The organism is Porphyromonas gulae DSM 15663, from assembly GCF_000378065.1.
Taxonomy (GTDB): Bacteria; Bacteroidota; Bacteroidia; order Bacteroidales; family Porphyromonadaceae; genus Porphyromonas; species Porphyromonas gulae.
On the sequence record NZ_KB899162.1, the window covers coordinates 1 to 57,504 of the forward strand.

Annotated in this window: 47 protein-coding genes, 3 pseudogenes and 1 riboswitch; of the genes and pseudogenes, 21 read left to right on the forward strand and 29 right to left on the reverse strand. The window is 47.9% G+C overall.

Annotated elements, in window-relative coordinates; translation table 11 throughout:
• Nucleotides 1-390: 390 nt before the first annotated feature.
• The 8 genes from gcvT to gltX all read right to left on the reverse strand — a co-directional run bounded on the left by gcvT (nucleotide 391) and on the right by gltX (nucleotide 9,896).
• Entirely contained in the window at nucleotides 391-1,479 is a 1,089-nt protein-coding gene (gcvT, locus tag F452_RS0105915; RefSeq protein ID WP_026292236.1) for a glycine cleavage system aminomethyltransferase GcvT, read from the reverse strand.
• 75 nt (nucleotides 1,480-1,554) lie between these two features.
• Nucleotides 1,555-2,619, reverse strand: coding sequence for a dTDP-glucose 4,6-dehydratase (rfbB, locus tag F452_RS0105920; protein ID WP_018965308.1), 1,065 nt, complete (start codon nucleotides 2,617-2,619; stop codon nucleotides 1,555-1,557).
• A gap of 6 nt (nucleotides 2,620-2,625) precedes the next feature.
• Entirely contained in the window at nucleotides 2,626-3,483 is an 858-nt protein-coding gene (rfbD, locus tag F452_RS0105925) for a dTDP-4-dehydrorhamnose reductase (RefSeq protein ID WP_018965309.1), read from the reverse strand.
• Nucleotides 3,480-4,070 carry a dTDP-4-dehydrorhamnose 3,5-epimerase gene (gene rfbC, locus F452_RS0105930; RefSeq protein WP_018965310.1) on the reverse strand — a complete coding sequence of 197 codons (591 nt, stop codon included), beginning with the start codon at nucleotides 4,068-4,070 and terminating at the stop codon, nucleotides 3,480-3,482. Before rfbC ends, rfbD begins: the two co-directional genes overlap by 4 nt.
• Before the next feature lie 14 nt (nucleotides 4,071-4,084).
• Nucleotides 4,085-4,954 carry a glucose-1-phosphate thymidylyltransferase RfbA gene (gene rfbA / locus F452_RS0105935; RefSeq protein WP_018965311.1) on the reverse strand — a complete coding sequence of 290 codons (870 nt, stop codon included), beginning with the start codon at nucleotides 4,952-4,954 and terminating at the stop codon, nucleotides 4,085-4,087.
• A gap of 115 nt (nucleotides 4,955-5,069) precedes the next feature.
• Nucleotides 5,070-7,025: an LTA synthase family protein gene (locus F452_RS0105940; RefSeq protein WP_026292237.1), complete on the reverse strand. Its 1,956-nt coding sequence runs from the start codon at nucleotides 7,023-7,025 to the stop codon at nucleotides 5,070-5,072.
• Nucleotides 7,026-7,107: 82 nt separating this feature from the next.
• The gene (locus tag F452_RS0105945; protein ID WP_018965313.1) at nucleotides 7,108-8,346 is read right to left on the reverse strand and encodes a 3-deoxy-D-manno-octulosonic acid transferase; all 1,239 of its coding nucleotides are present in this window, start codon (nucleotides 8,344-8,346) and stop codon (nucleotides 7,108-7,110) included.
• A gap of 26 nt (nucleotides 8,347-8,372) precedes the next feature.
• The gene (gene gltX, locus F452_RS0105950; RefSeq protein ID WP_018965314.1) at nucleotides 8,373-9,896 is read right to left on the reverse strand and encodes a glutamate--tRNA ligase; all 1,524 of its coding nucleotides are present in this window, start codon (nucleotides 9,894-9,896) and stop codon (nucleotides 8,373-8,375) included.
• Between the two features lie 364 nt (nucleotides 9,897-10,260).
• On the opposite strand from gltX, the pseudogene F452_RS0105960 reads away from it, so the two are divergent.
• Nucleotides 10,261-10,425, forward strand: a pseudogene (locus F452_RS0105960) (transposase family protein); the annotation flags it as partial.
• Nucleotides 10,426-10,979: 554 nt separating this feature from the next.
• Here F452_RS0105960 and F452_RS0105965 read toward each other — a convergent pair.
• From F452_RS0105965 to F452_RS0105990, 5 genes are all read right to left on the reverse strand, one after another.
• Nucleotides 10,980-11,366, reverse strand: a complete 387-nt coding sequence (locus F452_RS0105965; protein WP_026292239.1) for a rhodanese-like domain-containing protein — start codon at nucleotides 11,364-11,366, stop codon at nucleotides 10,980-10,982.
• The gene (locus tag F452_RS0105970; RefSeq protein WP_018965318.1) at nucleotides 11,339-12,754 is read right to left on the reverse strand and encodes an MBL fold metallo-hydrolase; all 1,416 of its coding nucleotides are present in this window, start codon (nucleotides 12,752-12,754) and stop codon (nucleotides 11,339-11,341) included. The genes F452_RS0105965 and F452_RS0105970 overlap by 28 nt, the downstream gene beginning before the upstream one ends.
• Before the next feature lie 92 nt (nucleotides 12,755-12,846).
• Nucleotides 12,847-13,653: a sulfite exporter TauE/SafE family protein gene (locus F452_RS0105975; protein WP_018965319.1), complete on the reverse strand. Its 807-nt coding sequence runs from the start codon at nucleotides 13,651-13,653 to the stop codon at nucleotides 12,847-12,849.
• A 64-nt stretch (nucleotides 13,654-13,717) separates the two neighbouring features.
• Nucleotides 13,718-14,341 carry a Crp/Fnr family transcriptional regulator gene (locus tag F452_RS0105980; protein ID WP_018965320.1) on the reverse strand — a complete coding sequence of 208 codons (624 nt, stop codon included), beginning with the start codon at nucleotides 14,339-14,341 and terminating at the stop codon, nucleotides 13,718-13,720.
• Between the two features lie 751 nt (nucleotides 14,342-15,092).
• Nucleotides 15,093-15,986, reverse strand: coding sequence for a decaprenyl-phosphate phosphoribosyltransferase (locus tag F452_RS0105990; RefSeq protein ID WP_018965322.1), 894 nt, complete (start codon nucleotides 15,984-15,986; stop codon nucleotides 15,093-15,095).
• Between the two features lie 389 nt (nucleotides 15,987-16,375).
• Between F452_RS0105990 and F452_RS0105995 the strand changes: the two genes are divergently transcribed.
• Entirely contained in the window at nucleotides 16,376-18,979 is a 2,604-nt protein-coding gene (locus tag F452_RS0105995) for a TonB-dependent receptor (RefSeq protein ID WP_026292240.1), read from the forward strand.
• Between the two features lie 100 nt (nucleotides 18,980-19,079).
• Here F452_RS0105995 and F452_RS0106000 read toward each other — a convergent pair whose 3' ends face one another.
• The 7 genes from F452_RS0106000 to F452_RS0106030 form a co-directional block, all read right to left on the reverse strand.
• Nucleotides 19,080-20,774 carry an alpha-amylase family glycosyl hydrolase gene (locus F452_RS0106000; RefSeq protein ID WP_018965324.1) on the reverse strand — a complete coding sequence of 565 codons (1,695 nt, stop codon included), beginning with the start codon at nucleotides 20,772-20,774 and terminating at the stop codon, nucleotides 19,080-19,082.
• Nucleotides 20,771-21,562: a patatin-like phospholipase family protein gene (locus tag F452_RS0106005; RefSeq protein WP_026292241.1), complete on the reverse strand. Its 792-nt coding sequence runs from the start codon at nucleotides 21,560-21,562 to the stop codon at nucleotides 20,771-20,773. The genes F452_RS0106000 and F452_RS0106005 overlap by 4 nt, the downstream gene beginning before the upstream one ends.
• 146 nt (nucleotides 21,563-21,708) lie before the next feature.
• Complete coding sequence (locus F452_RS0106010; protein WP_026292242.1) at nucleotides 21,709-22,872, reverse strand: cytochrome d ubiquinol oxidase subunit II; 1,164 nt, start codon at nucleotides 22,870-22,872, stop codon at nucleotides 21,709-21,711.
• Between the two features lie 47 nt (nucleotides 22,873-22,919).
• A complete protein-coding gene (locus F452_RS0106015) occupies nucleotides 22,920-24,509 on the reverse strand; it encodes a cytochrome ubiquinol oxidase subunit I (protein WP_026292243.1) in 1,590 nt (529 codons plus the stop codon).
• 19 nt (nucleotides 24,510-24,528) lie between these two features.
• Nucleotides 24,529-24,777: a DUF4492 domain-containing protein gene (locus F452_RS0106020; protein ID WP_018965328.1), complete on the reverse strand. Its 249-nt coding sequence runs from the start codon at nucleotides 24,775-24,777 to the stop codon at nucleotides 24,529-24,531.
• Between the two features lie 180 nt (nucleotides 24,778-24,957).
• Entirely contained in the window at nucleotides 24,958-27,183 is a 2,226-nt protein-coding gene (locus F452_RS0106025) for a GH92 family glycosyl hydrolase (protein WP_018965329.1), read from the reverse strand.
• Between the two features lie 132 nt (nucleotides 27,184-27,315).
• Nucleotides 27,316-27,858 (reverse strand): pyruvoyl-dependent arginine decarboxylase, encoded by a 543-nt coding sequence (locus F452_RS0106030; protein ID WP_018965330.1) that lies wholly within the window; start codon nucleotides 27,856-27,858, stop codon nucleotides 27,316-27,318.
• Nucleotides 27,859-28,883: 1,025 nt separating this feature from the next.
• Here F452_RS0106030 and F452_RS0106040 point away from each other — a divergent pair.
• Complete coding sequence (locus F452_RS0106040) at nucleotides 28,884-29,336, forward strand: copper resistance protein NlpE N-terminal domain-containing protein (RefSeq protein ID WP_018965332.1); 453 nt, start codon at nucleotides 28,884-28,886, stop codon at nucleotides 29,334-29,336.
• Between the two features lie 110 nt (nucleotides 29,337-29,446).
• On the opposite strand, the gene F452_RS0106045 is transcribed toward F452_RS0106040, so the two are convergent.
• The 7 genes from F452_RS0106045 to F452_RS0106075 all read right to left on the reverse strand — a co-directional run bounded on the left by F452_RS0106045 (nucleotide 29,447) and on the right by F452_RS0106075 (nucleotide 36,126).
• Nucleotides 29,447-29,938, reverse strand: coding sequence for a DNA-deoxyinosine glycosylase (locus F452_RS0106045; protein ID WP_018965333.1), 492 nt, complete (start codon nucleotides 29,936-29,938; stop codon nucleotides 29,447-29,449).
• A gap of 15 nt (nucleotides 29,939-29,953) precedes the next feature.
• The gene (locus tag F452_RS0106050) at nucleotides 29,954-31,255 is read right to left on the reverse strand and encodes an L-cysteine desulfidase family protein (protein ID WP_018965334.1); all 1,302 of its coding nucleotides are present in this window, start codon (nucleotides 31,253-31,255) and stop codon (nucleotides 29,954-29,956) included.
• A gap of 49 nt (nucleotides 31,256-31,304) precedes the next feature.
• The gene (locus tag F452_RS0106055) at nucleotides 31,305-31,877 is read right to left on the reverse strand and encodes an FHA domain-containing protein (protein WP_026292244.1); all 573 of its coding nucleotides are present in this window, start codon (nucleotides 31,875-31,877) and stop codon (nucleotides 31,305-31,307) included.
• Between the two features lie 261 nt (nucleotides 31,878-32,138).
• On the reverse strand, nucleotides 32,139-32,624 hold the full coding sequence (gene ribH / locus F452_RS0106060) for a 6,7-dimethyl-8-ribityllumazine synthase (RefSeq protein ID WP_018965336.1): 486 nt from the start codon (nucleotides 32,622-32,624) through the stop codon (nucleotides 32,139-32,141).
• A gap of 93 nt (nucleotides 32,625-32,717) precedes the next feature.
• Nucleotides 32,718-33,404 (reverse strand): tetratricopeptide repeat protein, encoded by a 687-nt coding sequence (locus F452_RS0106065; RefSeq protein ID WP_018965337.1) that lies wholly within the window; start codon nucleotides 33,402-33,404, stop codon nucleotides 32,718-32,720.
• Nucleotides 33,405-33,579: 175 nt separating this feature from the next.
• On the reverse strand, nucleotides 33,580-34,251 hold the full coding sequence (locus F452_RS0106070; RefSeq protein ID WP_018965338.1) for a response regulator transcription factor: 672 nt from the start codon (nucleotides 34,249-34,251) through the stop codon (nucleotides 33,580-33,582).
• Between the two features lie 12 nt (nucleotides 34,252-34,263).
• Nucleotides 34,264-36,126, reverse strand: coding sequence for a tetratricopeptide repeat-containing sensor histidine kinase (locus F452_RS0106075; protein WP_018965339.1), 1,863 nt, complete (start codon nucleotides 36,124-36,126; stop codon nucleotides 34,264-34,266).
• A 399-nt stretch (nucleotides 36,127-36,525) separates the two neighbouring features.
• Between F452_RS0106075 and xseB the strand changes: the two genes are divergently transcribed.
• Nucleotides 36,526-36,720 carry an exodeoxyribonuclease VII small subunit gene (gene xseB / locus F452_RS0106080; RefSeq protein WP_026292245.1) on the forward strand — a complete coding sequence of 65 codons (195 nt, stop codon included), beginning with the start codon at nucleotides 36,526-36,528 and terminating at the stop codon, nucleotides 36,718-36,720.
• Nucleotides 36,717-37,385 (forward strand): 2-C-methyl-D-erythritol 4-phosphate cytidylyltransferase, encoded by a 669-nt coding sequence (locus F452_RS0106085; RefSeq protein ID WP_018965341.1) that lies wholly within the window; start codon nucleotides 36,717-36,719, stop codon nucleotides 37,383-37,385. Before xseB ends, F452_RS0106085 begins: the two co-directional genes overlap by 4 nt.
• Here the strand turns inward: F452_RS0106085 and F452_RS12765 are convergent.
• The gene (locus F452_RS12765; RefSeq protein ID WP_080637696.1) at nucleotides 37,371-37,649 is read right to left on the reverse strand and encodes a DUF1661 domain-containing protein; all 279 of its coding nucleotides are present in this window, start codon (nucleotides 37,647-37,649) and stop codon (nucleotides 37,371-37,373) included. The two genes, F452_RS0106085 and F452_RS12765, sit on opposite strands and share 15 nt — an antisense overlap.
• A 7-nt stretch (nucleotides 37,650-37,656) precedes the next feature.
• On the opposite strand from F452_RS12765, the pseudogene F452_RS12770 reads away from it, so the two are divergent.
• The 13 genes and pseudogenes from F452_RS12770 to F452_RS0106150 form a co-directional block, all read left to right on the forward strand.
• Nucleotides 37,657-37,710, forward strand: a pseudogene (locus F452_RS12770) (hypothetical protein); the annotation flags it as partial.
• Between the two features lie 178 nt (nucleotides 37,711-37,888).
• Nucleotides 37,889-39,343 carry a THUMP domain-containing class I SAM-dependent RNA methyltransferase gene (locus tag F452_RS0106090; RefSeq protein WP_018965342.1) on the forward strand — a complete coding sequence of 485 codons (1,455 nt, stop codon included), beginning with the start codon at nucleotides 37,889-37,891 and terminating at the stop codon, nucleotides 39,341-39,343.
• Nucleotides 39,344-39,374: 31 nt separating this feature from the next.
• Nucleotides 39,375-41,573 carry a S9 family peptidase gene (locus tag F452_RS0106095; RefSeq protein ID WP_026292246.1) on the forward strand — a complete coding sequence of 733 codons (2,199 nt, stop codon included), beginning with the start codon at nucleotides 39,375-39,377 and terminating at the stop codon, nucleotides 41,571-41,573.
• The gene (gene purD / locus F452_RS0106100) at nucleotides 41,570-42,865 is read left to right on the forward strand and encodes a phosphoribosylamine--glycine ligase (protein WP_018965344.1); all 1,296 of its coding nucleotides are present in this window, start codon (nucleotides 41,570-41,572) and stop codon (nucleotides 42,863-42,865) included. Before F452_RS0106095 ends, purD begins: the two co-directional genes overlap by 4 nt.
• 2 nt (nucleotides 42,866-42,867) lie before the next feature.
• Nucleotides 42,868-43,839 (forward strand): DUF6427 family protein, encoded by a 972-nt coding sequence (locus tag F452_RS0106105; RefSeq protein ID WP_026292247.1) that lies wholly within the window; start codon nucleotides 42,868-42,870, stop codon nucleotides 43,837-43,839.
• A gap of 423 nt (nucleotides 43,840-44,262) precedes the next feature.
• Nucleotides 44,263-44,519, forward strand: a riboswitch (cobalamin riboswitch).
• Between the two features lie 90 nt (nucleotides 44,520-44,609).
• Nucleotides 44,610-47,006: an anaerobic ribonucleoside triphosphate reductase gene (locus tag F452_RS0106115; protein WP_018965347.1), complete on the forward strand. Its 2,397-nt coding sequence runs from the start codon at nucleotides 44,610-44,612 to the stop codon at nucleotides 47,004-47,006.
• Nucleotides 47,007-47,038: 32 nt separating this feature from the next.
• Nucleotides 47,039-47,530, forward strand: coding sequence for an anaerobic ribonucleoside-triphosphate reductase activating protein (gene nrdG, locus F452_RS0106120; protein WP_018965348.1), 492 nt, complete (start codon nucleotides 47,039-47,041; stop codon nucleotides 47,528-47,530).
• A gap of 110 nt (nucleotides 47,531-47,640) precedes the next feature.
• On the forward strand, nucleotides 47,641-47,919 hold the full coding sequence (locus F452_RS0106125) for an HU family DNA-binding protein (RefSeq protein ID WP_004584585.1): 279 nt from the start codon (nucleotides 47,641-47,643) through the stop codon (nucleotides 47,917-47,919).
• Nucleotides 47,920-48,239: 320 nt separating this feature from the next.
• On the forward strand, nucleotides 48,240-49,754 hold the full coding sequence (locus F452_RS0106130; protein WP_018965349.1) for an Rne/Rng family ribonuclease: 1,515 nt from the start codon (nucleotides 48,240-48,242) through the stop codon (nucleotides 49,752-49,754).
• Nucleotides 49,751-50,374: a recombination mediator RecR gene (gene recR / locus F452_RS0106135; protein ID WP_018965350.1), complete on the forward strand. Its 624-nt coding sequence runs from the start codon at nucleotides 49,751-49,753 to the stop codon at nucleotides 50,372-50,374. Before F452_RS0106130 ends, recR begins: the two co-directional genes overlap by 4 nt.
• A 6-nt stretch (nucleotides 50,375-50,380) precedes the next feature.
• Nucleotides 50,381-50,908, forward strand: a complete 528-nt coding sequence (locus F452_RS0106140; protein ID WP_018965351.1) for a GNAT family N-acetyltransferase — start codon at nucleotides 50,381-50,383, stop codon at nucleotides 50,906-50,908.
• The gene (ligA, locus tag F452_RS0106145; RefSeq protein WP_018965352.1) at nucleotides 50,896-52,905 is read left to right on the forward strand and encodes an NAD-dependent DNA ligase LigA; all 2,010 of its coding nucleotides are present in this window, start codon (nucleotides 50,896-50,898) and stop codon (nucleotides 52,903-52,905) included. The genes F452_RS0106140 and ligA overlap by 13 nt, the downstream gene beginning before the upstream one ends.
• Before the next feature lie 12 nt (nucleotides 52,906-52,917).
• Nucleotides 52,918-54,153, forward strand: coding sequence for an ABC transporter permease (locus F452_RS0106150; RefSeq protein ID WP_018965353.1), 1,236 nt, complete (start codon nucleotides 52,918-52,920; stop codon nucleotides 54,151-54,153).
• 198 nt (nucleotides 54,154-54,351) lie between these two features.
• On the opposite strand, the gene F452_RS10765 is transcribed toward F452_RS0106150, so the two are convergent.
• On the reverse strand, nucleotides 54,352-54,525 hold the full coding sequence (locus F452_RS10765) for a hypothetical protein (protein WP_230587215.1): 174 nt from the start codon (nucleotides 54,523-54,525) through the stop codon (nucleotides 54,352-54,354).
• A 122-nt stretch (nucleotides 54,526-54,647) separates the two neighbouring features.
• On the opposite strand from F452_RS10765, the gene F452_RS10770 reads away from it, so the two are divergent.
• The 3 genes and pseudogenes from F452_RS10770 to F452_RS10775 form a co-directional block, all read left to right on the forward strand.
• The gene (locus tag F452_RS10770; protein ID WP_018965355.1) at nucleotides 54,648-55,409 is read left to right on the forward strand and encodes a lysophospholipid acyltransferase family protein; all 762 of its coding nucleotides are present in this window, start codon (nucleotides 54,648-54,650) and stop codon (nucleotides 55,407-55,409) included.
• 16 nt (nucleotides 55,410-55,425) lie between these two features.
• Nucleotides 55,426-56,157 (forward strand): DNA alkylation repair protein, encoded by a 732-nt coding sequence (locus tag F452_RS0106165; protein ID WP_018965356.1) that lies wholly within the window; start codon nucleotides 55,426-55,428, stop codon nucleotides 56,155-56,157.
• A 253-nt stretch (nucleotides 56,158-56,410) separates the two neighbouring features.
• A pseudogene (locus tag F452_RS10775) lies at nucleotides 56,411-57,504 on the forward strand (IS1182 family transposase); the annotation flags it as partial.

Below are 57,504 nucleotides of genomic sequence, written 5' to 3' on the forward strand. Positions count from 1 at the left end.
AAATCCCCGACCCTGTGGGAAATAACCCACAAGGTCGGGGTAAGGGGGAAGAAGAATACCACCGCTGAGAAACACTGCCTCAATAGGCAAAAATGACTTGAAAGAACATAGTCATATAATCCTTGCATTGTGCAATGGACTCAATTACCCTTCCGGAGCTCATGCATGTAGCTCCACAAGGGTGATTTACAAGCCCTTTTACGCCTGCTTCCATCCAAATTCTTCCCTCCTTTTATGCGAAGAATACCTCTTTCATCCATCTCATTATTTTTCAAAGGCCTTATAAAAACAAATCCATCAGCAAAGCCGACCTTGCTGATGGATTAGAAAAAAACTATTGTTGCCCTAAGAGAACCTGTAATGCTTTTACAGGACGTGACAATGCCCCGATTATTTGCGGAACGGGGGTTTCACGATCTCGGCCTTGAGCTGACGACCACGTACTACAATGCCAAGCTCTGTGCCGACTTTGCTGAACTCCGTAGCCACATAGCCCATACCGATACCTTTCTTGAGGTAAGGAGACATCGTTCCGGAGGTAACCTCTCCGATGATCTGTCCTTCGGCATTGGCAATTTCGTAGTGCTGGCGGGGAATACCCTTGTCTTTGAGTTCGAAGGCAACGAGCTTACGCTTCAGGCCTCCTGCTTTTTGCTCTTCCATGATCTTACGGCTCGGCATATCCATTTTGTCGTCGGTGAACTTCGTGATCCAGCCCAGCCCGGCCTCTATGGGAGAGGTGGTGTCGCATATATCATTGCCATAGAGACAGAAGCCCATCTCCAGACGAAGCGTATCGCGAGCACCGAGTCCGGCCGGTTTGATGCCTTCGGGCTTGCCGGCTTCAAAGAGGGCATCCCATATCTTTTGTGCGTATCGGGGATAGAAATAGAGTTCGAAACCGCCTGCTCCGGTATAGCCCGTAGCCGAGATAATCACATCGGGACATCCGGCGAATGTGCCTACTTTGAACGTATAGTAGGTGATTTCGCTCAGGTCGATGTCCGTGAGACGTTGCATTACTTCCGTTGCTTTCGGACCTTGTACCGCAAGTTGGGCGATGTTGTCCGATGCATTTTCCAGTATGGCTCCCATCGTATTCTGCTGCTGGCACCAAGCCCAGTCCTTGGCAATGTTGGCAGCGTTGGGTACCATCATATATTTTTCCTCTTCGTAGCGATACAGGAGGAAGTCGTCTACTATACCACCATCGTTATTGGGGAAGCAGCAATATTGAACTTGGCCGACTGCCAGTTTGGAGGCATCGTTGCTGGATACTTTCTGTAAGAAGCGGAGGGCATTCGGGCCTTTTACCCAAAATTCGCCCATGTGCGATACGTCGAATACGCCTACATTATTGACTACATTCATGTGCTCATCTATGATGCCGCTGTATTCGATAGGCATATTGTAGCCCGCAAACTCGTGCATCTTTGCTCCTAATGCAATGTGCACATCGGTAAAGGGAGTTGTCTTCATTTTTTTGATTCCTTGTTAATTGTGATTTGTTTAGTTGATTGGTTCGGAAACGATGACAAATTTAGCCAAAAAGCACTATCGTTCGGAGTACATCTCGTCGTAGTATCGGAGGTAGTCGCCACTGGTAACCCGATCCAGCCAGTCTTGATTGTGAAGATACCAGCGGACGGTTTTCTCGATGCCTTCTTCGAATTGGAGAGAGGGTTCCCAGCCCAGTTCGTTTTTCAGCTTAGTCGAGTCGATGGCATAGCGCAGATCGTGTCCGGCCCTGTCCGTTACGTAGGTGATCAGCTTCTCCGAAGAGCCTTCCTCTCTGCCCAAAAGACGATCCACCACGCGGATCATGACCTTGATAAGATCGATGTTCTTCCATTCGTTGAAGCCACCGATATTGTAGGTGTCGCCATTCTTGCCCCGATGGAATATCAGATCGATGGCACGAGCATGGTCTTCGACATAGAGCCAGTCGCGGACGTTCTCCCCTTTGCCATAGACGGGTAGAGGCTTGTTGTGCCGGATATTGTTAATGAAGAGGGGAATGAGTTTCTCCGGAAATTGATAGGGCCCATAGTTGTTCGAGCAGTTGGAGATCACTATCGGCAGACCGAAAGTGTCGTGATAAGCCCGGACAAAATGGTCGCCGGAAGCCTTGCTGGCCGAATAGGGAGAGTGTGGGTCGTATTTGGTTTCTTCCGTAAATAGCGTACCGTCGAAAGCCAATGCCCCGTATACCTCATCGGTCGATATGTGATAGAAACGCTTGCCTTCGTATTCCCCATGCCAAGCCTCTTTAGCTGCTTGCAGGAGCGTCAGTGTCCCCATTACGTTGGTACGGGCAAAAGCTAAAGGATCCTTTATAGACCGATCCACATGACTTTCGGCCGCCAGATGAATGACTCCGTCAATGGCATAATAAGCAAAGATTTTCTTCAGCGTATTGGCATCACAAACATCCGCTTTGACGAAGCGATAGTTCTTCTCGGACTCTACATCCTTGAGATTGGCCAGATTGCCGGCATATGTCAGCGTATCGAGATTGATGATCTCATAATCAGGATAAGCATTGACCATGAGTCGTACCACATGCGATCCGATAAAACCGGCACCGCCGGTGATGAGAATATGACGTCGGAAGTTCATCGTTCTTCAATGTTTTAGCAGATTCAGACACGCAGCCAAAGAATCCTGCCAGTGAGGAATGCTGATGTCGAAAGTGTTTTTAATAAGTGTCTTATCCAAGACGGAATAATGCGGCCTTCTTACTCTCGTCGGATATTCATCGCTATGGCAGGGGCTGATCCGGCATGCTGTATGACCACTAATTCGGGCGATGGCCACTGCAAGGTCGAACCACGAACATACGCCTTCGTTGCTAAAGTGATATAGCCCCGTCTTAACGGGCAGTTGTCCTATAGCCAGACGGTGTATGAAAGCAGCCAAGTCCGCAGCATAGGTAGGAGTACCAACCTGATCGAAGACTACATTTAATGTATCGCGTTCTGCTGTCAGCCGAAGCATCGTTTTCACGAAATTATTGCCGTACGATGAGTACAGCCACGATGTGCGCAGTATCATGTATCGGCAGTCGGCTGCCAACACAGCCTGTTCTCCTTTTAGCTTGGTACGACCATACGCACCGAGAGGAGCCGTCGGAATGTCTTCCCTATAGGGGATATTCGCCATACCATCAAATACATAATCCGTAGAAATATGTATCAGCAGGGCATCATACTTCGCAGCAGCAGCTGCCAGATGAGCCACGGCTTGGTGATTGACTTTCTCGGCAGAGACTTCATTGTCTTCGGCTTTGTCCACAGCTGTATATGCGGCACAGTTGATAATGATCCCGATGCTATATTCCTCCATAAAGCGTAAGACAGCATCTCTATCTCTAATATCCAGTTCCGCTAAATCGGTGAAAACAAAACGGCTGTCAGCCGAAGCCAACAACCGAAGTTCACTACCCAACTGACCATCGGCTCCGGTTACCAGTATTCGGTTCATTCGTATAAGTCTTGATTGTAGGGGAAGAGATTCCGGAAATCCTCGCTCGATGTCAGTTCTGCCCACGAGGGATTAGCCTGATCTTTGGCAGAGAGGACAATGTCCTCTGCAGGGATTCTCCAGTCAATGCCTAAGCAGGGATCGTTCCAAGCAATGGCTCCTTCGCTTTGCGGAGCATAGTAGTTGTCGCATTTGTACTGGAATACGACCTCGTCGCTTAGCACGACAAAGCCGTGAGCAAATCCGCGTGGGATAAAGAGCTGCCTGAAGTTTGTATCGGAAAGCTCCACGGCTACATATTTGCCGAAAGTAGGCGATCCGAAGCGAATATCCACGGCATAGTCAATCACACACCCACGTACTACTCGCACCAGCTTGCTCTGAGCATGAGGAGGTTTCTGGAAGTGAAGCCCTCTCAGTACTCCATAGCGGGATGCCGATTCGTTGTCTTGTACAAAATTAATGGGACGAATACCCGTTTCTATCTCTTGCCGACTGAATGATTCGAAGAAATAGCCTCGATCGTCACGGAACAATCGGGGCTCAAGGATAACAACTTCGGGTATTTCGGTGGGGGTGAAGTTCATGGATGGGGAACTCTCTATTTGATCAGTCCAAGCAGATACTTTCCGTATTGATTCTGTTTCATCGGTTCAGCCACACGAGCCAGATCTTCTTTGGTGAGCCAGCCATTATTGTAAGCAATCTCCTCCAAACAGGCGATCTTCAAGCCTTGGCGTTTCTCTATGACAGAGACAAATGCGGAAGCATCTGTCAGTGATTCGTGCGTGCCTGTATCCAGCCAGGCAAAACCACGCCCCAGCTGTTGGAGGCGGAGCTGATTGCGAAGCATGAACTCCTGATTGACTGAGGTTATTTCCAGTTCGCCCCGTGCTGATGGTTTGACATCTGCTGCTACATCCAGTACATCATTGGGATAGAAGTAAAGTCCCACCACTGCGTAGTTGCTTTTCGGCTTTTTCGGTTTTTCCTCCAGACTGATGACCTTGCCGGTAGCGTCCACTTCTGCTACACCATATCGCTCAGGATCATTCACATAATAGCCGAAAATGGTGGCCATGCCCTTTTCTGCATCGGCAACTGCCGACCGAAGCATCTGGCTGAAGCCATGCCCGTAGAATATATTATCTCCTAAGACGAGACAGGCACAATCGTCTCCTACAAACTTGCGTCCGATGATGAAAGCCTGTGCCAATCCATCGGGGGAGGGTTGCACTGCATACTCCAAGCGAACACCGAGATCACTGCCATCACCCAAAAGCCGTTGGAACATGGGCAGGTCCTGTGGTGTGGAAATGATCAGGACATCCCGAATACCCGCAAGCATAAGCGTAGAAAGCGGGTAGTAAATCATCGGCTTGTCATAAACGGGCAGAAGCTGTTTGCTTACACCCCGAGTTATCGGATATAGACGAGTGCCGGATCCTCCGGCAAGGATTATTCCTTTCATAGCAAATCGATTTGCGGGACAAAAATAACTTTATTACGATCAAATGGCAAATAGGATTGCAGCAATAGCCTGATCTATTTACATCGCTCTCTTCTTACTCTATGAATTTTATTCGTTATTTATCGGCAACAAGCCTGTTTGTATTCATTCGGTGATTGAAAGACTGGATCACTGCTTCTATTCGGCGTGTCATACTGTCAGCCCGTGCAGTTTGCGTTTTGATCAGATTTGTGTGAAGTTCTTTATCATTAAGATAGTCGTACAAGGCAAGAGGACGATTGCCATCGTGCTGAAGGACGAAGCCATCCCCTAATAGTTGAAGCGTACCGTCATAATCGGTAATAGCAAAATGCGGGGCTTGTCGGCTAAACATGTTATTCCCGAAAGCCAGAACAGGAGTAGAATAACCCAAAAGGCTTAGCACTGTCGGAAGAATATCGGCTTGCTGTACGGTAGTAGTCCTGTCAAATCCTATCAAATCAGATCCCGGAGCATAGAATAAGATGGGTACGGCATAACGTCCGACAGCACTTCTGTATTCAGGACGGAGATCTCCGGAAGCATGATCGGCTGTGATAACGAAGAGCGTATTTTCAAACCAGGGTTGCCGGCTTGCTTTCCGGAAAAACTCTCCCAAGGCATGATCCGTATATCCGATGCACTGTACCAGTGGTTCGCCCTCGTTGGGAAAACGGCCTTCGTAATGGCTTGGAATACGGAAAGGCTCATGGCTGGAAAGTGTGAACAGCGTACCCACGAAAGGCTGCTGCATATGATTGAGTTGGTCCACGGCTTGCAACAAGAACGGCTCGTCCCAGATACCCCATACACCATCGAAATCTTCATCATGGGCATACTCCGTCTTGCCGAAATAACGTTTGTAACCGGCTTGTTTGACAAAAGCATCGAAGCCCATTGATCCGTTTGGTGCACCATGCAAGAAAATGGATTGATAACCGATATGCCCAAGAGCCGTCCCCAATCCTTCAATCTCATTGCCCGAATAGTGAGACGTAATGAAGTGTGAGCGAAGAGAAGGCAACGAACTCAATATGGATGGCATGGCATCGATACTCTTACGCCCGTTGGCAAAAGCTTGTTCGAACAGGTATCCCTTTTGTGAAATCGAGTCGAAGCAGGGTGTATATCCTTTGTAATCGGGAATGTCTTGATTCAGCCGTCCCACGTATTGGCGGGCAAAGCTTTCGATGATTATTACCATCACGTTGCGTCCACGCAACTGACCGAAACGAGCTGTCGTATCCATCGCCAAATGATGAATGGGGTTGAATACTTGCTCCAATTCCTTTTCGGAGGCATAAAAACGCTTTTCCTCCAACCCTTGTTTGCCAATGGTACGAATGATGCTGTAGGGTGTATTCAGTACCAAAGCCCTGTGTTCCACCTTGTCCACCGACAGATTGGCATAGCTCATTGTCATAGGACGCCACGACTTCGCAAAGCTGCCTCCACGTATGCCCCATACGATAAATGCGATAGCAGCAACGAGAGCCACTGCGTGGGCCGTATAATAATGCAGGCCGCCTTTTTCTTCGGCATAGGTGCGTACCGGTTTGACCCGATGATACAACCATACCATAGCAGTAACGAGGACTATGGCCAGCAGGCTCATATACCAGTAATTCAGAAGAAGATGCCATATCAGCCCTCCGCCCTCATGGCTGAATTCGGAGAAAACCGTCGAGGACGTTCGCTTCAAAGTGTATGGATAGTAAATACAATCGGCCAGACCTGCCGCCAGTCCCAAAGCATTTGGCACGAAAAAGGCCCAGTCAGTCAGGATTCGATAGGAGCGTTTGGTACGAAATCGGAATGGTAGAAAGCTCAACAGGATGAAAAGGGCATTCAAATACAAAACGGAAGCCGTGTCGAACCTAAGTCCCCCCATCCATGCACGCCATACCTGCTCGGCAGTCATGTCGGCAAAAAAGCGATAGTTGAAGAAGTAGAACAGTCCACGGGCAATACCGAAAAAGAAATAAGCCAATGCCATACGATAGGCAAAAGCCCACCAGCTGTTCGTTCGTATCGTCCGCTTACAAATATTCATATCTCTTTGTGTGTGTTCTATTCGGGTGGAGGCAGGAGGCGAGGGTAACGAATGATTTCGGTCACATATCCCTCGATTGAGTCTATTTCATGATTCGGTGCACGATGTATTCCGTTGCACCGGCATTGGATCTGATATAGTCTGCTGCTGCGTGGGATGCGGCATCCCTATAGGTCTTGTCCGTTTGCAGTCGCTCGATCAGGGAGCCAAACTCCTCTGCCGATGATATGGAGAAGCCTCCGCCGACATCTATCAACTCACGGGCTTCCTTGAACTTCTCGTATCGTGGCCCGAAAATAACCGGTATGCCATAGACTGCGGCCTCGGGTGTATTGTGAATGCCCTTGCCGAATCCTCCTCCGATAAAAGCTACCTGACCGTAGCGATAAATGGAGGATAGGAGACCGAAGCTGTCTACGATCAGACAATCCTGCCGGGCAATATCGCTTTCCGTAGCTTCCGAAAGTCGTATGAAAGGCCGTCGTATGTGCGATATGATCTGTAGCAAATGTTCCTTGTCGATTTCGTGCGGTGCCAGTATGAGCTTGATCTTGGGATTGCGATTGAAGTAGCGTACGAGTATCTCTTCGTCGGGAGGCCAACTGCTACCGCCCACAATGACCAAACCGCCTTCCGGTACGGAAGCAGCAAAACGCTCTATCAGCGGAAGCGATTTGCGAGCTTCATATACGGAGATCACCCTGTCGAAGCGCGTATCTCCCGCTACGGATACATGGTCTATCCCATGCTTTTCAAGTAGCAGGCGCGAAGCCTCGTCCTGAACAAAAATGTGCGTAAAGCAGTGTAACAAACGCTTGTATGCTCCTCCATACCAGCGGAAAAACAGCTGTGACGGTCGGAAGATGGATGAAACCAGATAGGTAGGTATCTGCCTGCGCTCCAATTCTGTCAGGAAGCAAGGCCAGAAGTCGTATTTGATGAAAATAGCCATCTCAGGCTTGACCAAATCCAGAAACTTACGCACGCGAGCCAAACGATCCGCCGGCAGATACACGATCACATCGGCACCTTCGTAATTCTTACGCACCTCGTATCCCGAAGGGCTGAAGAAGGTAAGCACGATCCTATAGTCCGGATATTCGCTTCGGATGCGTTCTATCATCGGTCTCCCCTGCTCGAACTCCCCCAAAGAAGCTGCATGGAACCATATATAACGCCCACCCGGTACTATGCCCTCACGTAGCCGACGCCACACCTTCCACCGCCCACGAACCATCATACGAGCTTTGGGATTGAACGGAACGGCAAGTTTGATCAGCGAGGAATAGACCAATCCGATCAGGCTGAAAAGGAATCGCATATATCTCGAAAAAAGAATTATTGCTCTCAGCCTAAGACTTCAATGGCACGGCGTATGCGTCCAACGGTCTCTTCACGCCCGAGCACTTCCATAATGTCGAAGATATGAGGGCCCTTGCTCTCGCCCACGAGTGCCAACCGAGTGGCGTTCATGATATTGCCGAGGTGATAGCCATTGGTCTCGATCCAGTTCTTTACAGTCGGTTCGGTTGCTTCGGCTTCAAACGATGGGTGAGAGTCCAGCAATTCGGCAAGTTCGCCCAACTGCTTGGCCGTATCTTCTTTCCAGCGTTTCTTCACTGTTTTTTCATCATAGGATAGCGGTGCGGTGAAGAAGAATCCGGCTTGCTCCCATAGCTCTCCGATAAAGTTTACACGCTCCTTGACGAGGGAGATTACATGAGCCGTTTTCTCATCGGTAGCCTCTACTCCATGTTCGCGAAGGATGGGGCGGAAGAGTTCGGCCAAGTCCGTATCGTCCTTTCGCTGGATATATTGGTGATTGAACCAACGCCCTTTCTCGTAGTCGAACTTGGCTCCGGCTTTGCTGCACTTTTCGATGTCGAACAGTCGGATCAATTCGTCCATACTCATGACATCCTGATCATTGCCCGGATTCCAACCCAGAAGCGCGAGGAAGTTTACCACCGCTTCAGGCAGGTAGCCGCTTTCACGATAGCCTTTGGATATATCTCCCGTTTGGGGATCTTTCCACTCCAGCGGAAATACGGGAAATCCCAAACGATCGCCATCGCGTTTGCTCAGCTTACCGTTTCCTTCGGGCTTCAGCAGCAGTGCCAAATGGGCAAATCTCGGCATCGTGTCTTCCCAACCGAAAGCACGATAGAGCAGGACATGAAGCGGTGCACTGGGCAACCACTCCTCACCACGTATCACATGACTCACTTCCATCAGATGGTCGTCCACGATATTGGCCAGATGGTAGGTGGGCAGGTCGTCGGCACTTTTATACAGCACCTTGTCGTCGAGGATGGAAGAGTTGATCACCACTCGTCCGCGAATCAGGTCGTTCACTTCTACGTCCACATTCGGCTCCACGAGGAAACGAACCACGTACTGCGTCCCCTCCGATACGAGACGCTCCACTTCTTCGGCAGGCAGTGTCAGAGAGTTGCGCATCTGTCCACGAGTAGCGGCATCGTATTGGAAGTTGGGTATCTCGGCTCGCCGAGCTTCCAGCTCCTCCGGCGTATCGAAGGCGATATATGCCCGTCCCGAATCCAATAGTTGGCGAACATATACACGATAAATATCGCGCCTTTCGCTCTGCCTGTATGGGCCATATTGGCCTCCATAGCCTACGCCTTCGTCGAATTTGATGCCGAGCCATTCCAATGCCTCTATTATATATGCCTCGGCACCGGGCACGAATCTATTGCTGTCCGTATCCTCGATGCGCAGGATCATATCACCTCCATGCTGGCGAGCGAAGAGATAGTTGTATAGGGCCGTACGTACCCCTCCTATATGCAACGGCCCGGTAGGACTCGGAGCGAAACGTACGCGTACACGTCTGTTGGTTGTATCCATTATTGGGTAATTTTTCATTTGTATAATGCCACAAAAGTAGCATTTATCTCGGTAGTTTTTTCGCTGAAAAAGCCTAAAAAAGGGTCTCAGACCGTCCAATAGCAAAGCAAATTCAAATACATATCGAAAAAAATGAGATAATCGAATCTATTCGATCTCATCGACATGTCCGTATCCATTGGTGCAATTCATGTCGTTTACACCCGGAGAAAAAAATCGAAAAGATATTAGGAAAAGGCTGATCTCGAAAAGGACATCACTTTGGATGTCAGGGCAGAGGCATTCAAAACAGCGTTCTATAAATTTTATAGTCGTTGAATGAGCCGTCAGTCATGTATTCAGTCTCTATTTGGAAGGTCTCTTTATGGTCTCGGATCCACGGATAGAGAGCAAAGAAGTTTATCCTCTCGACTTTTTACTCCTGATCGTTTTCCTCTCTACGCTCTCAGGTGACACCTCTTGGTACGAGATTGAAGATTATGCCGAGGAATACGAAGAAGAGTTGAAAAGCCGGTACGAAACACTTACGATCGTAAGCGTACGATGCCTTCCTGCACGATGCTGGAGACCAGCGTAGGTCTACGGTGCTCATTACAACATGCTAATTACCAGTATATTATGGCCAATTAAGGTGAAATGAAAACAATCTTAGAAGTTTTCCCTGTTTTGCGTCTTCAAAATTCATTTTCCCCCTTATTTGGGAAGATCAGGACTCATTTCTTATAATAGAAAGAAACCCGTGATTGTAATTTCCAATAGTAAGAGAGCAACACAGACTACAGAAAATTCCCCGAAGAGACCGGCCTCTTCGACAGAGGGCTATCGCATTTGAAGGATTGTACTGCGATTGCCCTGCTTTGGATGTGATTTATAGGGTATAGAAAGCGGTAATATCGGATTTTGAGACCTTTTGCGTCCTATAAACAGTAGAGCAAAAGAGAGAATAGGATACATTTATATGATGTGAAAAAGAAGGATTGGTTTTGTGATGATATTCTTGTCTTCGGAAAGACAAAAATTCAAAAACCAATCCTTCTTAATAGAGTAAAGAGTTGTAACGGTCGAAGTCTTTCTCAGACTTCGTTATCGCTGATCGCCTTTCAGGGAGGCTACATGCCCCCAGGTACCTCCATTGAGGACATTGGAGAAGCCGTTCTGCTCGAGAATGCTCTTGGCCTGGCTGCTTCTGTTGCCGCTGCGACAGAAGACGATGATGGTCTTCTTATTCTTGAGTTCATCCAGGCGAGATGCTATCCGGTCCAGCGGAATATTCACGGCTCCGGATACACTGCCCGAAGCAAATTCACCCGGCGTACGTACATCGACCAGAAAGGCACCGTTGCGAATAGCCTCGGTCAGAGCCTTATCGTCAGGCTGCGAGAATAGATTTTTCAGTAATCCTAACATGACAATTGCAATAATGATGGTTAAGGAAGACGATATTACTTTTTTGATATTTTGCTTTGACATACATAGTCCGTTTTGGGAACACCGGTCTGCGCAATGCTTGCGAATCCGCCTTCGATGTCCGTGAAATTACGATAACCTCGCGAGAGTAGGATACTGGAAGCGATCATACTGCGGTATCCGCCTATACAGTGCAGATAGAAGTGTCGGTCTCGGGGAATATCTTGTATCCAGTCATTGATATAGGCGAGCGGACGGCTATAAGCTCCTTCCACGTGCTCTGCTGCATATTCGCTCTCCTTGCGTACATCGAATACGAGGCTCTCTTCGGAGCGGAATCGTTCGGCAAATTCGTCGGCCGTGATGCGTTCTACATGGTCGATCTCTTTGCCCGAGGTTTTCCATGTGTCGAATCCGCCATCCAAATAGCCCAATACCTGATCGAATCCCACACGACTGAGCCTTGTGATCACTTCCTGCTCACGTCCGGGATCTGCCACGAGCAACAGAGGTTGCTTCACGTCTACGATCATCGTACCGACCCAAGGGGCAAAGTCCCCATCCAGACCGATGTTGATCGAACGAGGAATGAAGCCTTGGGCGAACACGCCGGGAGCTCTCGTATCCAGTACCAGAGCATCGGACGTTTCGGCTATCGCTTCGAAGTCTGCGGCTGAGAGGGCTGAGAGTCCGCGCTCCATCACGTTGTCGATGCTGTCATATCCCATCTTGTTCATAGCCACATTGCCACCGAAATAAGCCGGCGGTGGCAACAAGCCCTCTATCACAGATGCTATAAATGCCTCTCTGTTCGGCTGATTAAGAGCATAATTGACTCGCTTTTGGTTGCCAAGGCTGTCCACTGTCTCCTGCATCATATTCTTGCCGCAGGCCGATCCTGCACCGTGAGCCGGATATACGATGATGTCGTCCGACAAAGGGAGGATCTTGGTGTAGAGACTATCATAGAGCAGGCCGGCCAGCTCTTCCTGTGTCAAGTTCGCAGCTTTCTGCGCCAGGTCAGGACGGCCGACATCTCCGAGGAAGAGCGTGTCGCCACTGAAGAGAGCCGTCTCGCGTCCGTTTTCGTCGATAAGCAGGAAGCAAGAGCTTTCCATCGTATGTCCGGGTGTATGAAGCACTCGGATCCTTACATTGCCCAACTCGAAGATCTGATTATCCTCAGCCACTATCGCATCGAATCCGGGCTTAGCCGTAGGTCCATAAACAATGGGGGCACCTGTGGCACGGCTCAGATCGAGGTGTCCGCTCACAAAGTCGGCATGGAAATGCGTCTCCAATATGTATTTGAGCTTTACCCCGTCGCGCTTGAGGCGTTCGAGGTAGGGCGTGATCTCACGCAGTGGGTCGATGATGGCAGCCTCTCCCATCGAAGTGATGTAGTATGCGCCCTGGGCTAAGCAGCCCGTGTAAATCTGTTCTACTTTCATATTTGTCGAGTGTTATTAATGCTTGTCTGACGTTGCAAAGATCAACCATCTTTCCGGCTCGTACAGCTACTTTAGTCACACAATGGCGCGAACTATACGAGTACGGTCTCTTTGAGAATGATGTATAGCCCCATGACGAAGACGAACCAGCCGAATGCCGGTTTGAGTTTGTCTCCGTCAATATATTGGGAGAGTTTCATGCCGATGAATATCCCGATGATGGCAAAAGCCGTTACTGAGAGGAGAAGCCCCCAGTCGAGACCGGCCGGATTATTCTCTCCCAGAAATCCCAAGAGCGATTTGGCTGATATGATTACAAGTGAGGTGCCGATAGCTTGTTTCATCGGTAGGCCTCCGAGGATGACTAAGGCAGGGATGATCAAGAAGCCACCTCCGGCGCCGACAAGCCCTGTGAGCGTACCGACCACAATTCCCTCAAGGAGGATCAGGGCATAACGGGGTCGTTTCGGCTTGGGGGATCTCTGTGATGCTTTCTCCTGCATTTTAGCCGGTCTGATCATACTGACGGATGCCGTAAGCATCAGTACGGCAAACAAGAGCATCAGGAGCATGTTCCGGTCAATCAAAAAACGGCCAAGACTCAATACATGCTCAGGAATCGCCGGTACCAGATAAGCTCTCGTCAGAAATACGGCGAGGATCGATGGCAGACCGAAAAGCACTGCAGTGCGAACGTCCACCAGCGAGCGACGAAAGTATGAGATACTCCCGACTACACTGGTAGCTCCCACGATAAAAAGCGAATAGGCTGTACCCAAGACAGGGTCTATACCCATGAGATATACGAGCACGGGAACGGTGAGGATACTCCCTCCGCCACCGATAAGGCCGAGTGACAGGCCGATTAAAATAGATGCCAAGTAACCTGCTATAAGCATACTGTCTCCGGTTTTATGATGAGGCAAAGGTCATCATATCCGGAGCGGTGTACAGCTACTTTGGTCACATAAGGGTGATTTTGTTACGCCCTAAGCGAACGATGCCGGATTCTTCCAGTTGTTTGAGCAGCCTTGATACCACGGCTCTGGCTGTTCCCAATTCATTGGCCAGTTGTTCGTGCGTGATCTGTATCGTATTGCCCTTCACGAGTTCGGCCTTCTTTTGAATGAGGGCCAATAGACGTTCGTCCATTTTCTTGAAAGCAATGGCATTCACCGTATCTAATAGCTCCTCGAATCGCTTGTGGTAGGAGCGGAAGATGTAGTTGAGCCATTCGGGATGCTCTTTCATAAAGAGGGAAACCTTATCGACGGGCAAGAAAAGAATCTCGGCATCGTCTTCGATCTCCACTTTTACCTTGCTCGTCTCATTGTGAAGCCCCCCAAGAAAAGACATGATACAGCTTTCGCCCGCCTTGATATAGTAGAGCAGGATTTCTCTGCCATCCTCTTCGGTACGGATCACCCTCATGACCCCTTTGATAACGATAGGGATGGAGCGAACATGTGCATTCTCATTGAGGATAACGCTGCCGGCCTTGTAGACCTTGAGGATGCCATGCTTATACAGTTTGTCCACAAGCTCAGGCGAAGAGCGAAACTCGGATATATCTTCTATCTGCTTCATAGGAGCAAACTTAATAAAACAAGTACGCAACCGAAAGAAATGGAAGAAAAAGCCTCTTGCTCTATCCCTCTTCTATCGCGATTTAATGCTTGCGTTTTGTTGATTCTTATTTTCCTCCTTATACATCCCAAAAGGATGATTCATAAGCCCAAAAACAGGCGCGAAAAAAGTTTTCAACAACGAAGATGAGTTTAGAATCATTCCAAATAAACATCTGAAAGGAAACGGATTTTGAAGTCAAAAGGGAGATAAAGCAGACTTTCTTAGGTCAAAACATGATTTTGGAAGAGGGTATAACGATCTATATACAAATCATTTATGATAAATATATAGATCGTTTTCGATTTGTATATAAATCGTTTCCCATTTATATATAGATCGAAAGTCATTTCTATATAAATCGCATGCTGAAAAAGGCCTTTTCAAGAGCCTGTATATAAAGAGTCATGCACCAAGTTCTACATAGAACTTGGTGCATGACTGGTTGTGTGTGGAGGATTATCGGGAGAACTATTGCTCCTTATCTGCCATGAGTACGGACATCATTTCTTTTAACTCCGACAGGTATGAGGAATAAGGGAGAGAGCCCCTTGTAGTAAGATATGTATGAGAATGAAGTATGCATGTTTGGAGTCTTTATCGTTATTTATCAAACAGTTTTATCAAGCAGCCGAGGTCTCTGTATAATAAACGCTTTCTGAGGGGAACCTCTGCCGGCTTGCAAATGTAGCAAAAATCGATTCGACCAACATCAGCAATAGAGTATTATACCAAAGGTGATCGCCCAGCCGATCACACATATCTGCATAAAACGATCCTGCAACAAAACTTTGGTGGGACTGCCACTGCGGTTTTCGACTAATGTCAGTTGTAAATGGCGAAGGAGTCCCGCCAAAACGAATATGGCGGTAAGATATAAATGGCTGCTACCGATACGTGCCACTACCTCGTCAGAAATCGTGTACATGATGTAGCACACCACTGTTATTGCAGCTACGATACTCAATGCTTGGTTCATGAAAGCGGTATTGTACTTGTCTATATTGCCTCGAGCTTTCATCCCGGTTGTCTCATAGATCCATACATCATCCCATCGCTTGGCTAAAGCCAGGAAAAGGGCCAGAAGCATAGTCATGAGCACAAGCCACTTCGATAGCATAATACCTGTGGCTAAGCTACCCATTAGAAGCCGTAAGACAAATCCTAAAGAAATGATCAGAATATCTACGATCGCTATCTGCTTGAGCTTGATGCTGTATAAAATATTCATTCCGATGTAACAGACGACTACCAGAGATACCCCTATGGGATCCATTGCTATGGTAATAATAGCCCCTACCCATAAGACTCCTATACTCAAAATAAAGCAGATGGACATCAGAGCATATCCCCATGACATGGATAAAGCTCCACTGGCAATAGGGCGATGACGCTTGACAGGATGTAACCTGTCCGCTTCCACATCATTGATGTCGTTAAAGCAGTAAACACCGCTGGCAGCAAGGCTGAAACTCACAAAAGCGAACAGACTCGGCAGCCAATACTCCACCTCGAACAGATGTTTGCCGAAAAAAACCGGCAAGAAGATGAAGAGGTTTTTGACCCATTGGTGAGGGCGTAGAACTTTGAAGATAGAATGGCACATCAGTTAAATAATTGTGAAGATAGTGGACAAGAGGCCTGATAGCGTTATTGATCAACCACAAAGGTGTAGTTTCTTTAAGAGGCCTACCCCATGCCATCAGGTTAATTAGAAGAACAACTAAAAACAAAGAGTGGAACGATTCCCTACAAAAATAAAGAGTTTGAGAACACGGACAAATAGCAAACATGATATAGAAAGAACTCGAACGCTTGTTAATTTGTAAGATGACACCCATGGTAATACCTTCCCAAATATTGATTTGGTTTAGATAATCACATGGCAATGAACCGAAGTATAAAGCTTGTAACACAAGCTTAATGTTTCTGGATTATCTTTGTACAAGAATTGGGCAGAGATGCCTTTAAGTCGAATCTAAATTATTATGTCTTATGAGAAAAAGAATTCTACAACTTTTCCTGACCACACTGCTGATGGCCTTAGGTTTCTCTTTGGCAATGGCGCAAACAGTGGTGACCGGTAAGGTGATCGATTCAGAAACATCCGAACCTCTCATCGGTGTATCTGTAAGCACCGGTCAAGGGGCATCCCTCCGCGGTGTAACCACCGATATGGATGGTAGCTTCCGATTCGAAGTGCCGGCCAAATCTGTCCTGACCTTCCGTTGCGTAGGCTATGTTACCCTAACTCGCTCTGTAGGCAGAGGCTCTCAAGAAGACCTTGGCACGATCTCCCTCGATCCGCAAGCCATCGGTTTGGATGAAATTCAGGTAATAGCCTCCGTGGTGCCTAAAGATCGTATGACGCCGGTACCAGTCTCTAATATTCGCGTGGCCGATATTCAGGCAGCTTCGTTGAATATCGAGTTCCCCGAATTGGTTAAGTCCACTCCGTCTACTTATACCACCAAAGGAAGTGGAGGTTTCGGTGACGGCCGTACCAATGTGCGTGGATTCGATACCTATAACTTCGGTGTACTCATTAATGGGGTTCCCGTTAATGGTATGGAAGATGGTAAGGTGTATTGGAGTAATTGGAGCGGTCTGATGAACCAAGCCAGCACCATTCAGATCCAACGCGGACTCGGAGCTTCCAAGCTCGGTATCAGTTCTGTAGGGGGTACGATGAACATTATCACTAAGACTACAGATGTCAATACCGGTGGTTCGGCTTATGTCGGTATGGGTAACGATGGATTGCACAAGGAATCTTTCTCTATCTCTACGGGTATGAACGATGGTTGGGCCATCTCTATCGCAGGTTCCCATATGACTGGTCTGGGTTATGTGAATGGGCTGAAAGGTCGTGCATTCTCTTACTTCTTCAACGTTTCAAAGAAATTCAACGAACGTCACACCCTTTCTCTTACCGGATTTGGTGCACCGCAATGGCACAACCAACGTTCCAGCAAATACTCTGTGGCTGACTATGATAAATATGGTATCCGTCACAATCAATCGTTCGGTTATCTGCGTGGCGAACTGACTCCTACAGCTTATGCTTACAATACCTACCATAAGCCTCAGTTCTCGCTGAACCACTTCTGGAAGATGGATGACAACACCTCTCTTTACACCACAGCATATGCGTCTTTAGCTACCGGTGGAGGTCGTCGTGCTTATGGAAAAAACAGCAAGTGGGTATTGATCAACTATAATACGGGTCAGCCCTACGAACAAACCAAGGTAACTCCCGACGGACTCATCGATTACGATGCGGTACTGGCTGCCAATGCTGCGGCAAGCAACGGATCAGAAGCAATCTTCGCTCTCGGATCTAACTCTCACAAGTGGTTCGGCTTGCTTTCTTCGTTCAAGAAGAAGCTCAATAGCTCGCTGACTTTGACAGCCGGATATGACGGACGTTACTACCGTGGCGATCACTATGACAAGATCACCGATCTGCTCGGTGGCAATTACTATGTAGAGGATCCCAAGGCAAAGCTTGCCTATCATACGGAAGGTCAGCACCTGAAAGTAGGTGACATCGTAAACCGTGACTATACGGGGGAAATCATGTGGCATGGTCTCTTTGCTCAGATGGAGCATTCATCCGAATGGATCGATGCATTCGTATCGGGATCTATCAACTACGAACTCTACCGCAATCATAACTATGGCGGTAGCAAGTCCACCAATTACCTGGCCGGTGTATCGCCGTGGAAGAGCTTCCTTCCCTGGAGTGGTAAGGCCGGTCTGAGCTACAAATTTGCACAGGGACACAACGTATTCGTAAACGGTGGTTACTTCACGCGTGCACCACTCTTCGGTAATGTTTATGCCGCAGGAGCTATCGTTCCCAACGAAAAAGCCAATATGGAAAAGGTGTTTACAGGAGAAATCGGATATGGATTCACGAATCATAAGAACTTCGAATTCAATATCAACGGATACTATACCAAGTGGATGGACCGCGTGACTTCGAAGAGAATCGGAAATGAATATGTTTATCTCAATGGCGTTGATGCCGTTCACTGTGGGGTAGAGGCTGAGATCAGCTATCGTCCTATTCGTCAAATCAACCTTCGCGGTATGTTCTCTCTTGGCGACTGGACTTGGCAAAACAACGTAAGCTACACTTCATACGACGAAGCCGGTAATGAGACAGGACAGGATATAACTTATATCAAAGGGCTGCACGTCGGAGACGCGGCACAGATGACAGCTGCCGTATCTGCGGACATAGAGCTGTTCAAGGGTTTCCATGTTGTAGGTAAGTACAACTTCCTTGGCAAAAACTATGCAGGATTCAACCCTGCAACACGTAATGCACAGCAGTACGAAGCAGATGGCAAAGAAATCGTAGAATCATGGAAGTTGCCCGATGTAGGTCTGTTCGATCTGTCTGCATCTTACAATTTCAAGCTCGGTTCGCTCAGCACTACGTTCTACTTCAATATGGACAACGTCGCTGACAAGCGATATGTGAGCGATGCCGACGACAATATCATCGGTAAGAAACACGATGAGGCTTCGGCTCTCGTATGGTACGGCTTCGGCCGCACTTGGTCTACCGGTATTCGTGTGAACTTCTGATCCTGCTGTATAAAGACTGAGAGAGACTGCGCCGAAAAGCTGTTTCAGCGCAGTCTCTTTGTTTTTACCGAGGTGCTACTAGACCCGAAAAGGGGCTGTATCAATCAAGCGAACGGAAGCGATGCAGTGCATAGCCATAGGCCGGTAGCCGGAGTGGGTAGGGGGCGTATTGGGTGAGACAGCCGATGCTATTTTCTCCGGAGAGCATATCGGTCAGCAGGAAAGCTGTATTGTCCTTTACCTGCATGGTCTGAAAGGCGTGTTCGGGGATATTGACCCTGATTTCTGCGTCGAAGGGTGCAAAATTGGCTACAACAAGAAGTATTTCATCCGATGTATGGCGAAGAAAAGCAAATTGCCGATCAGGCCGGAAGTAAGGATTGCTCCGATTGGCATAGCCAAGGTCATAGAAGTTTCCTTGAACGACTGATGGCAGGGCGCAAACATCATGTAATAGACAGGTATAACTTTTTAGTAAGACGCGTTCTTCTTCGGATAACATCTTCGTGTCGTATAGTCCGCCATTGATGCGACGCTGCATCTTGTCCAGACTCCAATAGTCAAATATCGTGGTGCGACCGTCCTTACCGCTGAACCCTTCGGCATCCATTCCACGTTCGCCAAGTTCCTGTGCGAAGTAAAGCATAAAGGGATTGCGCCCTATCGTGGCGGCTATCGTTACTGCCGGAAGAGCTTTCCGTGCATCTCCTGCAAAGAAATCCGAAGCTATGCGTTGCTCATCGTGATTCTCAAGGAAGTAGAGCATATTGTCGGCAAATCGCTCTGTTTGTCGTACTGCTCCTGATATATCCGAAACGGAGCCATATCCGCAAATAACGGCACGGAGACAGTCATACATGCCTACCTTATCATACAGATAATCGAATCCTGCATGAAGATATTCTTCGTAAAGCTCCGGACGGTAGATTTCAGCGATGAATAAGACCGAGTATCTTTCGCGAATTTGCGATATTACCCATTCCCAAAATTCCACCGGCACCATTTCGGCCATGTCGCAACGGAATCCATCTATTCCTTTGCTTGTCCAAAAGAGCAGAATATCTCGCATCCGAATCCATGTATCGGGTATCGGGTCGAAGTGTTTGCTTCCTCCATTCAGATAGTCGATGCCGTAATTCAATTTCACTGTTTCGTACCAATCCTCCTTGCCTACATGAGAGGAGAATCGGTCGTTGCCCGTTGCCTTCGCAGGCTCTTCCTGATAAGACATCGTACGACTCTGCTCCCCTAAATGCAGGTGGAGGTGTTGTTCCGGCAGGTAGTAAAAATTATTGTTGGGAGAGAATGCTAAAAGCGGATCGTCTCCCTCGCCCAGATCTTTTGTACCCGATGGTTTGGCATCCGACTGATATTCGCGTGCTACATGGTTGGGTACAAAATCTATGATCACTCCCATACCCGCACGGTGTGTACGCTCGATCAGGTCGTGAAATTCTGCCATTCGGTTAGGAATGTCCGTAGCCAATTCGGGCGATATGTCGTAATAGTCTCTGATAGCATAGGGTGATCCTGCTTTCCCTTTGACGATATCGGGATGACAGGGAAGAATACCGGCATCGCCATAATTGGTCTGAGTAGCTTGCTCAAGCATGCCGATGTACCATATATGCGTAGTGCCGAGGCTCCGAATCATTTCCAATGCTTGCGGGCTGAAGCTCTCCATCTTACCACAGCCGTTATCCGTTATACCACCTCCCGGTATTCGTGTTTGGCATCGATTGTCGAATAGACGTGGCAGCACGGAATAGATAATCACCTTTTCGTCCTTTTTCATGGATTCTGCGTTATCGAAGTCGTTTTGAGGACTTGTTCGGCCATTTTGTATCCGAATGCTGCAATTTCTTCTGCCGGCTCCACTTGGAAGGGTTTGAACTTGATTATTTCTCCTGATTCGATCAGCAAATCGCACAGCTTGCGATCGGGCAAAGAGTTCGCTCGGAAGATGTAGCCGAAGCAACGCTCTGCAATGCCGAAAAGACTCTTTTTATACTCGGAAGGTTCCTTCGGATTGAGGTGTACCCCTATGAGATAGCGGCAGTCCTCCCGAATGACGGAAGCCGGAAGATCTTTGAATAGTCCGCCATCTACGTAGGTAGTCCCGTCTATCTCCACCGGGTTGAATAGAATCGGAATGCTACAAGAGGCTGTGACGGTTTCGACAAGAGGCCCTTGGGTAAAAACCTTAATTAGACCACGGTCAAGATCCGTTGCCACTATCTTGATCGGAAAGTGTAGATCTTCGATATTCTTGTGACGCAATACTGAACGGAGGAAGCTCTTGAACTTTCGTATACTGAATACGCCTCTTTGCGGTATTTGCCATTCGGTCAGGAACCCGAAGTCTTTCCCGCGAAACAGTTGGGGGATTTCTTCGGGAGCATATCCATCGGCATAGAGAGCGGCTACCAACGCTCCTGCGCTAGTACCGGCTATAATGTCGGGGCGTATCCCGTTGTCCTCAAGGGCATGGAGTACCCCTGAATGAGCAAATCCTTTGGCTGCTCCGCCGCTAAGAGCCAAGCCTATTCGATACTTTGCGTTTTGATATGAAGAATGAGGCATATTGCTGTGTTTGGTCAGGTAAATATAACCGTCTTTTTCAACCAACGGCCATGATTGCTGCCGAAATGTATAAAAACAACGAGGCTGTGTCCTGGGAGAATCCTCGTATGACACAGCCTCAGATTTGTGGAATTATCTGTCAGAGATCAATAGGTATGATCATCATGCTCCATTTCTTTTTTCGTGATCTTACGAATGTCCAATGCTCGCCATGCATAGAAAATGTAAGCCAAAACGAAAGGAATGAGGAGAGAGACGTAGCTCATCACCTCCAGCGTGAAGTGGCTGGAGCTGGCATTCTCTATTGTAAGAGAGCTTTGCAGATCGTATGTGGATGGGTACCAAGACGTGTCGTTCCAGCCGGTTATGAGCAGCAGGGCAAGTACTGTCAGCACGGTTCCCGTACCATGTAACCAAATGCCTCGTTTGAAGCCTTTGCGTAGTAGGGTCAAACCGATACCGGCAAGTACAAGAACTACTCCCAACAGGAAGACCGCCAAAACAGCCGGCATATCCAAGAAGTTGTACAGGTACTTGTATGGCTCCATATAGACCTCTTTGGAGACAGGGTCAACGGCAAAGCCATTCGTATTCATCAAGAAGGCTATGTACGCAAGGAAGAAGACCAGAAAGGCAATCGTATTAGCCCAAAGTCGGCGTCTGGCAGCTGTATAGAGGCTGTCGTCATCGATATTGTTGATGAAATAAAGTAGAGCCGATACTCTTGCAAGGAAGAATACAGCCAATCCGAGTACTACATTCCACAGGTTCAAAACGGCTTCCAGACCTCTCAGCTGCCACCCATTGAACGGCTGCCAGGCCGAAACGATCTGACTGCCTCCGGAGAGATCGAACATCGCCATCTTGTTTACCACGAAGTTACTGCCTGTAAAGAATGTGGAAACAGCCGTTCCGAGCAGAACCGGAGCCAATACACCATTGATGAAAAGCAGTATTTGGTAGGTTTTCTTCCCCCATACATTACCATGTTTGGATTGGTACTCGTAGGATACAGCTTGGATAATGAAGCAGAAGAGGATCAGCATCCATACCCAATATGCTCCGCCAAAGCTGGTGCTGTAGAAAAGTGGGAACGATGCAAAGAGGGCACCCCCGAAAGTAACCAATGTCGTAAAGGTGAATTCCCATTTTCGTCCGGTCGAATTGACCATCATTTTCTGAGTCAGTTCGTCTTTGCCAAGACTGAAGAGGAACGACTGTCCTCCTTGTACGAATAGCAGGAAAACCAGCAGTGCTCCCAGCAATGAGACGAGGAACCACCAGTAGTGTTGTAACAATGCGTATTCCATAATTTCGTGTCGTTTATTCTATGAATAGAGATCGGGATTCGTTAGCGTTATTCTGTCTCGGGACCTTTCTTGATTGCTTTGCGCATGATGTTCAGTTCGGCAACGAGCAAAGCTGAGAAGAGTACGAGGAAGACAAAGAAAGTGATCATCACGGAGCCGGCTTCCAGCTTGGATACGGCAGCTTGTACCGGCAATAAATCTTGGATCGTCCAAGGCTGGCGTCCTACTTCCGCTACGATCCAACCACTCTGACTGGCTACCCATGCAAGAGGCATACATACGATAGCGACCATGTGGAACCATCGCATTTTGCTGAATTTCTCCGGTTTGAAGCTGAACAGCCATGCCAATAGGAATAGCAGTATAAACAGCATACCCAATCCTACCATGATACGGAAGCTGTAGTAAGTCAGCCCCACGGGAGGAACTATATCGTTCTTGTGCTGGATATAGCCATAGCCGAAATAGGGGAAATTCTCGTCTATAACGGATTTGTGCTGTAGGGCAGCTTCCATATCGCCGGCTTGTTTGGCCTTGCTGTAGTCGTTCAGAGCCATGATCGCCCTGCGTCCACGCTGCATCATACTATCCACCGGAATAGCGGTAGTGCCATCGGCCTTTACATATCCGCCTTCGAGGATGTTGTTGATACCCGGTACATAACCGCTGGGGTTGCGAGTTCCCAAGACAGAGAGTACGCGTGGCACCGATACGTTGAAGAGGAAGGCTTCCTTATCGTCCTGCGGTGTTTCTTTCGCCGGATTGAGGATGCCGAAGAGGCTGAGTGGAAGGCCCTTGCCATCGGCAGTGAGTCCATCCTTGTCCGTCTGTCCTGCATCGTACAGACCTTCCATGGCTGCCAGCTTCATCGGTTGCTTTTGTGCCACGTTGTAGGCAGAGGTGTCGCCGGTGAAAGCTGTGATAAGCGAAGCAGCCAAGCCGAAGGGAGCGATGATCTTGATGTTTTTGAGGGCGAAGTCCTTGTGTTTGTCGTCCTTTCTGAGCAGGTGGATGCCGCATACGCCCAAAGCAAATACGGATCCGAGAGTCCAGCAGGAAGAGATCGTGTGCCAGAACTTATTGATCGCAGTGGAAGAGAATACCAAAGCCCAGAAATCCGTCATTTCGTTGCGCATCGTATCGGGGTTGAAGGTCATTCCCACCGGCTCTTGCATCCAAGCATTGGCGATAAGAATCCATACGGCCGACAGGCTGGCTCCGATGATGGTCAGCCATGTGGCACTCAGGTGAAACCCTTTGCTGACCTTGTTCCAGCCAAAGAACATAACGGCAATAAAAGTAGCCTCCATGAAGAAAGCCAAAATACCCTCGATAGCCAATGGCGCTCCGAAGATATCGCCCACGAAGAGGCTGTAGTTAGACCAGTTGGTGCCAAACTCGAATTCGAGAATGATTCCCGTGGCCACACCGATCGCAAAGTTGATACCGAATAGCTTCTGCCAGAACTGGGCATAACGCTTCCACTCCGGTTTGCCATTGCGATAATAGATGGTCTCCACGATAGCCATGATGACACCCAATCCCAGTGTCAGCGGGACAAACAACCAGTGATACATGGCTGTAAGAGCAAACTGTGCACGCGACCAGCTTACTAAGGCATCTAAATTCATAATCATACGCTTATATCTTAATATTTTAGGGGTTTATTCCACGTTTGATAAGTTCTTGCTGCACATATTCGGATTTGGCAGCACTGTCACTGCCGGCCTGTTGTTTCAGAAAGTTTGGGAAGAAGAATACTTTCAGGATGGCGAACATGATGAATAGCTTGATGAGGATAATAGCCCATAGCGTCTTTCCTAATTTCATATTCCTGAAGCCATCTATATAAAAGCGGACTATGCGCATAAGCAAGTTCTCGCGTTTTGCTTTGGTTGTTGTCATAGTTTTTTTCGATCCAAAAATGAAAAACCGAGCAGGTCTCGATTTTGCCGTAGTGGTACAGCTTTCTTACAAATATAGGATAAGAATTGTTTTTTCGGACGCGTTTTCTCTCCAGAATATCACATTCGGTTCAATGGAGCCATTATTTTGTTTGTTTTTGAAAGCTCATCGAGTACCGAATCAATACCAGCAATGTCCCTCGCGAGAGGTCATGAACAGCTCCACATGCGCACCGGTTCGGATCTGATTCCATGTGATATATGACCTGTGATAGGGTTTGCCATCCACTTTTACGGACTCGATATACCGGTTCTTCTCACTTAGATTGTGAGCTGTCAGTCGAAAGATGCGACCATTGGGCTGAGGGATGGTCACATGTTCGAACAGGGGCGATCCCAGTTCGTAATGGCCGCTTATCGGATCCACCGGATAGAACCCCAGAGCTGAGAATACGTACCAGGCCGAAAGTTGGCCACAGTCTTCGTTTCCGCATAGACCGTCAGGAGTGTTTTTGTATAGTTCCGTCAGGATGCGGCGTATTATCCCCGCTCCTTTCCATGGCTGCGATACCTTGTTGTACAAGTAAGCCACGTGATGGCTCGGCTCATTGCCGTGAGCATATTGTCCGATCATTCCCGTACTGAAGATCGGCAATGCTATATGAGGGGGAGTAGAGGTACCGAAAAAGAGGTCGAGACGGCGAGCCATCGAATCTGCACCGCCCATCAGTCCCATGAGACCTTCGGTATCATGCTGGACTCCGAAGAGATATTGCCAGGCATTGCTCTCTGTGATGTCCTCGCTATATTCGAAAGGATCGAAAGGGACTTTCCATTTCCCCGATGCCAATCTGGGCCTGAAGAAACCACTTGCCGGATCATATACCTCTTGGTACGACTTGGCATGGTGTGCATATGCCATCGACCGCTTGGCTGCCGCTGCGTTTTCCCTTGCAAAGAGCGCGATGCAGGCATCGTCGTAGGCGTATTCCATCGTCTTGCTCAGGCTCCAGTTCGTACAGTCGGCCGGCACATAGCCCAAGCGACGATAGTTGTCCATATCGGTTCTGCCGGTTTTTTCCATGGTCGAAACCAACAGGCGCATGATGCGCTGCGGATTCTCTTTGTAATTGCCTTTTCGATAGGCTTCTACGATGACCGGTATGGAATGGTAGCCGATCATCATATCCGTTTCTCCGGCCCACATCGTCCAAACGGGCAGCAGCCCTTCGTTTTGCTCACCGAAGGCGACGAGACTTTCCGCCATATCGGCCGCACGTTCGGGGAAGAGGATGTTGTACAGGGGGTGAGCAGCTCGGTAGGTGTCCCAGAGCGAGAAGGTACTGTAGTGTTTGCGTGTCGTCTTTAGCGTATGGATCTTTTTGTCCGCTCCTCTGTAACGGCCATCCGCATCGCTGAAAACCGTCGGGCAGAGCAGACTGTGATAGAGCGCGGTATAGAAAATGGTGTCTGCTTGGGACGATACTCCTTTCTCTGCCACTATACGCGACAAGGCGCGTTGCCACAGCTGCGATGCCTCTGCACGGTAGCGGTCGAAATCATGGTGGGGAGCTTCTTTCGCCAGATTGTTAGCCGCTCCCTTTTCGTCCACACCCGATAGGGCGGTGGAGATCGTCAGCGTACTGTCGGATTCGACCATTAGAAACGAAAGGTGGGCTACAAGGCCGTAACCGATGATTTGCGTCGTATCTTTATTGGTATATTGGGGCACACTGTCTATCGTGAACTGCTCTATCGGAAGGGAAAATCTGCTGCGGAAGAATACGCGCTGATCCCGTGCCCAACCATCCGAGAAGCGATAACCGCTTATCGTGTGGCTGTCGATCAGTTGCAGACGGCTGTCTGTCGTCCTGTCCCAGTTCATTGTACTATTAAGATCGAGGCGAACTTCCAGCACAGAGTCCCGGATTGTATAGCGTTGAATGCCGCAGTGTTCGGTGGCCGTCAGCTCCACCTTGATACCGTTGTCCAAGCTTACAGCATAATATCCGGCTTCGGCTGTCTCGTTTTTGTGGCTGAATGATGTCCGTATACGGTCGTTCGGGCCGGCTTCATCTGGAGAACTTTTGCCGATCGGCATAAAGCGAATGTCATAGAGGTCGCCGGCTCCCGTGCCGCTCAGATGCGTATGGCTGAAGCCTGCTATTATCGTGTCGGGATAATAGTAACCGGCTATATAGTCCCAGCCGCTTTTCCCATTGTCCGGGCTTAGCTGTACCATACCGAAAGGAACCGTAGCCCCCGGATAGGTATTGCCTACCCAGTCGGTTCCGACAAGGGGGGTCACGTACTTTGTGAAGTCAATATCTTTTCCTCTTTTGCTGCCTGCACATGAAAGCAAAAGGCTGACGGAAAGAAAGGCTATGGGGTAGGGGAGAAAGCGCATCGTTGGATCAGGATAAAATGAGATAAAACAAAAAACAACCATGATTTGCACCTGCCTCAAAGCAGGAGAAAACCATGGCTGTACACTAAGCTGTTTGGGAATGCAGGCAGCTATGCTTGAGGGCGGATAGGACTACTTTTTTTGTACTTCGGGTTGGATGAAATCCATAAAGCACAAACCGGCCAAAGCCGTGCCGTATCGCTTCTCGATCGTGATACCCTCGGTGATGAAGTTCAGCTCTCCGAGGTAGTATTGGCTGTAGGTCTTCTGGTGCAGATCGTTGATAACGCGGATCAGACGGGACTCCAGCTCTTCGATACGGTAGCGTCCGCTGACCTCGCAGACGAGACCTCCGGCTTTCTCGTCGAAATTCTCATCCTTGTACATCCATGCATACACCACTCCGGCCGAAACGAATTCGTCCTGATAGCCGTGCGAAACGGCCATGATCGTTTTCAGCTCGGAGCCGAAAGGCGGCAGGTCTATTTCGTCCATTGTGACCAAATGAGCCGTTGCAGGCAGTACGGAGGAGTACGTCATGATATTGAAGTCCGAGATCCCGGCGTCGAACAGAGCCATATGATACGAACCGGCATGCAGTTCCAGATCAGACTCGCCACTACCCTTGGTAATGAAGAAAGTGTTGGGGATGAGATTCCCTACAAGTTTGCTCATTTTTGTAATTGTCCTTGATATGTTGTTAGTACTTACACTGTTTCGTCTTGCAAAGATAGGATTATTCCGTCTATATCCGATGAAGGGTTATCGCTCTTTTCCCCTTGTAAATTTGCGGAAGTAAGTCCTGTTTTTTTATATGACATGGTGGTGATCCGATTTGTTCGATCTTGCTTTAAGAGCGAAGACTCGGAAATGTACTGAAAGCAGTGTGCTCCCCATGGAAGAATGTCATCCGAATTTTGTTGGAATTACGTGCCGAAAAAGTTTTCAACAACGAAGAAGGGTTTGGAATGATTCTAAATAAGCACTTAAAAAGAGCCGGATTTTCAGGTAAAAAGAAGAGAAAACAGGCTCCTTGTGATCTGAATCTGCTTTTCCGGAGTTTGGATCACGATTTATATATAAATCATTTTCGATTTGTATATAAAACGATTTCAATTTATATATAAATAGTTTTCTATAAATATAGAAATCAAAGGTGATTTGTATATAAATCGTAGCCTCCGAAAGGTTGCTTTGAGGGTCGGAATAAAAGAGGCACCCACCGGAAGTTCGCGACCGAACTCGGATGGGTGCCTTGTATCGCAGGTGGACTGCGCCGTGATTATTCCACTTTATTTTTCATCGAGGTATACTTTTCTCCTATGTGCTGCAATCGTGTGATATAGGACAAGATAGGATAAGCCGAAAGGGCCGGTGCAGTGTGTGAGGAAGTCGGATACATGTCTAATATATTTTTGTCATTTATGTCCTGTAATTATATTCATACGATAGGGCTTTCGGATGCCATGTATTTTTGCCGATGTAAGCCTTATCGAATACAAAGGTAGAAAAAGAACCGAACAGTGGATAGGCTGATGTCGCTACAGCACTGACCAATGGTACTGTAGCGAAGGAATCCGAATGAAAATGAGCTACATATAAAAAAAACTGTAATTTTGCATCGTGATAGGCGGTCTCATCGTTGGTGGAATCCGCAATCACGTTGAGTAATAATTATTGTTTTTAAAACGAGAAAAGAGATGAAAAAAATTCTTGGTTTCGCCATGTTGAGCGTTGCATTGGTTGCTTGTGGCGGAAATAAAAATGAGCAGGATGCTGCTGCCGATAGCGCACGTATTGCTGATTCTATAGCACAGGTAGAGGCTGCGGCTGCTGCCGATGTAGAGCGCTTTGTAGGTACCTATACAGGCCTTATTCCTGCTGCCGATGCAGAGGGATTCGATGTTAAGTTGGTATTGAATGCAGACAAAACTTTTGCTCTGGAAGAAGTAGCCAAGGGTGGAAAAGAAGACGGTTTCGGATCTACGAATAGCGGTGCTTTTACCATTAGTGGCGATACGGTATCTCTTGCAAGAGAAGGAGAGGTTTCTCCTCTTCGGCTTGTGTTGAATGCGACTGCCGATTCGTTGCAGTACGATGGAGTTCAGGATGAGAAGATGGCTCCTTTCTACGTATTGGCCAAGCAGAAATAATCAAGATTCCGACAGAAAGGCTGCTTTAGGCGGTCTGCCCTAATAATGAAAGGGTTGTGAATATGGTTTTATCCATCGTCACAACCCTTTTTCTTTACAGTAGGATTCTATCAAAGAGAAAAGATCCTACTCCAATCTTTCACTAAGAGGTCTAAGGTTTTTACGGCATTGGCAGGGCTTGTACTCGGCATGAGCAGACGACGAATGGAGAGAGTTTCGGGGAAATGCTTTCCGAACATTTTCTCTGCTTTTTGGCCGTTGAATGCGATCGTGTGCAGATGAGGATTTCGTTCGATCAGTGAGCCTATGTCATTGGGCACTTCGTCGCAGATCTGAATATCCGCACTTCCCTTGCGAATAGCCGAATGGGCTACATCCCACAGACCGATATGTGCCGAAAGCAACATCTCGGTTCGTCCTGCATAGTCATCGGGTAGGGACTTGCCCAGCAGTTTTGCCATCAAAGGCCAAAAGCGATTGCGAGGATGAGCATAGTATTGTCCCCTGCGAATAGATTCGTCACCGGGCAGACTGCCCAATATCAGAATCTCTAAATGACCATTCTCGATGGGTGGGAAAGAATACTTTTGTCCGCAATCCATACCTAAGACAGGACTTTACTTCTTGTTGGTCATGATATTGAGCACAAGGGTATCGGTGGCGTTCATGCCATCCCGGCCTATGCTTGTGAGGTTGTCGATGCTTTGGTCTACATCGTCATCCACGATCCCCTCGTTGCTGGTCACTACCTTTTTCTCCATGGCCAGCAGTGCAGAGAACATGGCAGAGCTAACTCCGCTGGACACTTTCATACTACAGCTCGGCTTGGCTCCATCGCAAAGCATGCCGGTGATATTGCCGATCATGTTTTTGATGGCAAATCCGATTTGCTCTTTAGTACCTCCCATCAGATAAGTGAGTCCGCAGCTCGATCCCGTTGCCGCTACGACACAGCCACACAGAGCCGACAGACGCCCCAGCTTCTGCTTGATGTAGATCACCATGAGATTGCTCAAGACCAAAGCCCTTACCGTTCTTTCGTGATCGGCTTGCTCGTCCTCGGCAAATGAAAGAACGGGCAATGTGGCCGTAATACCTTGATTGCCACTGCCGGAATTGCTCATGACTGTTACCGGAGCACCATCCATACGTGCATCGCATGCCGAGCTTGTATAAGTAAGCATGCGGGTAAGAGAGCTATCGCCAAGATAGCGGCGTCCCAAAGAACCTTGTATCATTCGTCCTACGGCATGGCCATAGTTTCCCTTCATGGAGACTTCGCTGGCATGTCGATTGAGGCGAGCAGCTTCCAAGATGAATTCGATCTCTTCCGTAGGTGTATTCATGGCAAAGTCGTATACCATCTCGAAGGATAGCGTGATGTCCTCCTCCGAATCCGATGATGCGCTGTCGCTCTTGTCCGCCGCATCATGCCGACTATCGATGACGGCTTGGCCATTGTGTGCAGCATAGATGATATTGGTATGGATCTTCTCGATTACCGTAGATGCCGATTCGGAACCGGCCGACATATTGATTTCGATGTGCAATTTGTCTATATCACCCTGTTTGACAGCTACTTGTATAATCTTACTATCGACGATTTTCTTGGCTTCCTCCAGCTGTTCCGGTGCAATTCCATCAAGCACTTTGAGTTGTTTGGTCGGGTCTGCTACCACGATCCCAAGGGCTATGGCTATCGGCAGTCCGATCATTCCTGTTCCCGGGATACCTACGCCCATGGCATTCTTGAGCATATTGGGGCTGAGCAGTACCTCTACATGGTCCGGTCGTTGGTCCATGAGCGAAGCAGCTTGAGCAGCAGCAAGGGCAACGGCAACCGGCTCGGTACAACCTGTGGCCGGAACTACTTCTTTCTTAATGAGACTGATAATTCGTTGTTGGGTTGGTGTATCCATTTTGAAAGTGATATTGAAAAGGCTCTTTGGACTGGCTTATTCTTGATTGTTAATTCTTCTCCTCGGATTCGGCGTCTTTGTGATCCGATGTGTACAATATGGCACTGGTAGCACCCATCGTAATCACATCGCCGTCGTTCAGTCTGCACCATTCTTTTTTGTCCAGAAGACGTCCTCCGACAAAAGTACCTACAAGACTATCATCGTCGGCAATCGAATAAAGAAATGATCCGTCTTTTTTCGGGGTTACTCGCAGTATGCAGTGGTGCCGTCCCATACTTGGATCGCTTGTCAGCACAGCAATGTCCACCACCGAGTCTTTGTTGCGACGTCCTATCCCGTTGTCTCCTTCTTTGAGTGCAAACTCTTGTCGGTATCCGAATACATTTTCCAATACGACGATGTATCCGTGGCTTCGGTCGAGCTCCTGCTCCAATTCTTGTTCCTCCTGCACTGTTTTGTGATTGCGTGAACTGTCGGATTTGCTTACCAGCCGAATGCGCAACTGATGACAACAATGCGGACAGAGCAACGACAAAGAACCGTTCGGAGATGTCTGAGAGAGAGTTTCACGGCTGATCGTGATAGGACCGTCACACTTCGGACAAAAGACTCTTTTCATTAAAAAGACGTTATTTTCTCGTGTGCAAAAGTAATCATTGTTTATGTACCCCAAAAAGAAGAGACTACGGCGCATAAAAACAAAAGTTAGGGTACTAAACTGAATAGCCTGTGATAGTGGTAATGTGAATAGTTTGTCCCTATAAACGAAAAGCCTCCGCTCATTTACCAGCGGAGGCTTCTCGTTATTGATCGTTTTTTCTTTATTGTATTCGTGGCTCTTGTATCTTTTTTCAGAAAGATATAGAGGCTGAAAGAGTGCTTATACCCTTCTCAATCCGGCCATTTTGAGAGCCGTAACGGCTGCTTCTGTGCCTTTGTTGCCATGTTTTCCTCCGGCACGCTCCTCGGCTTGAAGCATGGTTTCCGTGGTAAGCACGCCAAAGATGACAGGTACAAAGCCGTCAACATTCAATTGGGTGATCCCCTGGGTTACGCCTTGGCAGATGTAGTCGAAGTGCGGTGTGTCGCCTCTGACTACACAACCGATAGCAATTACCGCATCCACTTCATGCTGTTCTGCGAGGTATGCACTTGCATAGGTAAGTTCGAATGTGCCGGGAACGTGCTGTACGATAATATCCTCTTCTGTTACATCGTGCTTCAAAAGGGTAGCGATGGCCCCTTTCATCAGAGCTTCTGTGATATTGCGATTCCATTCAGCAACGGCAATTCCTATACGAAGTCCTTTGCCGCTGGGGACACTTTCGTAGTCGTAGTCGGATAGATTATGATAAGCTGTAGCCATATTTTGGTTTTGTCTAATGAGTTGTCCTGAAAAAAAGGCATCCATCCCAGCATGAGACAGATGCCCTTCTTATTTTGTTGTTTGATATTATTATTATTTCGCTCCTTTGGATTTTACACGTATGATGTCTGCTTCTACTGTGTTGGCTTCCATCGAGGTGTAGTATTTGTCTTTTACCTGCGTATAAGCAGCGAGAGCTTTGTCATATTGCTTGAGTTCTTCATATACGCGACCAGCTTTCACCAAGCAGCCCGGAGTGATGGCATCGTTGGAAGCTGCGGCAGCAGCTTTCTCGAAATAGCCCACTGCTTCTTCGTACTTTTTGAGCTGTACATAGCAGTCGCCGATCAGGCGAGTAATGGAAGGTGCTACCATATTTTCTTTGGCAGAGAATCCTTTCAAATGATCAATGGCTTGCTGATATTCTCCGAGGTTGTAGTAGCAAATGCCGGCATAGGCTTTTGCTAGATTGGAAGCATCCGAACCGGAGTATTTCTTTATTACTGCGAGCAGTCCCATTTCGTTAGTGCCATTTCCGTTTAAGGCTACGCTATCCAGTTCCTGAATGAATTTGTCTTCGGCAAGGTATGCCTTGGCAGCAGCTTCACGAGCTTTAGGTTCGCTGACGAAACGTTTGTAGGCAAAAAAACCTGCCACAATGATAAAAACGCCCAAAATAACCAAGCCGATCTTGGTCATGTTCTTTTCTACGAACTGTTCCGAGCGTGAAACCACTTCTCCTACGTGGTTTTCTGGTTGTTGATTTTCTTTTTTAGCCATATGATGGAATAGTTATTTATTTCTTTTCAGTCGCACAAAGGTACGCGTTTGACTGTGATATACAAATGTACGGTCTGAATAAATACGATATCTAATTGTTTGACGAAAACATTTCTTCCATTTCTCTGTATTCCGACGCTTACTTAATTAGGCTGTTGGACGACTCGAAAGAGAGCTACTGCCAATCTACTAATCCGGTTTTCACGGCATACCGTATCAGTTCGGCTGCATTGGAGAATCCTAATTTGCGCAGAATGTTGCTGCGATGTGTCTCTACGGTCCGGTAGCTGAGATGCATTTTCTCTGCAGTTTCTTTTGCTGAATAACCATCGCATAGATACTGGACTACTTCTTTTTCGCGCTCAGTTAACTCGCAAGATTCCTGCGACTTCTTGCTCTTTTTCGCTGAGCGATCCGCCGAGCGAGATAGACAAATGTCCAGAATCATCTTGGAAACGCTCTTGCCATAGAAATGACTGCCGGTGGCTACGGTACGAATGGCATTTTCTATATCGTTGGTTTGAGCTGTTTTGCACATGTATCCTTCTACATCGATTTCCAACAGCTCGTTGACTGTTTTTTCTGACACTTCGGAAGACAGTATTATGATCTTAATAGAAGGGTATAGTTTCTTTACCTTCCGAGCAAGATCTACCCCATTGCCATCGGGAAGCCAAATATCCAGTATGATGAGTTCGGGAGCTTTCTCTTCTTTCAGAAAAGTTTCCATCTCTTCACAAGAACCGCACTCGCCTACAATCTCTGCCAAACCTTGTGTTTGGGAGATGGTGGCGCGCAAACCTATCCGATAGAGTTCGTGGTCATCCACGAGTAATATACTGATCATAGTTATATATGTTTAAGGCGAGGTGAGGACGAAGGAGAATATCGAACCCTTGCCTTGCTTGCTATCAATGCATAATTTGCTTTTGTTCCTTTCGAGCAGACCTTTGCAGATGATCAATCCCAATCCACTTCCTTTTTCGCCGTTGGTGCCTACGGTAATCCTATTGTTTTTGCCGGATTCGAGGATGTCGTTTATTTGTTTTTGACTCATGCCTATTCCCTGGTCTGAGATTGAAATTTTTACTCCTCCTTGAGTCTTTCTTTCTTCCACTCGGATCAGTATCATATGACCTCCTTTGGAGAATTTGATTGCGTTGCTAAGCAAGTTGCGAACGACCGTGTTGATCATTTGTAGGTCAGCACGTACAATACATCTTTGCGGTGCGTCCAACTGTAATTCGATGCCTTTATTATGAGCTGAAATGGAGTGAAGGCTGATTGCTTTCTCGATATTTTCAACAATGTTGAAGTTCACAAAAGTGGTCACGAGGTTGCTTAGTTGGATATTCGCCCAATCAAGCAGATTTTGCAAAAGAATGAGTTCGGAAACCACGCTGTCTCGAATAGAAGACAGCATGCTGCGAGTTGGGGCATCGTAATCGGATTGGGGGGTAAGCATAGCGTCGAGAGCCATTTTCTGTGCAATTACAGGACCTTTGATGTCGTGGGATATGATGGATAGAAGTCTGTCTTTGGTGTCATTCATCTCCCGGAGTCTCTTATTCTGTTTGTGTCTCCTCCTTATTAGAATAAAGAGGATAGAGATAATGCATGTCATCAGAATGCATATCAGGATGAAGGCGAATTGCAGTCTGCGCACAAGTCTGAGCTCTTGATTTTTTAATGCAATTTCGGATTCTTTCTCTTTGCTTTTGAAGCGAACTTCGAATTCAGATACTTTTTCTTTCATCTGCCTGGATGCGATCGAATCAGATAGTGCATTCGATCTTTTCAGGCATTCGTATGCCAAGGAGTATAATCCATGGTCGGCATATAAGAAGCTGGCTAAGTCAAGTATACACAGTCTGACCTGATCATATCCAGTTTGTTGTGCTAAATTCTCTGCGATTGTCAGTAATTCGTTTGCTTTTCCGTATAGGCTATGATATGCATAGTAGTAAGCTAAATGTGCGTGACATAGAGCTTGGATCTCCACGTTTTTTGTCTTGGAGGCTATCTCCAATGCTTCGATCAAGGGTTTGAAACTTTCTTCTATCTTATTCTGATCGATCATAATCGTGCCGATATTCATAAGGCTATTGCACATACTGGCACTATCTGCATTGGCACGCTCTATCTTAAGTGCTTTTTCATAATAGGAGCAAGCCGATTCGAAATCTTTTTTTTTCTGGTATATATTGGCTATGTTGTTATAGGCGATGGGGATACCTGTTTCGTTTTTCATGGTTTGCGCTATTTCCAGAGCGCGTTGATAGAAAGTCAGAGCATCATCCCACTTTTCCTGAAAGAAGAATATGATACCCATTTGCATATAGGTACGACCGGCGATTGTATCGTTAGGGTTGCCTTTAAGCAGATCTATTGTTTCCTCAAGGGCTGTTATTGCACTGCTATAGCGACCGGCATAAGTGGACATACTGGCATACTCCAGAAGAAGCTCCGGAATATCTTGAACCAAACCTGCATCTCGGGCGAACTTAATAGCCAATGAGTATGCATCGGCAGCTGTTCCGACATTGTGGTCTTTTTTGAGCTGTTCGCCCAACTTTTCATATCTCTTTTTCTTCTCTGCTGCAGATAGAGTGAGGTCAGAAGCGGTTTTGAAAAGAGAATCTACATTAATCTCTCTCGCGGAGAGTGGAAAAGCGGCGGGGAGAATAAGTATCAGAATAATCAGTTGGATACGTATATTCATAATATGCGTTATATTTCGTCGGCAAAAATAATATTTTTTGATAACTGAGCTCTATAATATAAAGCTTGTTTCCTTGTGGCCTATCTGTCCGTTTCTGCTTTCAAGGCCTTTGCTTAGAGCAAAAGTAGTCTTCCGAAGTCCGAAAAACTTTTTAGTTCTTGTCTTTTTATGTTTTTGACTATTTAATAGGGTGTAGTTGTATAAATTGGATAATTATATGGGACAAAACTATATTTCAGTCATCCGTTATCAGAAGGACTGACGAAAGAGGGAGCATACTCGTTTAGGGTTGGCTTATTACTGCTGCAGTTGTTTTCAGAGCTTCTCATCTGACTTTTGAGTTTGAACAAGCTGGTTCGTTTACTGCTTTTTCTGCAAATCCTTATTTTTGTCAACATTATGACCGAGAACAAGACATATACCGAGGCGATGACACGCCTTGAAGAGATAGTCCGTATTATCGAACACGACAGCCCCGATGTGGATGAGCTGACCAAACTGGCAGAGGAGGCTATTGCGCTGATTGGTTTCTGCCGAGAGAAACTCACCGTAGCTGATAAGCAGATCGAAGAACTCATGGCCAAGCTTTCATGAAAGAAAAACGCTATGCTCTGATCGTAGCCGGCGGGCAGGGACTGCGTATGGGGGCCGATTTGCCTAAGCAATTTCTGCTTTTGGCCGGACGGCCGGTATTGATGCACACGTTGATTCGCTTTGTCCCTCATGTCGATACTATAGTACTGGTATTGCCTGCTGATCATCATACTTATTGGCAAGATCTGTGCCGGAGGTATGACTTTGCTATCTCTCATCAAGTAGTTGCAGGTGGGGGCACTCGTTTTGCCTCTGTTCGGAATGGATTGGAGGTTGTGCCCAATGGTGTTTTGGTTGCAGTGCATGATGGAGTACGTCCTTTGGTCAGTGGCGAGACTATTGATGCTTGTTTCTGTGCGGCCGCAGCGGGAGGGGCTGCTGCTCCTTGTAGAGCTCTGCTCGAATCGCTTCGCTATTATGCCACTGATGGAAATTATGCTGTGGACAGGAGTCGCTACGTCACGGTACAAACTCCGCAAATTTTTCGTAGTGAGTGGTTAAAAGAGGCCTATCGGGAGCCATACGAAGAACGCTTTACGGATGATTGTTCGGTGTATGAACATCATTTTGATCGTCCCGTGGCATTGATTGAGGGCAATCCTGAGAATATCAAATTGACCACTCCTCTCGATCTTTCCCTTGCGGAACTGTTATTGACATCCTAATGCCTGATACGGGATCAAAGTTCCCGGAAACAATTTCCCCCTAATAATTACTTCCTGCATTTGACGCAACTTCAGACACTGATGTCGTCGTTGTCGCATGCGGTGCATGCGATATGAAAAACCTGGAGCAACATTATTGATTCGATAGGCTAACTCCCAAGAAAACACGGGCCCAAAATACTCCGATTTTGGCTCGTCATTTCTGAAAATATGACGTGAGAATTTTTTCGTTCCGGCGCGAGATTTTTTCCCTTCCGGAGCCAAAAGAAAAAAGTTTACGCGCCATGTTTTTAGAAGCTATAAATGCCAAAATTTGGGCGCGTAAACGCACCACCTGATGTCAAATCGATGCTTCTTGCTGTCTATGTGAGTTCATGTTCGAAGATCGTATTGCCGTACCGTTGACTTTGACCGCGATTCTTTTTTCTGCTTTCTGACAGTGCTCGAAAAGCCTCAGACTGCGGCCGTATTTCATTATCTTTGTTCCATAATCATGGACTATTATGAATAACGATCTCCAATTTACTATGGTGGCTAAGACCCTTTACGGGTTGGAGGATGTCTTGGCTGCCGAACTAACAGCCCTGGGTGCTGAGGAGGTAACCGTGGGTCGGCGTATGGTCAGTTTTCGAGGAGATAAGAGGATGCTCTATCTTGCTAATCTCCGGCTGCGTACAGCACTGCGCATATTGAAACCTGTAACGACTTTCCATGCGAAGACGACAGATGAGATTTATGAAAGGCTCAAACTTTTCGATTGGACGACCGTTATGTCATCGGATCAAACTTTCTCCATTGATTCCGTCGTTTATTCCGATTCGTTCAAGAACAGTCAGTATATAAGCTATCGTACCAAAGATGCTTTGGTGGATTTCTTCCGTGATCGTGAGGGCAAACGCCCTTCCGTCCGGCTGTCCAATCCCGATATTCTACTGAACATACATGTGTCGCACGAGGAAGTAACCCTGTCGCTCGATAGCTCGGGCGAGAGTCTGCACAAGCGAGGTTATCGTGTGGCCGAAACGGCAGCTCCTCTAAACGAGGTACTGGCTGCAGGTATCTTGCTCAAAGCCGGTTGGGATGGCAGTACGGATTTGATCGATCCCATGTGTGGATCCGGAACGTTCCTCATCGAAGCAGCCCTGATTGCTTGCAACATTGCTCCCGGTATCTATCGGCGAGGCTTTGCTTTCCGGCGGTGGGCGGACTTCGATCCCGATCTGTATGATGAGCTATACCATGACGACAGCGCAGAACGGGTATTCGATCATACCATCTACGGTTCCGATATTTTGCCACAGGCCGTAGCTGCGGCCAGAAGTAATGTGGAGCGAGCCGGTCTTGGCAAGTACATTTCTCTGAGTGTCCTACCCATGCAGCAGCGTCCGAAGCCTGAATCCAGGGCTATGCTCGTGATGAATCCTCCCTATGGAGAACGTATCAAAGTGGAGGATATGCAGCAGTTGTATGCCATGATCGGAGAGCGACTCAAGCATAATTATGCAGGTTGCTCTGCATGGATTTTGGCTTTCAAACCGGAGCATTTCAACCATATCGGTCTTCGTCAGTCTCATCGAGAGAAGTTGATGAATGGAGCCTTGGAGTGTGAGTTGCGAGGTTATGAACTCTTTGAGGGACGACGCGATTCATTTGCCGAAAGAAAAAGTCGTCAAGCCGAAAGAGAACAAGGTGTAGGACGGAGAATCGATCGTCGTGACGTTTCTGCCGGAAGGGAAAGACGCCCCAACTCCATGGATCGAGAAAATAAGCCTCCTTATCGTTCTCCTCGTCCTGATAAGCCTTTCAGAACTTCCGATAAAAGGAAAAGAGAGCATAATGATGAGCAACAACGAGAGACTCGCTGGCCGAACGATAGGTTCCGATCTTCGGATGAATCTGAAAGAGGGCCTCGCAAATCCTCTTCAAAGCGGATTCAGGTGATCCGCAACGACGAATAATAAAGAATAGAAAATCAAATACAATAGATAAATGAAGAAAATAATCTTCCAACGACTATTTCTGTCTGTTTGTGCCCTTACAGTGGCCTTGCCTTGTTCGGCTCAGTCTCCTGAAACGAGCGGCAAGGAGTTTACTCTTGAGCAACTGATGCCCGGAGGAAAAGAGTTTTACAACTTTTACCCCGAATACGTGGCCGGTTTGCAATGGATGGGAGACAATTATGTCTTTATCGAGGGGGATGATTTAGTTTTTAATAAGGTGAATGGCCAACCGACTCAGTCTTTCAGATTGTCTGCTGCAGACCTCAATGCACAGATGCCGGAGGGATGCAAATTTCAGACGACTGATGCTTTCCCTTCATTCCGCACACTCGATGCCGGACGAGGCCAAGTAGTTCTCTTTACACAGGGGGGATTGGTCGGATTCGATATGCTTGCCCGAAAGGTAACTTATGTTTTCGACACCGATGGAGAGACGGCTTCTCTGGACTTTTCTCCTGTGGGAGACCATGTGGCCTATGTCAAAAAGCACAACCTCTATATCGCCCGTGGGGGCAAATCCGGAGAGGGTATGCCACGAGCTATCGCTCTGACAGCAGATGGGACTGAGACGCTTGTCTATGGTGAGGCGGTACACCAACGAGAATTTGGCATCGAAAAAGGTACATTCTGGTCTCCAAAAGGTAGCAGCCTCGCTTTCTATCGAATGGATCAGAGTATGGTGAAGCCTACCCCGATAGTAGATTATCATCCGCTCGAAGCCGAGTCCAAACCGCTTTATTACCCCATGGCCGGTACCCCCTCGCACCACGTTACGGTTGGGATCTATCATTTGGCTACGGGCAGGACTGTCTATCTGCAAACGGGTGAGCCGAAGGAAAAATTTCTGACGAATCTGAGTTGGAGTCCGGACGAAAAGATCTTGTATGTAGCCGAGGTCAATCGTGCTCAAAACGAATGTAAGGTAAATGCCTATGATGCTGAGACCGGTAGATTCGTCCGTACGCTGTTTGTTGAAACCGATAAACATTATGTAGAGCCGTTGCATCCCCTGACATTCCTCCCGGGAAGTAACAATCAGTTCATTTGGCAGAGCCGTCGCGACGGATGGAACCATCTCTATCTGTATGATACTACAGGTCGTCTGATCCGTCAGGTGACAAAAGGGGAGTGGGAGGTGACCAACTTTGCAGGCTTCAACCCCAAGGGAACACAGCTCTATTTCGAAAGTACCGAAGCCAGCCCTCTCGAACGCCGTCTATACAGTATTAGTGTCAAGGGTGGAAAGACGAAAGACCTGACTCCCGAATCGGGAATGCATCGTACCCAACTATCTCCCGACGCTTCGGCTATAATCGATGTTTTCCAGTCGCCTACTGTTCCGCGTAAGGTTGCGGTGACAAATATCGGCAAGGGGTCTCGCACTCTATTGGATGCTAAGAACCCCGATACGGGCTATGCCATGCCGGAGATCAGAACGGGTACCATCATGGCTGCCGATGGGCGGACGCCTCTTTATTACAAGCTCACGATGCCGCTTCGCTTCGATCCGGCAAAGAAATATCCTGTTATAGTCTATGTTTACGGAGGACCTCATGCCCAGCTCGTAACCAAGACATGGCGCAGCTCTGTCGGTGGGTGGGATATTTACATGGCACAGAAAGGCTATGCCGTCTTTACGGTGGATAGTCGCGGATCTGCCAATAGAGGGGCTGCTTTCGAGCAGGTTATTCATCGTCGTTTGGGACAGACCGAGATGGCCGATCAGATGTGCGGTGTGGACTTCCTCAAGAGCCAATCATGGGTGGATGCCGATAGAATAGGAGTACACGGCTGGAGCTATGGCGGCTTTATGACTACGAATCTGATGCTTACGCACGGCGATGTCTTCAAAGTCGGAGTAGCCGGCGGGCCTGTCATAGACTGGAATCGATATGAGATTATGTACGGTGAGCGTTATTTCGATGCGCCACAGGAAAATCCCGAAGGATACGATGCAGCCAACCTGCTCAAACGAGCCGGTGATCTGAAAGGACGACTTATGCTGATTCATGGAGCGATCGATCCGGTCGTGGTATGGCAGCATTCGCTCCTTTTCCTTGATGCCTGTGTGAAGGCACGCACGTATCCCGACTATTACGTCTATCCGAGTCACGAACATAATGTGATGGGGCCGGACAGAGTGCATTTGTATGAAACAATAACCCGTTATTTCACAGATCACTTATGAACATCCTTTTATTAGGCTCCGGCGGGCGCGAACATGCCTTGGCTTGGAAAATAGCCCAAAGCCCGCTAACGAACAAACTCTTCGTTGCTCCCGGAAACGGGGGGACGGAGGATGTAGCGATCAATATACCCGAAGTGGATGTGAACGACTTTGCTGCCGTTGCCGGAGTGGTACAGCGCGAGTCTATCGACCTGCTGGTAGTGGGGCCTGAAGAACCCCTCGTACGCGGCATAGTGGACTACTTCCGAAATCACGACTCACTGCACGATCTCCTCATCGTAGGACCCGATGCCAAGGGGGCACGTTTGGAGGGAAGTAAGGATTTCAGCAAGTCTTTTATGAAACGGCACGGTATCCCTACTGCCGCTTATCAGACCTTCACGGCTGACCAAATAGATACAGGCAAGGCATTCATAGATACGATGCAGGCTCCTTATGTATTGAAAGCCGATGGTTTGGCTGCCGGTAAGGGGGTGATCATCGCTCCGACGGCAGAAGAAGCCAAACGGGAGTTGGCCGAGATGCTCGGTGGTAAATTCGGTGCTGCAAGCCGTCATGTGGTGATCGAAGAGTTCCTCGATGGCATAGAATGCTCCGTATTCGTTGCTACGGATGGCAAAGACTATCGTATACTTCCCGTTGCAAAAGACTATAAGCGAATCGGCGATGGAGATACCGGTCTTAATACCGGCGGAATGGGGAGCGTTTCGCCTGTTCCTTTCGCCGACGAAGCATTCATGCGGAAGGTGGAGGAGCGGATTATCCGGCCTACAATATCGGGACTGATAGCCGAAGGGATCGATTATCGCGGATTCATCTTTGTGGGACTGATGAATGTAGGAGGAGATCCTTATGTGGTAGAGTATAATTGCCGTATGGGAGATCCGGAAACCGAAGTGATCATGCTGCGAATCGGATCGGACTTTGTGGAGCTGCTTCGCCGAATAGCTGTGGGTAATATCGGTGATTACCAGATGCAAGAAGATCCTCGCTTTGCTGCCTCGATCATGCTCGTGTCGCGAGGTTATCCGGGTAGTTATGAAAAGGGAATGGAGATGGATATCCCCATCCCTCCGGCCGATACGATTCTGTTCCATGCCGGCACTATGGCAAGTGGGGGAAAGGTATATACCAATGGCGGTCGCGTCATGGCTGTCAGCAGCTACGGAGCGACACCGGAGGCCGCCTTGCAACGTTGCTATACCCACGCTCAGCAAGTGCTCTTCGATGGTAAGAATTATCGTCACGATATCGGCCAAGACATGCTTCTTTGGGCGAAAGCCGAACGTTAACAGTGACAAGAGCTGAAAGAACGTATTTAGTGCCGGCTACGATATTGATTGCCCTCCTGTGTAGGATACTATCCTACGCATGGGGGCTTTCTGCTGATATCTCACCATCAGGAGACAGCTTTAGCTTCTTTGGTACGATCCCTTCTTTGTGGCAGAGCATGGGCTCGTTTGCGATCGGGCTAATCGGATCTTTTATTGCAGTTCGGTTTAGTGCTTTCTATCTGTTGCTTCATGAAGGCGGATTAAAGTTATTCGCCTTTCTGATGATCCTTCTGCTCAATACCCATCAGGCTTTCTTCTCCATACAGCCGTACTCGCTGTCGATACTGCTATTCGTAGCACTCTTCTTCTGTCTGTTCGGCACTTATGGGCATAGCAATATTCCGCGAAAGACCCTCAACGTAGGCTTTTGTATCGGACTTTCTGCCGTGCTTTGGTCTCCATCTCTGCTTCTTGTGCCGTTTATGCTCATACAGCTTTATCCGATGAAGAGTTTGTCTTTCAAAAATCTGCTTGCTTTTTTCTTCGGACTGTTTCTCCCTCTGTGGTGTTGTCTTCCTTTGTTCCTATTGTTCGGAGAGGAGCAGTACATTATCGACAATCTTAACCTTCTAAGCCAGTGGGGTTTTTCCTATCCGACTTCCCACGTAAGTGCTTGGAAGTGGTTGTATCCGTCTCTTTTGTTGGCGTTGTATCTTATCTCCTTCGTCTATTTGCAGCTGACATACACGAGAGAAAAAGTTATCGCACGTATTTACTTCTTTAGCCTTTTGTGTGCCGGTTGCTATATGCTGCTGCTTTCTGCAGTCATGCCTGCTGCTTCGGACGGATTTCTTTATTTGGCTACATTCCCCATATCGGTACATGGAGCGCGTTTCCTGTATTCTCAGAGTCGCCGTCCTGCCAATATCCTGATTTCTCTTATCCTCCTTGCCTTTCCCATCTCTCTATTCGTGTCATCTTTTTTCCTTTGATTTTTCAGTACACGTCACACACCTAAAAACTCCTTTTCCCGGTTCTGAAAAACGTGGCGTGAGAAAATTTTTTTTCTCAGACCGTGTAGAAAAAATTTACGCCCGTAAACGAAATTTTTTTGGCGCCACAATTTTAGAATTTACGCACCGTAATTGAGCTGATTTTGGTCTGCTTTTTGGGGACTAACAGCTGCTTGCCTATAGCCTTTCGGAGTCAGGATTTTATGATGCCATTCGACGATGTTATGAAGCTCAATTGCTTCATGCTAAAAAAGGGAGCTTTATTTCCTATCTTATTGTCTATGAGTTTGTTTTCTGTTTTTGATGTCCATTTGGGGGATTCCTCGTTTTGGCCTGAAATTGTTATCATATATAGCCCAAAATGCCGAGTTGTCCGTTTGCTGTTGTTATAAAAAACAATATCTTTGTTCCCATCGTAGTGGTCCCTGCTCGTCTCGAACAAGTTGAGTGGGGTGTAAGAGGGAATCGGGTGAGAATCCCGAGCAGTCCCGCTGCTGTAAGCTTCTACCGCCGTGTCGGTTTTTGATGGGCGGACTCTTGTCGCTTTCCAAATGATGCCACTGTTCATTCTCTACTACAGGTGGAGCTGAATGGGAAGGCGCGACAAACAGAAAAGAGATGAAGTAAGCCAGAATACCTGCCTCTACGAGTTGCCTATAAAGTATGGAGAGAAGACCTCGAGGAAAGGAGTCTCCCCGGCACTAAGAGAATAGATCTCGGAAAGTATTTTTTTACAATAACGTATTACAATGGAAGAGGTAATCCTTCGCATCGTAAAGCGTGATGGTCATGTGCAGTCGTTCGATCCGGAGAAAATCCGTCAGGCGATAATCAAGGCTTATCGCGCAGGGGGTGTGCACGAAGAAGCTGCACGTATCGACAATATTGTCCAGTCCGTAACCGATTTTGCCCGTCAGAGCGGTGAGCTTGTCACCGTGGAGCAAATACAGGATCGTGTCGAGGAGGAACTGATGCGTTTGAATCCTTTTATAGCCAAGAAATATATCATCTATCGTGAGTGGCGCACCGTAGAGCGTGACAAGCGTACCTCCATGAAGCATACGATGGACGGCATCGTAACGATAGAGAAGAACGATGTGAATCTGGGCAATGCCAACATGAGCTCGCATACCCCTGCAGGCCAGATGATGACTTTTGCTTCGGAAGTGACCAAGGACTATGCCAGCAAATATCTGCTTCCGCTGCGTTATAGCAGAGCGCACAGGGCAGGAGATATACATATTCATGATTTGGACTATTATCCGACGAAAACGACTACATGTGTCCAGTACGACATAGCAGACCTCTACGAACGCGGATTCCGCACTAAAAACGGCAGTATCCGTACACCGCAGAATATCCATAGCTATGCAACGCTGGCTACTATCATATTCCAGACAAATCAGAACGAACAGCATGGCGGACAAGCTATCCCGGCCTTTGATTTCTTCATGGCTCCAGGTGTGCACAAATCGTTCGTCACGCATCTCATAGAGCGTCTCCGCTTCGTGCTCGAGCTCCGGCAGCCAACCAATACCGACTTAAGTACGACTCTTCCCAAGGCTATTCGGAACCTAACGCCGCTTTTGACAGATTCACCTCAGGAGGCCGGGAGGCTATATGAGGGACTTTGTGCGGCGTCTTTTCCATTTTCGAGTACAGAGGTGGAGATCGCTCTTGCCACAGCTTTCCGAAAGACGCGTAAGGATACGCATCAGGCTATGGAAGGCTTCATTCACAACTTGAACACGATGCACTCTCGTGGAGGCAATCAGGTTGTTTTCAGCTCCATCAATTACGGCACCGATACTTCGCCCGAAGGTCGAATGGTGATGGAGGAGCTGTTACGTGCTACGGAGGAAGGTTTGGGGCATGGCGAAGTACCCATCTTCCCGATTCAGATCTTCAAAGTCAAAGAGGGGATCAACTATTCCGAAGCGGATGTAAAGTTGGCATTGGAAAACTTCGATGACGCGATCGCCGGTAAGATTCTTTTCTCTGCTCCGAACTTCGATTTGCTGCTGAAGGCTTGTGCCACAACGGCCAAAGCCCTCTTCCCGAATTTCGTCTTTCTCGATACGCCATTCAATCTGCATGAGGGTTGGCGAGCAGACGATCCCAAACGTTATCTGCAAGAGGTGGCTACCATGGGTTGTCGTACGAGAGTATTTGACAATGTAAACGGACCGAAGTCATCGATCGGACGAGGCAATCTCTCTTTTACCTCCATGAACCTTCCCCGTTTGGCTATCGAAGCTAGACATGAAGCAGAGGAGAACTGCCCTGATGGCGACAAGGAAACGATCCGCAGTGAAGCACGTCTTCTCTTCCTGGAGGGTGTCCGCCGAATGTCTACACTCATTGCAGACCAACTCTATGACCGCTATTGCTATCAGCGTACAGCATTAGCGCGCCAATTCCCTTTCATGATGGGGAATGATGTTTGGAAGGGTGGTGCTGCCTTACAACCGAACGAAGAAGTCGGCGATGTCATCAATTCCGGTACTCTTGGTATCGGTTTTATCGGTGGGCACAACGCGATGGTGGCCATCTATGGTGAAGGACATGCTCACAACAAGGCAGCTTGGAATACGCTATACGATGCCATTTCGGTCATGAATGATGTCGCTCAGGAGTATAAACGGAAGTATCGTCTGAATTACTCTGTTTTGGCTACTCCGGCAGAAGGTCTTTCCGGTCGTTTTACCCGAATGGATAGAAAACGCTATGGGATTATTCCCGGGGTAACGGATTTGGACTATTACGTCAATTCTTTCCATGTGGATGTTCGCGAACCGATAGGTATAGCCGAGAAGATCAAGTGCGAGGCTCCTTTCCATGCTATTACTGGTGGCGGCCACATTACTTATGTAGAGTTGGATGGCGAAGCCAAGAAGAATGTGTCCGTTATCTTGAAGATTGTCAAGATGATGAAGGACGAAAATATCGGCTATGGCTCGATCAATCATCCTGTGGACACCTGCAAGGGCTGTGGTTTCAAAGGTGTGATTTACGACAAATGTCCTGTATGCGGCAGCGATCGGATAGCTCGTCTGCGACGTATCACCGGCTATCTGACAGGAAGCCTCGATACATGGAATTCAGCCAAACAGGCCGAAGAGCACGATCGTGTAAAACACCTATAATACTTTAGAAACGCCACCAAGCGCGGGAGCAGGTGTCCGAAAGCATCGAATCATACGGCATCAGGCTGCTGAACGTCTATCGTGAAACTATTTGCGACGGACCGGGCTTGCACTATTCTATTTATTTGGCTGGTTGTCGCCACGCATGTCCCGGTTGCCACAATCCTTCCAGTTGGGATCCGGAAGCCGGTGTACTGATGACGGACTCGATCCTCGGCAATATCATCCGAGAGATCAATGCCAATCCCCTATTGGATGGGATCACACTCTCTGGAGGTGATCCCTTTTACAATCCTGCCGGACTTACCTGTCTGCTACAGAGGCTGCGTGCATCCTGTATCTTGCCGATATGGTGCTATACAGGATATACACTCGAGCAGTTGGAGGCTGATTCGATGCTTTCCGCTCCTCTTGCTTTGATCGATGTTTTGGTCGATGGCCCATTCGTGCGCGAGCTGTTCGACCCCACTTTACTATGGCGTGGCAGCAGCAACCAGCGTATTATTCGGCTGCATGAGAATTGAATTCACCATGTAAACTAAAAATGCCGGAGTAAAGTAACTAAGAGAAAAAGCACTATATTTGCAGACCTAAAACAAAAGAAACTCAACCATTTAATTCTGAGCATAGTATTATGACGAAAGCTGACGTAGTGAACGCTATTGCGAAGTCGACAGGGATTGATAAGGAAACAACCCTGAAAGTCGTGGAGTCGTTCATGGACACCATCAAAGACTCCCTTTCGGAAGGAGATAATGTATATCTCCGTGGATTTGGTAGCTTCATTGTGAAGGAAAGAGCTGAGAAGACAGCACGTAATATTTCGAAGCAGACGACTATCATCATCCCCAAAAGGAATATTCCGGCGTTTAAGCCTTCGAAAATCTTTATGAGTCAGATGAAACAAGACTAATCATAGTTTAACAATAAAACATAAAGCATTATGCCTAACGGAAAGAAGAGAAAGAGACATAAGATGGCTACGCACAAGCGTAAAAAGAGACTGAAGAAGAATCGCCATAAAAAGAAGAAATAAAAGAGACGAAAATATTCCATCTCGAATTATTCTCGGCAAATGCGGTCTGTGAGCGAGTACTTTGTGGTCTGATTTCCGTATCAGTACCGCTCCGCCCACAGGCCGTATTTGCTTACTTGTATTTATAATCATCAAGACAATCCTATCATTAAGTGAACAGCGAATTAGTAATTGACGTGAAGCCCAAAGAGGTATCTATGGCCGTCTTGGAGGATGGTAAACTCGTGGAGCTTCAACGTGAACCGCGCAATCTTTCATTTGCCGTGGGGGATATTTACCTCGGTAAAGTGAAGAAGGTGATGCCCGGTCTGAACGCTGCTTTCGTGGATGTAGGATACAAGAAGGACGCATTTCTTCATTATCTCGATTTGGGCTTGACTTTCGATGCTCAGCAGAAGATGATGGAGATGATGACAAAAAGCAAATCGATTCCATCCCTGTCCAAAGTGCCTCTCGGTAGCGACCTGCCCAAAGAAGGGAAGATCGCAGATGTACTCAAGGCCGGACAGCAGATCTTGGTGCAGATAGCCAAAGAGCCGATCTCCACTAAAGGACCACGCCTGACAGCCGAACTTTCTTTTGCCGGCCGCTCATTGGTTTTGGTACCCTTTGCAGACAAGGTGTCGGTGTCTCAGAAGATTCGTTCTGCCGAAGAACGAGCACGCCTGCGACAGTTGATTATCAGCATCAAGCCCAAGAATTTCAGTGTTATCATACGCACTTCTGCTGAAGGAAAACGGGCATCCGAATTGGACAAAGAGCTGCAGAGCCTGCTTCGTCGCTGGGACGACAATATCAAGAAACTTTTGCGAGCCAAGGCTCCGTCCATTGTTTATGAGGAAGCCAGCCGTACTTTGGGGCTCTTGAGGGACAATTTCAATCCCTCTTACCAGAGCATCATCGTCAATGACAAGGCTTTTCGGGACAGTTTGAGCGACTATGTCGAGTTGATAGCTCCGGGACGGGAGGAAATCGTGCAGTATTATCAGGGCGAACTACCCATTTTCGACCATTTTGCCATTACGAAGCAGATCAAAGCCCTCTTCGGGCGTACTGTTACGTATAAGAGTGGTGCTTATCTGATTATCGAGCAGACAGAAGCCATGCACGTGGTGGATGTCAATAGTGGAAATCGCTCGCGTGGCAGTACCGAACAGGAAGCGACGGCCGTCGATGTCAATATGGCTGCAGCCGAAGAGCTGGCCAGACAACTGCGCCTGCGCGATATGGGTGGTATCATCGTAGTGGACTTCATCGATATGAGTGAAGCCCAGCACCGTCAGCAGTTGTACGAACACATGGTCAAGTTGATGTCAGCCGACAGAGCGCGACACAATATCTTGCCATTGAGCAAATTTGGCGTTATGCAGATTACGCGCCAGCGTGTTCGTCCCGCGATGGTCATCCATACCGAAGAGTGTTGTCCCACATGTTTGGGTACCGGCAAGGTAGAATCCTCCATACTCTTCACGGATCAGTTGGAAGAAAAAGTGGCCAAAATGGTCACGGAGCACCAAGTCAAACAATTCGTTCTTCACGTACATCCATACGTGGCAGCATACCTCAAGAAAGGTTTCCTTACTTCTATCTTGAAGAAATGGAAACTCAAGTATGCCAAGGGGATCAAACTTATCCCCGATGAGAGTCTGGGATTTCTGGACTACACATTTTACGACTACGACGGCAACGAGCTGGATATTTTGGATGAATGATACAGAAATATCCTTCGCATCTGCTTGAGAAGGCGATAGACCAATTTGCTACATTGCCGGGTGTAGGGCGCAAGACAGCCCTGCGCCTGGCTTTGTACTTATTGCGCCAACCTGTGGAAAATACCCGTCAATTTGCAGCAGCCCTTGTAGATCTTCGGGAACATATTTCCTATTGCAGGCGCTGTCATAATATCAGTGATTCCGATGTTTGTACCATTTGTGCAGACCTCGCTCGGGATCAGAGTACACTCTGCGTAGTGGAGAATATCCGTGACGTTATGGCTATCGAGAATACCTCACAGTATCGAGGCTTGTATCATGTACTCGGTGGAGTCATATCTCCCATGGATGGGATCGGTCCGGGCGATCTGCAAATAGATTCTCTGGTGCATCGAGTAACATCCGAGCAGATCCGTGAGGTTATATTGGCTTTGAGTACGACTATGGAGGGTGATACTACCAACTTTTTCCTCTTTCGCAAGTTGGAGTCCACCGGCGTTCGGGTCAGTGTAATTGCTCGAGGCATTGCTATAGGCGATGAGATCGAGTATGCCGATGAGATTACTCTCGGTCGCTCTATTCTCAATCGTACCGATTTCTCCGACTCAGTCAAATTCTGATGTTCCATGACCGATCTTTTCTCTTCAGAGCGAGTACGGCTCCGAGCTCTTGAGCCGGAAGATTTGGACTTCCTCTACCTCTGGGAAAACGATGCTGAACTGCGTGAGAGCGGCAATACACTCGTACCTATAGGACGCAATCGACTGAAAGAATATATCGAAAAGAGTTCTGTGGGTCTGATGGAGTTGGGCATGATGCGTCTTGTCATCTGCCTGTCGGATGACGATAAGCCTATCGGTGCAATAGATCTGTATGAGTACGATGCCTTTCATCGACGTGTAGCCGTAGGGCTGTTCGTTATTCCCGAATACCGTCGGCAGGGAATAGCCGTCGAGTCTCTCCGCAAGATATCCCATTATGTTTTAGACTATTTACGCCTGCATCAGATTTTCGCCTATGTGCTGGAAGATAACAGGCCGAGTCGTACGCTGTTCGAAGCTGCGGGCTTCGAGCATACAGCCACCCTCCGCCAATGGATGTGGCATGCCGGCGATTATTCTGATGTATTGCTTTATCAGTTATGGAAAAGATAGTTCCCCCTGCTGTCAGAATAGAAGAACTGCGCCGCATTCTGCGTGAGCACGAATACAGGTATTACGTCCTTTCATCTCCGACTATCGATGACTTCGAGTATGACGCCATGATGAAGCAGCTTGAAGAGCTGGAACAGCAGTATCCCGAATGGGATAGTCCTGACTCACCTACACATCGTGTCGGAAGCGACAAAACGGAAGGATTCGCTTCCGTTCGCCACGACAGACCGATGCTTTCCCTTAGCAATACATACAATTACGATGAGATTGGAGGTTTTTATCGTCGCGTATCCGAAGGACTTCAGGGTGCACCTTTCGAAATCGTTGCAGAGCTGAAATTCGACGGGCTTTCCATTTCGCTTATCTACGAAGATGGTATGCTGGTGCGTGCCGTTACCAGAGGCGATGGAATAACGGGAGATGACGTAACAGCTAATGCCCGTACCATTCGATCTGTCCCCTTACGACTTAGAGGCGATGATTATCCCCATATGTTGGAAGTTCGTGGAGAGATATTGCTCCCATTCAAGGAATTCGATCGGATCAATGCCCAACGGGAAGCCGATGGGGAACCTCTATTTGCCAATCCGCGCAATGCCGCTTCCGGTACCATTAAACAGCTCGACCCCCGTATCGTATCCGGACGAAACTTGGACGCTTATTTCTACTATCTGTATAGTGATGAGCCTTTGGCTGAGAATCATTACGATCGACTGATGCAGGCGCGTCGGTGGGGATTCAAAGTCTCTGATGCCGTCACACTGTGCCGTAGTAAGGAGGATGCATATGCCTTTATCGATCGTTTCGATACCGAACGCCTGACATTGCCTGTAGCTACTGATGGTATTGTCCTCAAGGTAAATGCTCCGGCTCAGCAGGATTTGCTTGGCTTTACGGCCAAAAGTCCGCGTTGGGCTATTGCCTATAAGTATCAGGCCGAGCGAGTACGTACTCGTCTGCAACATGTAAGCTATCAAGTAGGGCGTACGGGAGCGGTCACGCCTGTGGCCAATCTCGATCCTGTACTAATATCCGGTACGGTCGTGAGGCGTGCCAGCCTGCACAATGCCGATTTTATTGCAGAGAAAGACCTTCACGAGGGAGACTTTGTCTATGTGGAAAAGGGTGGGGAGATCATTCCCAAGATAGTGGGCGTGGATACGGATGCACGTAGTATCGATGGCAGACCTATAGTTTTTACGGCACTCTGTCCCGACTGTGCTACACCGTTGGTGCGCGAACAAGGAGAAGCTGCCTACTATTGCCCGAATGCCGAGGGTTGCCCACAACAGCAGAAAGGACGGCTCGAACACTATTGCGGACGCAAGGCGGCAGACATCAATATCGGCCCGGAGACGATCGAGTTGCTTTATAGCCGTGATATGATTCGCAACGTTGCCGACTTTTATACCCTTACGGAAGAGCAGCTACTCACACTGCCCGGCTTCAAAAAGCGAGCTGCTACCAAACTTTTGGATAGCATCGAAGCTTCCAAAGCCCGTCCGTATCAGGCTATTTTGTTCGGATTAGGCATTCGCTTTGTCGGAGAAACCGTAGCAAAGAAACTTGCTGCGGTCTATCCCTCTATCGATGCCTTGGCCGCTGCGACGAGCGAGGAATTGGTGCAGATAGACGAGATCGGGGAAAGAATAGCCTCTGCTGTACTTCATTTTTTCAGCCTTCGGCAGAACAGAGAATTGGTTGAGCAACTTCGCCTGGTTGGTGTGTCGTTAGAAGCTGAGACAGTTTCCGTACCGGTTTCCGATCGTTTAGCCGGAAAAACGGTTGTTATCAGCGGTACATTTGAAAAGCATAGTCGTGATGAGTACAAAGCTATGGTGGAGGCCAATGGTGGACGTATGGCCGCATCGGTCTCCTCCAAGACCTCTTTCATTCTTGCCGGATCGGATATGGGACCGAGTAAGAGACAGAAAGCAGAGAAGCTCGGTGTGCGACTGATGAACGAAGAGGAATTTCTCCGTCTGATAGAAGAATAGGGTAGAGGGACGATGAAGATCGATTTCTTTTTGGCAGGACGGCTCTTTAGGGGCGGAGGAAAAGAGGGAAAAGGAATAGCCCCTATTGTTCGTCTCTCTGTGATCGGTATCATGCTCAGCCTGATGGTCATGCTCATTACCGTGTCGATAGCCGGTGGCTTCAAGCAAAATATCCGCAGTCTGGTATACGGCTATACGGGACATCTTTGCATAGCACCCGTGGCCGGAACTTCAGATCATTTCAATGCTCCGACCGGGATGCTTGAAGCCATAACCTCTGTCGAAGGTGTGGATCGGGTAGTATCCACGATCGAAATAACAGGTGTCGCCAAGACAGACAGTGCTTTTGCCGGTATTCTACTGATGGGGGGCGATTCACTCCGACCTCGCAATCCGCTCTTCGGTCAAATTGTTTCGGGAAATTATCCGAACTTTAGTTCTGCCGATACGGTACCCAATCCTATCCTTTTGCCACAAGCTACTGCCGACAAACTTCGTCTCAAGATCGGCGATAAGCTCCGCATCTATTTCGCCGGTGGAGAGCGAATGCGTTTGCGCGCATTCACAGTCGCAGGAGTTTATAGTGGAGGCAAAATGGACATGCCTGTTGCCTTGGCTTCTGCCGATATACTCCGCCGAGTGGGTGGGTTTGGTACTGATGACGTTAGTCGGTTACTCATTTATGCCTCCGACCCGGACGAAACAGATCTCGTTGTGACACGAGTATTCAATCGCCTTTCGGAAACGCCCTATGTCGGGGAACAACGACTGACCATGAATACGGCTACCGAACTGAATCCGATGATTATGGATTGGCTCTCTGCCTTGGACACCAATGTCGCTATCCTGCTGACGCTGATGGGATTGGTAGGAGGCTTCACGATGATAGCCGGTCTGATCGTTTTGGTCATGGACAAAACGCAGTTTATCGGCACGCTCAAAGCTTTAGGCTGCGGTGAAGGGTCGCTTCGCCACATATTCCTCTATCTGGCTATGATGCTCGTTGGTCGTGGTATGATCTGGGGCAATGTCTTGGCTCTTATACTCTGCCTCCTGCAGCAACATTTCCGCTGGCTGCGTCTCCTCGATCCTGATATTTACTACATGGACTATGTACCTATTCAAGTGGATTGGTTCGTATGGATTCTCGTTAATTTGGGTACGCTCCTTGTGACTTTCCTGATGCTCCTTGCTCCCTCGCATATAATCGCGCGAATTTCCCCTGTCAAAGCCCTTCGCTTCGAGTGATCGCTCATCATCGGGGAATAGGGGAGGGCAATTCTGTCCTTTTATAATTCCCGGTGGCTCTGCGATACCCAACTCTTTAAGCTGTAATAATTGAAAAGAGAACCATCGGTTCATTCCTCCTTTCTATGACAGGAGATGAACCGATGGTTCTCTTTTTTTCGATTCCCCGATTGGGGAGGTGTTTTCTATATTTCAGCCTTATGCCTTTGCTCTACGGCCGAGAATAATGTGGGCGAAGAAGCCTACGATGACCAAAAAAAGACCGATCATCAAACTCTTGTCGCTGATCGAATTCGTGAATGCGGGGATGGCCAGTACCAAAACGCCAACGAGCAATATGATGGCTCCCAAGTATTTTCCGATTCTTTCCATTGTGAGTATGTTCGTTTTGTTTGTTTTCGTTTTTATCTCTGCAAATAAAGTAATAATCCGCCGAATACAGAAATTATTGCACAAAAGATTCATTACTTTTGTCCGTAATCAATACGAAAAAGATGAATACTATCGGACGCTTTCTTTTTCTCATCTATTTCTGCCTGATCGGTGCTCCTCTTTTCCTCCTGCTCACTATATTGACAGCACTGACTACCACTGTAGGTTGCATGCTGGGAGGCAGTGGGATATTCAGTTATTATCCCGGGATGTTGTGGTCGCGATGCACGCTATTCCTTTTCTTGTGCCCCATTCGAGTCAGAGGGCGAGAGCATATCCCGGGTAAAGGGCCTTTCGTCGTTATGGCCAATCACCAAGGTGCCTGCGATATTTTCATGATGTACGGCTATCTCGGTATTCCTTTCAAATGGGTATTGAAAGAAGGTATTCGCAAATTACCTTTCGTCGGTTATGCATGCCGGTCGGCCGGATTCGTATTTGTCGATGATACTCGCCCTTCCTCTATCGCTCACACCATGGATCAGGCCAAGCGTGTTTTGGCGGAAGGTACTTCCATATTTATTTTTCCGGAGGGTAGTCGTACTCGCAACGGCCGTCTGGCTCGGTTCAAAAAGGGCGGTTTTCTGATGGCAGATGAGTTGGGAGTACCTATTATTCCTGTTTCCTTGGATGGCTCTTATCGTGTACTTCCACCGGGTAAACTCGTGCCGCGTCCTCATCGATTGACGCTGACTATCCATCCTCCCCTGTCCGTCTCGGATTTTGGTGAGAAGCCCTTATGTATATCTGAGGCTGTGCGTGAGACATCCAGACGAATAGCCTCTGTGCTACCGGAAGAAATAGCTGTAGCCCAATCGAAATAAATAGGTAGAGAGCCTCGTGGATCATAGCCGACTGACAGTCCAAGGAGTCACGACAGATTTCAAACGTATCGGAAATCCTGAGCGTGCCGGACAGATGCAGCGGTTTTTCAAGACTGCTCCGGGCGAATATGCTGAGGGCGATCTTTTCCTCGGAATATCCGTTCCCGATATTCGCGCTTACGAGAAGGCTCATAGACCTTGGACGGCGAAAACTCTCGCCCTTTTGTTAGAAAGGCCTTATCACGAGGTGCGGCATCTCGCACTTATCAGCATGACCGAACTATACAGACGTACTCGGTCGGAAGAAGTGCGGGAGGAACTATTAGCTACCTATCTGAGCCATACGACTATGATCAATAACTGGGATTTGGTCGATGTTTCTGCACCCGGAATAGTGGGCGAATATGTGCATGCTCATCCCATCGAAGGTAATGCCTTGCTGGATAGATTGGCCGATTCAAGTTTGTTGTGGGAGCAACGAATAGCGATGGTAGCCAATTGGCGACTGATCCGATACGGAGAGTACGAAGCCACCACTCGTATTGCTGAGCGACTGCTCCACCATCCGCACGACCTGATTCATAAAGCAGTAGGTTGGATGCTGCGTGAGATGGGCAAAAAACAGGAATCTCTTCTGTTTGCTTTCCTTGACAAACATGCCGCCACTATGCCACGGACAGCTCTCCGCTATGCCTTAGAAAAGCTCCCGTCCGATCTCCGCTCTTACTATCTGACCAAAGGGAAATAATCAGACATATACAGTATCTATAACCTTTCTGTTTTTATTTTTGGTGGAGCCACAGCGACTTGTGGAATGAAGAATAAGCCGAGCGAAATAACAGACCAAATAGAAATCAAAAAGAAAAGGGACTGTGTCAAAATTCATTTTTGGCTCAGCCTCCTTTTTTTATTCCTCATTCAACAACAAAGCCCCAACTTTCACAAGCTAGGGCTTCATTCGTTCACTAAGTTTGAGTAACTTAGCAAATATCAATTATTCAATGAGTACAAAGTTACACTTTCGTCCTTACATATCCGACCCCATCCTGCTCTTTCCTCCGGAACTTGGTCAAGATATTGATGTCAACGACCCTGTACGCTTGGTCAACAGCATTGTGGATACGCTGAAATTAGAATCAATCCGAGGTCTCTATCACGTTCGTGGGCGCAGTGCTTATCATCCACGCATGATGCTCAAGGTGCTCCTCTATGCCTATATGAACAATGTCTATTCTTGTCGCAAGATCGAGCAAGCCTTGCGTCGGGATATCCACTACATTTGGCTCTCGGGATACGAAAAGCCTGATTTCGCCACGATCAATCGCTTTCGCAATCGGATGAAGACAGAGATCAACAAGCTCTTCACACAGCTGGTTCTACTGCTGAGTGATCGCGGCTTCTTGAGCTTGGATGTGTCTTACATAGATGGCACTAAGCTCGAGTCTAAAGCCAATAAATATACCTTTGTCTGGCGCAAGAGTGTCGAGCGCAATAAGGCTAAACTTGAAGAGAAAATTAAGGTATTGCTTGAGCAGGTGGACGATGTCATCGCCCAAGATCAAGAGTCCCTTGAAGAGGTTGTCGAGCTTTCTCCGGAACTTCTGGGCGAGATAGCCCAAGAGCTGAATACCTCACTCGAGATCAAGCAAGCAGAGGCTAAGAGTAAAGAAGAAAAGGCAGAGGTACGCAGAGGCGTAAGAGGCAACTCAAAGAACTGAACGAACATCGCGCTAAATTGGCTCATTACAATGCCCGCTTGAAGAGAATCGGGATACGTAATTCGATGTCTAAGACCGATCCCGATGCGACGTTTATGCGCATGAAGGAGGATGCGATGAACAACGGCCGGACTAAGCCCGGATACAATTTGCAGATAGCCAGCAATGAGCAATTCATTACGGCCTTTGACTTCTTCTCCAACCCCACCGATACACTGACCTTGCCAGCCTTTCTATCCTCAATACAGGAGCGTTATGGATATTACCCACAAACGGTAGTGGCCGATGCAGGCTATGGTTCGGAGGAAAACTATCATTTGATGCAGCAGCTTGATTGTCAGGCTTATGTCAAGTATAATCGTTTTCACCTGGAGCAA

Bases quoted from the DNA above. Each gene is read 5' to 3' on its own strand.
- F452_RS0106075 (WP_018965339.1), bottom strand. From the start codon at position 36,126: ATGAATATACGTATCCAACTGATTATTCTGATACTTATTCTCCCCGCC.
- F452_RS0106085 (WP_018965341.1), top strand. From the start codon at position 36,717: ATGAAAGAAAAACGCTATGCTCTGATCGTAGCCGGCGGGCAGGGACTG.
- ribH (WP_018965336.1), bottom strand. From the start codon at position 32,624: ATGGCTACAGCTTATCATAATCTATCCGACTACGACTACGAAAGTGTC.
- rfbA (WP_018965311.1), bottom strand. From the start codon at position 4,954: ATGAAAGGAATAATCCTTGCCGGAGGATCCGGCACTCGTCTATATCCG.
- F452_RS0106030 (WP_018965330.1), bottom strand. From the start codon at position 27,858: ATGAGCAAACTTGTAGGGAATCTCATCCCCAACACTTTCTTCATTACC.
- xseB (WP_026292245.1), top strand. From the start codon at position 36,526: ATGACCGAGAACAAGACATATACCGAGGCGATGACACGCCTTGAAGAG.
- F452_RS0106005 (WP_026292241.1), bottom strand. From the start codon at position 21,562: ATGCCTCATTCTTCATATCAAAACGCAAAGTATCGAATAGGCTTGGCT.
- F452_RS0106130 (WP_018965349.1), top strand. From the start codon at position 48,240: ATGGCCGTCTTGGAGGATGGTAAACTCGTGGAGCTTCAACGTGAACCG.
- rfbD (WP_018965309.1), bottom strand. From the start codon at position 3,483: ATGAACCGAATACTGGTAACCGGAGCCGATGGTCAGTTGGGTAGTGAA.
- F452_RS0105990 (WP_018965322.1), bottom strand. From the start codon at position 15,986: ATGTGCCATTCTATCTTCAAAGTTCTACGCCCTCACCAATGGGTCAAA.
- F452_RS0106010 (WP_026292242.1), bottom strand. From the start codon at position 22,872: ATGGAATACGCATTGTTACAACACTACTGGTGGTTCCTCGTCTCATTG.
- rfbB (WP_018965308.1), bottom strand. From the start codon at position 2,619: ATGAACTTCCGACGTCATATTCTCATCACCGGCGGTGCCGGTTTTATC.
- F452_RS0106020 (WP_018965328.1), bottom strand. From the start codon at position 24,777: ATGACAACAACCAAAGCAAAACGCGAGAACTTGCTTATGCGCATAGTC.
- F452_RS0106000 (WP_018965324.1), bottom strand. From the start codon at position 20,774: ATGAAAAAGGACGAAAAGGTGATTATCTATTCCGTGCTGCCACGTCTA.
- F452_RS0106050 (WP_018965334.1), bottom strand. From the start codon at position 31,255: ATGGATACACCAACCCAACAACGAATTATCAGTCTCATTAAGAAAGAA.
- F452_RS0106025 (WP_018965329.1), bottom strand. From the start codon at position 27,183: ATGCGCTTTCTCCCCTACCCCATAGCCTTTCTTTCCGTCAGCCTTTTG.
- F452_RS10770 (WP_018965355.1), top strand. From the start codon at position 54,648: ATGAATACTATCGGACGCTTTCTTTTTCTCATCTATTTCTGCCTGATC.
- gcvT (WP_026292236.1), bottom strand. From the start codon at position 1,479: ATGAAGACAACTCCCTTTACCGATGTGCACATTGCATTAGGAGCAAAG.
- F452_RS0106045 (WP_018965333.1), bottom strand. From the start codon at position 29,938: ATGGATTGCGGACAAAAGTATTCTTTCCCACCCATCGAGAATGGTCAT.
- F452_RS0106090 (WP_018965342.1), top strand. From the start codon at position 37,889: ATGAATAACGATCTCCAATTTACTATGGTGGCTAAGACCCTTTACGGG.
- gltX (WP_018965314.1), bottom strand. From the start codon at position 9,896: ATGGATACAACCAACAGACGTGTACGCGTACGTTTCGCTCCGAGTCCT.
- F452_RS0106150 (WP_018965353.1), top strand. From the start codon at position 52,918: ATGAAGATCGATTTCTTTTTGGCAGGACGGCTCTTTAGGGGCGGAGGA.
- F452_RS0105940 (WP_026292237.1), bottom strand. From the start codon at position 7,025: ATGAATATTTGTAAGCGGACGATACGAACGAACAGCTGGTGGGCTTTT.
- F452_RS0105965 (WP_026292239.1), bottom strand. From the start codon at position 11,366: ATGTCAAAGCAAAATATCAAAAAAGTAATATCGTCTTCCTTAACCATC.
- F452_RS0106040 (WP_018965332.1), top strand. From the start codon at position 28,884: ATGAAAAAAATTCTTGGTTTCGCCATGTTGAGCGTTGCATTGGTTGCT.
- F452_RS0106125 (WP_004584585.1), top strand. From the start codon at position 47,641: ATGACGAAAGCTGACGTAGTGAACGCTATTGCGAAGTCGACAGGGATT.
- ligA (WP_018965352.1), top strand. From the start codon at position 50,896: ATGGAAAAGATAGTTCCCCCTGCTGTCAGAATAGAAGAACTGCGCCGC.
- F452_RS0105980 (WP_018965320.1), bottom strand. From the start codon at position 14,341: ATGAAGCAGATAGAAGATATATCCGAGTTTCGCTCTTCGCCTGAGCTT.
- purD (WP_018965344.1), top strand. From the start codon at position 41,570: ATGAACATCCTTTTATTAGGCTCCGGCGGGCGCGAACATGCCTTGGCT.
- F452_RS0106065 (WP_018965337.1), bottom strand. From the start codon at position 33,404: ATGGCTAAAAAAGAAAATCAACAACCAGAAAACCACGTAGGAGAAGTG.
- F452_RS0105995 (WP_026292240.1), top strand. From the start codon at position 16,376: ATGAGAAAAAGAATTCTACAACTTTTCCTGACCACACTGCTGATGGCC.
- F452_RS0106095 (WP_026292246.1), top strand. From the start codon at position 39,375: ATGAAGAAAATAATCTTCCAACGACTATTTCTGTCTGTTTGTGCCCTT.
- F452_RS0106055 (WP_026292244.1), bottom strand. From the start codon at position 31,877: ATGAAAAGAGTCTTTTGTCCGAAGTGTGACGGTCCTATCACGATCAGC.
- F452_RS0106115 (WP_018965347.1), top strand. From the start codon at position 44,610: ATGGAAGAGGTAATCCTTCGCATCGTAAAGCGTGATGGTCATGTGCAG.
- F452_RS0105945 (WP_018965313.1), bottom strand. From the start codon at position 8,346: ATGCGATTCCTTTTCAGCCTGATCGGATTGGTCTATTCCTCGCTGATC.
- F452_RS0105970 (WP_018965318.1), bottom strand. From the start codon at position 12,754: ATGAAAGTAGAACAGATTTACACGGGCTGCTTAGCCCAGGGCGCATAC.
- F452_RS0106015 (WP_026292243.1), bottom strand. From the start codon at position 24,509: ATGATTATGAATTTAGATGCCTTAGTAAGCTGGTCGCGTGCACAGTTT.
- F452_RS0106140 (WP_018965351.1), top strand. From the start codon at position 50,381: ATGACCGATCTTTTCTCTTCAGAGCGAGTACGGCTCCGAGCTCTTGAG.
- F452_RS10765 (WP_230587215.1), bottom strand. From the start codon at position 54,525: ATGGAAAGAATCGGAAAATACTTGGGAGCCATCATATTGCTCGTTGGC.
- F452_RS0105975 (WP_018965319.1), bottom strand. From the start codon at position 13,653: ATGCTTATAGCAGGTTACTTGGCATCTATTTTAATCGGCCTGTCACTC.
- F452_RS0106070 (WP_018965338.1), bottom strand. From the start codon at position 34,251: ATGATCAGTATATTACTCGTGGATGACCACGAACTCTATCGGATAGGT.
- rfbC (WP_018965310.1), bottom strand. From the start codon at position 4,070: ATGAACTTCACCCCCACCGAAATACCCGAAGTTGTTATCCTTGAGCCC.
- recR (WP_018965350.1), top strand. From the start codon at position 49,751: ATGATACAGAAATATCCTTCGCATCTGCTTGAGAAGGCGATAGACCAA.